The sequence below is a fragment of the Agrobacterium sp. ST15.13.015 genome, assembly GCF_027871645.1.
Taxonomy (GTDB): domain Bacteria; phylum Pseudomonadota; class Alphaproteobacteria; order Rhizobiales; family Rhizobiaceae; genus Agrobacterium; species Agrobacterium leguminum.
Map to the genome: position 1 here is coordinate 1 of NZ_JAQAHF010000007.1, position 56,842 is coordinate 56,842.

Consider the following 56,842-nt stretch of genomic DNA (forward strand, 5'->3'; position numbering starts at 1 on the left):
GCCGCACGGTGTTGCTCCTCTTTCGTGTCCGAGATCGTCGCCAAACGCTCGAATACGAGTAGAATCAACACCGTGCGCCATGTCCACCAAATTTAAACCGGACAGCAGTGGCCTTGTGCCGAGGATCTGCCAGCGTCGCATAAAATCGATAGGTAGCAGATGCTCGGGACAGGCTCGAGCATGACGCAGGTGAAGGTGTTGGTCACGAGCGCGCCCGCTCGCTGCGCGCCTTCATTACTTCCCCGAAGGCGATTGCCGTCGCACCTGAAACGTATGCTCCGGCCCGGGAAAGGCCCCCGAGCGAACTTCATCGGCATAGGCCGCCGCTGCTTCCGAGACCGCCGGGCCCAGATCGGCGAAACGCTTGACGAATTTCGGTTTGAAATCGGTGAAAAGGCCAAGCATGTCGTCGGAAACGAGCACCTGCCCATCGCAGGCCGGCGATGCGCCAATGCCAACCGTGGGTGCGGCGAGTTTTTCGGTCAGTTCGCGGGCGAGCGGCTCGACGGTGCCTTCCACGACGATGGCGAAGGCGCCGGCCTGATCGACCGCAATCGCGTCGCGCCAGATTTTTTGTGTTTCCGCATCCGAATGCCCGAGCGAGCGGAAGCCGCCGGCGGTGTGCACCAGCTGCGGCATAAGCCCGACATGGCCGAATACCGGAATGCCGCGCGCCACCAGAAAGGCGATGGTCTCCGCCATTTCCTCGCCGCCTTCCAGCTTCACGCCGTCGCAGCCGGTTTCCTGCATCAATCGCACGGCATTGCGGAACGCCTGTTCCTTGGATTCCTGATAGGTACCGAAGGGAAGATCGACGATGACGCAGGCATGTTCGACGCCGCGCATGACGGCGCGGCCATGGGCGATCATCATGTCCAGCGTGACGCCGACCGTCGTGTCCATGCCGTAAAGCACCATGCCGAGGGAATCGCCGACCAGGAGCAGATCGCAATGCGGATCGAGAAGGCGGGCAATCGGCGTGGTATAGGCGGTCAGGCAGACGATGCGCGCCTCGCCCTTCATCTGCCGAATGGAGGCCGTCGTCAGCCGCTTGTGTTTTCCATGGGCGCTCATTCGGCCGCCTCCCGTTGATTGATCCTGTCGCGCCCGATGACGCGGTTGTCGAGGAGCCTCGTGCTGCCGAGCCTGACGAACAGCGCCACCAGCACCGGCCCCGCCTGCAATGAAGCGACGGGGGCGAGCGTATCGGGATCGCGCACTGCAACAACTTCCGGCAAGGCCAGCGGCTCGGCGGCGATGAATTTTTCTATCGCGGCTTCGAATGCGGCGGGGTCGTCGAAACCCTCGCCATAAAGCCGTTCCGCCTCATCGAGTGCGCGCGGCACGATCACCGCGGCGGCGCGTTCCGCATGGCTCAGATAAACGTTACGTGACGAACAGGCCAGCCCATCGGCTTCGCGCACCGTAGCGACTGGCACGACCCGCACCGGCTGGGCAAGGTCCTCGACCATGCGGCGGATCAGCGTTACCTGCTGATAATCCTTCTCGCCGAAATAGGCGGCGTCCGGCTGGACGAGGTTAAAGAGCTTGGTCACGACGGTCGCAACACCGGCGAAATGCCCCGGCCGCACCGCGCCTTCCAGCTGGCTTCCCAGTTCGGGCACATCCACGACCGTCTGCATTGGGCGCGGATACATTTCGGAGACGTCTGGTGCGAAAAGAATGTCGATGCCCGCCTCTTCCAGCAATGCGCTGTCCCGGGCGAGATCGCGGGGGTAACGGGCCAGATCCTCATTCGCACCGAATTGCAGCGGGTTGACGAAGATCGAAACCACCGTCACGTCGTTTTCCGCCTTGGATTGGGCAACGAGCGTCAGATGGCCGATATGGAGAAAGCCCATGGTCGGCACGAAGCCGATGGTTTTGCCCGCACGGCGAAAGGCAGCGGTGGCATCCCGCAATTCGGCGACGGTTTTTACAAGCTGCATGGGTCTCCTCCGGCTCCCCAATCGCCGCCCGGCGAAAGGTGCTGGATAGAACTCGATTTGCCGAACGGGGTCAACGGACGCATCGGGATTATCGATTAACCCTATGACGACTTTTAAGAAAACCGGTGCTCGGACAAATGGCGGCGATCACTCCACCCAGAGCGGTTTCCTTTTTTCGGCAAAGGCCAATCGCCCCTCCCGCGCCTCGTTGCTGCTGCTGATTGTGGCGATGACGTTTTCGGCAAAGGCGAGCCGCTCGCTGGAGGGCATATCGCGCATCTTCAGCAACGCCGCCTTTCCGGCCGCGATGGCGCTCGGTGCATTCTGCCGCAAGCGGGCGAGAACATCTTCCACCACGACATCGAGTTCGTCCGACGGGACAGCCCGATTGACGAGGCCAAGGCGCTCCGCATCAGCGGCGTTTATCGTGGCTCCAAGATAGGCCATTTCCTGAAGCTGGCTCAGGGGTATCTTCGCCAGAAGCTTCGCCGCCACCATGGCCGGGAAAAGCCCGACGCGGACTTCCGGCAGGCCGAATTCGGCATGGTCGACGGCATAGGCGAGATCGCAGGCGGCGACGAGGCCAAGCCCGCCGGCCAGAACCCGGCCGTTGATGCGGGCGATGACGGGCCTGTCGCAGCCCTCGATGGCACGCATCACATCGGCAATAGGGTTGGTTCCATCCCGCGAGAGGAACATGCCGCCGGCGCTTTCCTTCAGATCGGCCCCGGAGCAGAAGCTGCGGTCTCCCGCGGCCGTTATCACCACGGCGCGCAGGGCGTGGTTGCCAGATGCCGCGCGGATGGCCGTCGTCAGGGCGTCCGTCATCGCGGCATTCAAGGCATTGTGTACTTCCGGCCGGTTAAGCGTCAGCCAGAGAACGTCCTTGCGCCTTTCGCTCAGCAGTTCATTCGCCATGCGCGTCACCTTCCTGTCTTGCCGCAAGCAGCGCCTTGCCGGCGCGGGCCGCATTCGGTCTGCCGAGATGCCGGCTGATCCAGTTTCCGGTTTTCGCCACCGCCATCAGGTCGATACCGGTTTTAATGCCAAGCCCCTGCAGCAGATAAACGACATCTTCGGTGGCGACGTTGCCGCTGGCGCCCGGCGCAAAGGGGCAGCCGCCCAGCCCGGCCACCGAACTGTCGAAGACGGAGATACCTTCATCCAGCGAGGCAAGCACATTGGCGACGCCCTGCCCATAGGTATCGTGGAAATGCATGGCGAGTTTTTTACGCGGGATGCGGGCAGACACCCGCTTGATGAGATTGCGAATCTGGTCCGCCGTGCCGACGCCGATCGTATCGCCGAGCGAAATTTCGTAACAGCCAAGTGCGATGAGCGCCTCGGCCATCGCTGCCACCTCATCGGGTGCAACCGTACCGTCATAGGGGCAGCCGGCTATGCAGGAGACGTAACCGCGCATGAGGATGTTCCGGCCGGCCGCGGCTGATGCGACATCGCGCAGGCGCTCGAGGCTTTCGGCGCGCGAGCAGCCGATATTGTGCTGGCTGAACCCTTCGGATGCGGAGACGAAAACGGCGATTTCCGTCACGCCGGCTTCAAGGGCGGCCTCGAAACCTTTCATATTGGGAACGAGTGCCGGATAGGCGGTGCCGGGTCGCCTTTCGAGGCCCTGGAACACCTCTTTCGAACCCGCCATTTGCGGCACTTTTTTGGGTGAGACGAAAGCACCCGCTTCCACCGCCGCCAATCCGGCTGCGGCCAGCCGTTCGATCAGCTCGATCTTGATGGCGGCTGGAACCTCGGCGCTTTCGTTCTGCAAGCCGTCACGCGCGCCCACTTCGACGATTTTGACGGTTTGAGGCCAACTCATCTCAACTGGCCTCCGGCTCGAAATCCACCAGCACCGCACCGGCGGCGACCATATCGCCCTCAATGCAATTGATGGCCGTGACGGTGCCTTTCGCTGGCGCGCGGATCGTGTGCTCCATTTTCATCGCCTCCATCACCACAAGGGCCTCGCCGGCCTCAACCGCGGCACCGTTGCTGCTCAGCAAGGCGCGGATGACGCCGGGCATAGGTGCTTCCAGACCGCCGGTATGGGGAGCGGAATCCGCGATATCGGCAGGATCCGGCTGGCTGATGCGATAATGTTCGCCACCCAGAAAAAGTGCGTAACGGCCATCCTCTGCAAAGAAATGGCCCTGCCTTTTCCTGCCTTCCACGGTCGCTCGGAATTTACCGTCGTCCGAAAGGCCGCCATAGGCGCTGATCGCCCGTCCGTCGATCTCCAGCGAAAAACCGTCCGCCTCATGCGTGACGCCGACACTCAGCGGCTGGTTGTCAAACACGAAATACAGCGTTTCCCTTGCCGGCGCGTTGAGGCGGAAGGCGGCCGTCATGTTCCAAGGGCTATGGGGATCGGCCTGCGAACCGGGCTTTCCGTTTTTCTGCCGCGCAAGCAGCAGGCCAAGCGCGGCCATGGCTATCTCGTTCCCGTCCGTTGCTGCCGGAGCAAACAGCGCCGCTTCGTTACGGGCGATGAAACCGGTGTCGAGATCGGCGTTCGCGAAGGCCGCCAGTCCCGCAAGCCGCGTCAGAAAGGCGGCATTGCTGGTGACGCCGCTGATCGCCAGATTTTCGAGCGCCAACCGCAGACGCCGCACCGCCGAGGGGCGATCTCGGTCCCAGACGATCAGCTTGGCGATCATCGGATCGTAATGCACGGTGATGGCGTCGCCGGCGCGGATGCCGCTGTCGATCCGGACGTGAGGGCCCTGATCGGGAAAAACCAGATGGCTGATGGTGCCGATCGACGGCAGGAAATCATGCGCCGGGTCTTCGGCATAAATCCGTGCCTCGATGGCATGGCCGTTTATGCTCAGATTCGCCCAGTCTTCCCGCAGGGCCTCTCCGTTGGCGACGCGGATCTGCCATTCGACCAGGTCGAGACCGGTAATATATTCCGTGACCGGATGTTCGACCTGAAGCCTCGTATTCATTTCCATGAAATAGAAGTCGCCGGAAGGGTCGAGCAGGAATTCCACCGTTCCCGCTCCGCGATAATCGATGGCGCGGGCGGCGGCGACCGCCGCTTCATACATGCGCTGCCGAAGCGCATCGGGCAGGCCGGGGGCAGGGGCTTCCTCTATGACCTTCTGGTGCCGGCGCTGGATCGAGCAGTCGCGCTCGAAAAGCGAAACACAATTGCCCTGGCCATCAGCAAAAACCTGCACTTCCACATGGCGCGGCTGCTCGAGATATTTTTCGATCAGCATGCGGTCATTTCCGAAGGCGGCCAGCGCTTCGCGTTTTGCGCCGGCAAGCTCCGCTGCGAAGTCGCGCTTTTGCCGGACGATGCGCATGCCCTTGCCGCCGCCGCCGGCCGAGGCCTTGAGCAGCACCGGATAACCGATCTTGTCGGCCTCGCTTGCCAGCCGTTTCTCCGCCTGTTCATCGCCGTGATAACCCGGCACGACGGGAACGCCAGCCTTCGCCATCAACGCCTTCGCCTCGCTCTTCCCGCCCATGGCGTGGATTGCTTGCGGCGGCGGGCCGATGAAAACGAGCCCTGCGGCGGCACAGGCCTCGGCAAATCCGGCATTTTCGGAGAGAAAGCCGTAACCCGGATGGATCGCTTCCGCGCCGCTTGCCCTGGCGGCGGCGATGATTTTTTCGCCATCGAGATAGGAGGCGCGCGCCGGTGCCGGACCGATGGCAATGGTCTCATCGGCCAACGCCACATGCATGGAATTGCGGTCGGCCTCCGAATAGACCGCGACGGTGCGGATGCCCATCCTAGCGGCGGTGCGGATGATGCGGCAGGCGATTTCGCCGCGATTGGCGATCAGTATTTTCGAGAACATCGTCGCCTCACATCCTGAATATGCCAAAACGGGTGGGTTCAATTGGTGCGTTAAGCGCGGCGGAAAGACCGAGGCCGAGCACGAGGCGGGTATCCTTCGGATCGATGATGCCGTCGTCCCACAGCCTTGCACTGGCATAATAGGGATGGCCTTCCCGTTCGTATTTTTCCCGGATCGGCTGCTTGAACGCCTCTTCGCCTTCCTTCGACCAGTGGCGGCCATCGGCTTCGATGCCGTCGCGGCGGATTTGCGCCAGAACGGACGCCGCCTGTTCGCCACCCATCACGGAAATGCGGGCATTCGGCCACATCCACAAAAAGCGCGGTGAATAGGCCCGCCCGCACATACCGTAATTGCCGGCCCCGAAGGAGCCGCCGATGATGACGGTGAATTTCGGCACTTTGGCTGAAGCGACGGCGGTAACGAGCTTCGCGCCATCCTTGGCGATACCACCAGCCTCATAGGCCTTGCCGACCATGAAGCCGGTGATGTTTTGCAGGAAAACCAGCGGGATGCCGCGCTGGCAGCAGAGCTCGATGAAATGCGCGCCCTTCAGCGCCGATTCCGAAAAAAGGATACCATTATTGGCGATGATGCCAACGGGATAGCCATGGATATGGGCGAAACCGCAGACGAGCGTCGTGCCGTAAAGCGCCTTGAACTCATCGAATTCGGAACCATCCACCAGACGAGCGATGATCTCACGCACCTCGAAAGGTTTTCGCGTGTCGGCAGGAACGATGCCATAAAGCTCGTCGGCCGGGCAAAGCGGCTCCACCGGTTCGCGGATATCGAGTTCCATCTGCTTGCGACGATTGAGGGTGGAAACGATCCGTCGGGTCAGTGCCAGCGCGTGGCGGTCGTCGTGGGCATAATGATCGGTGACGCCGGATTGCCGCGAATGCACATCCGCGCCGCCCAGCTCTTCCGCACTCACCACCTCGCCGGTCGCGGCCTTTACCAGCGGCGGGCCGCCGAGGAAGATCGTGCCCTGATTTTTGACGATGACGGACTGGTCGCTCATGGCGGGCACATAGGCCCCGCCCGCCGTGCAACTGCCCATCACCACGGCAATCTGGGCGATACCTTGCGCCGACATATTGGCCTGATTGTAGAAGATGCGGCCGAAATGATCGCGGTCGGGAAATACTTCGTCCTGATTAGGCAGGTTCGCGCCGCCGGAATCCACGAGGTAAATGCAGGGCAGGCGGTTCTCCGTGGCGATTTCCTGCGCGCGCAGATGTTTCTTCACCGTCAGCGGATAATAGGTGCCGCCCTTTACCGTCGCATCATTGGCGACGATCACACATTCGCGGCCGGAGACCCGGCCGATGCCGGTGACGATGCCCGCGGCGGGAACGGGTTCGTCATAGACCTCGTATGCCGCGAATTGCGAGAATTCGAGAAACGGGCTGCCGGGATCGAGAAGGGCTTCGATCCGGTCGCGCGCCAGCAATTTGCCGCGGGAAAGATGCCGTTCACGGGCCTTGTCGCCGCCGCCTCTGGAGATTTTTTCGACGTGTTGGCGCAGGTCATCCACCAGACCCGACATGAAATCGACATTGGCAGCGAAGGTCGGGTCGCGGTTCAGACTTGAAGTAAGCTTCATCGTGTCCTCACCCGTTGCCCTTGACCAGTTCGCGGCCGATCAGCATCCGGCGAATTTCGCTGGTGCCTGCGCCGATCTCATAAAGCTTGGCGTCGCGCAGCAGCCTTCCGGCCGGGCTTTCATTGACATAACCGGAACCGCCGAGAAGCTGGATGGCATCCAGCGCCACCTGCGTCGCCCGTTCGGCGGCAAAGAGGATCGCGCCCGCCGCATCCTGCCTTGTGATGCGGCCATTGTCGCAGGCTCGCGCAACGGCATAGACATAGGCGCGCGACGCATTCATGGACGAGTAGATATCGGCAAGCTTGCCCTGCACCAGCTGGAATTCGCCGATAGGCTTGCCAAACTGCTTACGCTCACGCGCATAGGGCAGCACCAGATCGATGGCCGCCTGCATGATGCCGACCGGGCCGGCGGCCAGCACGGCGCGCTCATAATCCAGCCCGCTCATCAGCACCGTCACGCCGTCATTGAGGCGGCCGAGAATGTTCTCTTCCGGCACCTCGCAATCCTCGAACACCAGTTCTGACGTGGGCGAGCCGCGCATGCCAAGCTTGTCGAGTTTCTGGGCCGGGCGAAACCCTTTGAAGCCTTTTTCGATCAGGAAGGCGGTGATACCGCGAGGGCCGGCCGACATATCCGTCTTGGCGTAGACCACCAGCGTATCGGCCTCGTGGCCATTGGTGATCCACATTTTCGAGCCGTTCAGCACGTAGCGGTCACCCTTACGTTCGGCCTTCAGCCGCATCGACACGACATCCGAACCGGCTTCCGTCTCGCTCATGGCGAGCGAGCCGACATGTTCGCCGGAGACGAGTTTCGGCAGATATCTGTGCTTCTGCTTATCCGTTCCCCAGCGGTGGATCTGGTTGATGCAGAGGTTGGAATGGGCGCCATAGGAAAGGCCGATGGAAGCCGAAGCCCGGCTTATTTCCTCCATCGCCACGCAATGGGCGAGATAACCCATGTCGGCACCGCCGAATTCCTCCGAAACAGTGATACCGTGCAGGCCGAGTTCACCCATTTGCGGCCAGAGCTTACGTGGAAAACGGTCGTCGCGGTCGATCTCCGCCGCCAAGGGGGCAATTTTATCATCTGCAAATGCGCTTGCGCTGTCGCGCAATGCTGCGATTTCCGGGCCGAGATCGGCATCGAAAATGGCGGCGAGGTTCAAACTCATCGCGTCTCCTCCTCCGGACGGCCTTTGCCACCGTCCCTTTTGTCAGCAGCCGGCAACTCCTCCGCGCCGGCAACCTTGATTTACGGCGCGTCACCCCCGGTGAACGCGGCGGAACGGCGCACGAATGTCTTGATGGCGAAATTGGACTGGATACGCGACACGCCGGGAACCGTGGTCAGGAAATCCAGAAGCTCCTGATAATGCGGCAAATCCCGCACCATGGCGTGGATCAGATAATCCGAACTGCCGCTGGTCTGATAACCGCCCACCACTTCCGGAATGGAGGCGACATGGTGTTCGAAGGTCGTCAGCGCCTCCTTGATCTGCCGTTCCAGCGTGACGGAGATGAATACGCCCATATTGCCGAGCAGCCGGTTCTCATCGAACACGGCAGTATAACCGCGAATGATGCCTTCCTCTTCCAGCTTGCGCACGCGTCGCAGCGTCGGCGTGAAGGAAAGACCTATCCGCGCTGCCAGGTCACGCCAGCTCACCCGCCCGTCATCGCCGAGCACATGCAGAATCTTCCGGTCGAAACTGTCGAGCTCAATCATGGATCATTTGCTCTATGATATGACTATTTATTGGATCAAAGATATCGCCAATCAAAAAACTGTCAATCAAAATAGCTTTGAAATGAATTCGAGATAGTGATAGCGTTCACCTCAGTCGCGGTCTGGAGGAGATTGCGATGACGGTCGTTCTCTCAAGCGGGAGGATGGCCAAGGGAGGTGAATTTGGCTGTGCATGACCCTGTCGTGATCGTCGGGGCCGCCCGTACTGCTATGGGTGGGTTCCAGGGCGAATTCAAATCGCTGGCCGCGCCCGATCTCGGTGCGGCGGCGATCCGCACGGCTGTTGAGCGGGCTGCGGTTCCGCCTTCTGATATTGACGATGTGCTGATGGGCTGTGTGCTCACGGCCGGGCAGGGGCAGGCTCCGGCCAGACAGGCTGCCATTGCCGCCGGAATCCCTAACTCGGTTGGCGCGACGACCATCAACAAGATGTGCGGCTCGGGCATGAAAGCGATCATGCTGGCGCATGATCAGCTTGCGGCGGGAAGCTCTTCCATCGTACTTGCGGGCGGTATGGAAAGCATGAGCAATGCGCCCTATCTCTTGGATCGCGCCCGGAACGGCTATCGTCTCGGCCACGGCAAGCTCACTGACCACATGTTTTTGGATGGCCTCGAAGACGCTTATGACAAGGGTCGGCTGATGGGCACTTTCGCGGAAGATTGTGCTGAAGCCTACCAATTCACCCGTGCCATGCAGGATGACTATGCGCTGACCTCGCTGGAGCGCGCCCGGCGTGCCATCGCTGAGGGGGCTTTCGAAGCGGAGATCGCGCCTCTCGGCGATGTTGCCGTGGACGAGCAGCCGGGCAAGGCGAAGCCGGAAAAGATCCCGCAACTGAAGCCCGCCTTCCGCGATGGCGGAACGGTGACGGCGGCCAATTCCAGTTCGATTTCCGATGGCGCTGCCGCTCTCGTTCTCATGCGTCGCTCCGAAGCGGAAAGGCGGGGCCTTTCACCGCTGGCGACCATTATCGGCCAAACCTCTTATGCGGATGCACCCGCCGGATATCCAACGGCTCCCATCGGCGCGATGAAAAAGCTGTTCGATAAAACCGGCTGGGCGGCGAAGGATATCGATCTGTTCGAAATCAACGAGGCCTTTGCCGTGGTGGCGATGGCGGCAATGCGCGATCTCGATCTGCCGCATGAGAAGGTGAATGTGCACGGCGGGGCGTGTGCGCTCGGCCATCCCATCGGCGCTTCCGGCGCGAGGATCGTCGTCACATTGCTGGCCGCTTTGCAGCGCCAAGGGCTGAAGCGCGGCGTGGCCGCCGTCTGCATCGGCGGCGGCGAAGCAACCGCGCTCGGCATAGAGCGATATTAAGGGGAGGCGGCGATGATCCTGAACGAAGCCCAGCAGCAGATCAGGGGCATGGCCCGCGATTTCGCCCGCGAGCGGCTCGCCCCTGGGGCTGCTTCGCGTGACCGGGAAAGCCGGTTCCCGAAAGACGAACTGAAGGAGATGGGAGACCTCGGCTTCCTCGGAATGCTGGTCTCCGAGGACTATGGCGGCTCGGAAACCGGTGCCGTCGCTTATGCTCTGGCGCTGGAGGAAATCGCTGCCGGCGACGGCGCCTGTTCCACCATCATGAGTGTGCATAATTCGGTCGGTTGCGTGCCGATCCTGAAATTCGGGACCGAAGACCAGAAGCAGCGTTTCCTGCCGAAACTGGCCTCCGGCGAATGGATCGGTGGTTTTGCGCTGACCGAACCGCAGGCCGGTTCAGATGCGTCCAACCTCAAGACCCGCGCCCGGCGCGATGGCGACCGATATATTCTCGATGGCGCGAAGCAATTCATCACCTCGGGTAAAAATGGCGATGTCGTCATCGTCTTTGCAGTTACCGATGCGGAGGCGGGCAAGAAGGGCATCAGCGCGTTCATCGTGCCGACCGATACGCCGGGTTACGAGGTCATCCGTGTCGAGGAAAAACTCGGCCTGCATTCATCCGATACCTGCCAGATCGCTTTCACCGAGATGGCGGTCCCGGCCGAATTGCGGCTGGGCGAAGAGGGGCAGGGGTATCGCATCGCGCTTGCCAATCTGGAAGGCGGCCGCATCGGCATCGCCGCGCAGGCGGTCGGCATGGCGCAGGCCGCCTTCGAAGCGGCACGGGATTATGCCCGCGAGCGTAGGGCCTTCGGGCAGGCAATCGTGGAGCATCAGGCGGTGGCGTTTCGCCTTGCGGATATGGCGACGCGCATTGAGGCGGCGCGGCAACTGGTGTTGCATGCGGCGGCGCTGAAGGAAGCGGGTGAGCCCTGTCTTTCGGAGGCCTCGATGGCCAAGCTCTTCGCCTCCGAAATGGCCGAGCGCGTCTGCTCGGACGCCATCCAGATTCACGGCGGTTACGGCTACATGGCGGATTATCCGGTGGAGCGGATCTATCGTGATGTGCGCATCTGCCAGATTTACGAGGGGACCAGCGATGTCCAGCGGATGGTAATCGCGCGGAACCTTTGAGAGTTGTTTCGCGGTCTGGAGGAGATCGCGACGGGAGGAGTAGAATGGATATAACCGAAACACCACGTCTCAGCCTGCATGTTCCCGAACCTGCGGTGCGGCCCGGCGGGGAGCCGGATTTCTCCAATGTGAAAATACCCAAGGCCGGTTCCGTGCCGCGCCCGGAGGTTGACGCCGCGCCGGAAAGCATGCGCGATCTCGCCTATTCGATCATCCGTGTCCTCAATCATCAGGGCGAGGCCGTCGGACCCTGGGCCGGGCTGCTTTCGGATGAAGACTTGCTGGTAGGCCTCAAAAACATGATGCGGCTTCGGGCTTTCGATGCGCGCATGCTGATGGCGCAGCGGCAGGGCAAGACCTCCTTCTACATGCAGCATCTGGGTGAAGAGGCGGTGAGCTGCGCCTTCCGCAAGGCGCTTTCCAAGGGCGACATGAATTTCCCGACCTACCGGCAGGCGGGCTTACTGATCGCCGATGATTATCCGCTCGTCACCATGATGAACCAGATCTATTCCAACGAACTGGATCCGCTGCACGGGCGGCAGTTGCCGGTGCTTTATTCCTCGAAGGAGCATGGTTTCTTCACCGTCTCCGGCAATCTCGCCACGCAATATGTGCAGGCGGTCGGCTGGGCGATGGCGTCGGCCATCAAGGGCGATACGAAGATCGCAGCCGCCTGGATCGGCGACGGTTCGACGGCGGAGTCGGATTTTCACTCGGCGATGGTCTTTGCCTCCACCTACAAGGCCCCGGTGGTTCTCAATATCGTCAATAACCAATGGGCGATTTCCACCTTTCAGGGCATCGCGCGCGGCGGCTCCGGCACCTTTGCGGCGCGCGGCCTGGGCTTCGGCATTCCCGCACTGCGGGTCGACGGCAATGATTATCTCGCCGTTTATGCCGTGGCGCGCTGGGCGGTGGAACGGGCGCGCCGCAATCTCGGCCCGACGCTGATCGAATATGTGACCTATCGTGTCGGCGCCCATTCCACGTCGGACGATCCGAGCGCCTATCGTCCCAAGACGGAATCCGAGGCATGGCCGCTGGGCGACCCGGTTCTGAGGCTCAAAAAACACCTCATCCTGCGCGGCGTCTGGTCGGAGGAAAGGCACCGGCAGACGGAGGCGGAAATCGCCGATGAGGTGCTTGAGGCGCAGCGCGAGGCAGAAAGCCACGGCACGCTGCATGAGGGCGGCAAACCGCCGAAAAAGGATATTTTCGAAGGCGTTTACGCCGAGATGCCGCCGCATCTCGTCCGCCAGCGCCAGAAGGCAGGATGGTAAGACATGGCAAGAATGACGATGATCGAAGCCGTCCGCAGCGCCATGGATGTGTCCATGGAGCGCAGCGACGATGTCGTGGTGTTCGGGGAGGATGTGGGCTATTTCGGCGGCGTGTTCCGCGCCACGCAGGGGCTGCAGGGAAAATACGGCAAGACCCGCTGTTTCGATGCTCCGATCAGCGAATCCGGCATTGTCGGCACCGCCATCGGCATGGCCGCTTATGGCCTGCGGCCCTGTGTCGAAATCCAGTTCGCCGATTACATGTATCCCGCCTATGACCAGATCACCCAGGAGGCGGCGCGTATCCGCTATCGCTCCAATGGCGATTTCACCTGCCCCATCGTTCTCAGAATGCCGACCGGCGGGGGCATTTTTGGCGGGCAGACGCACAGCCAGAGCCCGGAAGCGCTTTTTACCCATGTCTGCGGGTTGAAGGTGGTGGTTCCTTCCAATCCCTATGATGCCAAGGGACTGCTGATCGCATCCATCGAAGACCCCGACCCGGTGATGTTTCTGGAGCCGAAGCGGCTTTATAACGGTCCCTTCGATGGGCATCACGACCGGCCGGTAACGCCCTGGTCCAAGCACGAGATGGGGGAGGTGCCGGAAGGGCACTACACCATTCCCATCGGCAAGGCGGAGATACGACGTCCCGGAAACGCTGTCACCGTCATCGCTTATGGCACCATGGTGCATGTGGCGCTGGCGGCGGCGGAAGAGACAGGCGTGGATGCCGAGATCATCGACCTTCGCAGCCTGCTGCCGCTCGATCTCGATACCATCGTGAAGTCCGTTTCCAAGACCGGCCGCTGCGTCATGGTGCATGAGGCGACGCTGACCTCCGGCTTCGGGGCCGAAGTCGTGTCGCTGGTGCAGGAACATTGTTTTTATCACCTTGAGGCCCCCGTCGTCCGCGTCGCGGGCTGGGATACGCCTTACCCGCATGCGCAGGAGTGGGACTATTTTCCGGGACCTGCCCGTGTCGGGCGCGCCCTTGTCGAAGTCATGGAGGCCTGATTATGGCGGAATTTGTTCTCACGATGCCTGATGTCGGTGAAGGTGTGGCGGAAGCCGAACTGGTGGAATGGAACGTCAAACCGGGCGATCTCGTCCACGAGGACATGGTGCTGGCCGCGGTGATGACCGACAAGGCGACGGTGGAAATCCCGTCCCCGGTGGCGGGCGTCGTCACCTGGCTCGCCGTGACAGTCGGAAATACTGTGCCGGTGAAGGCGCCGCTCCTGCGCATCGAAACCGATGTCGCGGCCGCCGCTCCCAATGGCAGCGTGCCGGAAGCGGAAGCGCCCACCCAGATGACGGAAGCGCCTGCCGACATGACGGACACGCCACCACCTGTTGAAGCCCAGCCGACGGCGCGAGACGCCGAGGAGGCGCCGCCGGCGCCCGCCGCCGAACCGCATCATAAACCGTTGGCGTCTCCCGCCGTTCGCCAGCGCGCCGACGATCTCGATATCGATCTCACCAAGGTCAAGGGAACGGGGCCGGACGGGCATATCACCCATGCCGATCTCGACGGGTTTTTAACCGTGCGGGGACGGCCGGAACGCCCCGAGCCGATAGCGCCCCACGATAGCGCTGTCGAGGAGGTGAAGGTGACCGGGCTCAGGCGCAAGATTGCCGAGAAGATGGTGCTCTCCGCCTCCCGTATTCCCCACATCACCTATGTCGAGGAAGTCGACGTGACCGATCTGGAGGATTTGCGCGCGACCATGAACGGCAACCGCCGTTCCGGGCAACCGAAGCTCACGATCCTGCCGTTCCTGATGCGCGCGCTGGTGAAAGCTGTTGCCGATCATCCCGGCATGAATGCCACCTTCGACGACGACAAAGGGGTCATCAGCCACTATGAAGCGGTTCATATCGGCATCGCCACGCAGACGCCGTCGGGCCTCACCGTTCCAGTCGTGCGCCACACGGAAACGCTCGGTCTTTGGGAATGCGCGGACGAAGTCGCACGCGTCGCCGAAGCCGCCCGCACTGGCACGGCCCATCGGGAAGAGCTGATGGGCTCCACCATCACCATCAGTTCGCTGGGAGCCTTGGGCGGTGTGGTCTCGACACCCATCATCAATCACCCCGAAGTGGCGATCATCGGCGTCAACAAGATCATGACGCGTCCGGTGTGGGACGGGACGCGGTTTGTGCCGCGCAAGATGATGAACCTCTCATCGAGCTTCGATCACCGGGTTGTCGATGGGTGGGATGCGGCAGTCTTCATCCAGGCCGTCAAGGCATTGCTGGAGAAGCCCGCGCTTATTTTCATCGAGTGAAGGCGATCCGTGCTCCCTCATCCCTGTGCTCGTCACAGGGATCCAGCCAGCCCAAGTCTTTGGGCTGAAAGGACTCTCTCCACCGCGCAGACGCGCGTCGGCTGGATTCCTGGGACAAGCACAGGAATGAGGGCGTATTCGTGTCATGACAGCATTTCTTAGCCCGCGTTTTCGACCTTCACGGAACTGTTTCGCTGTCGGTATAGGCTTGCGTTCGTCATCTTCGGGTATAGAAGAGAAGAACGAGAAGCATGTTTTCTCATCATGATCATAGTGGCGGAAGAGGGCGCTCCGGTGCCCGGCGGTCCGCCCTCCGCCGGCAACCGAATGAAGAAGAAGGTCCTCCCATGAGCACTCCCAAACCCGTTGTCCTGACTATTCTCGATGGCTGGGGGCTGAACGAGGACACCTCCAGCAATGCGCCGGTGCTGGCGAATACGCCCACCATGGACCGCCTTTTCGCCACCTGCCCGAATGCGAGGCTCACCACCTTCGGCCCGAATGTCGGCCTGCCCACCGGGCAGATGGGCAATTCCGAAGTTGGCCACACCAATATCGGCGCCGGCCGCATCGTCGCCATGGATCTCGGCCAGATCGATCTGGCGATTGAGGACGGCAGTTTTTTCCGCAATGCGGCGATGCTTGATTTCGCCGCCACGGTGAAGGCCGCGGGCGGTGTGGCGCATCTGATGTGCGTCGTTTCCGATGGCGGCGTCCATGGCCATATCCTCCACGGTCAGGCGGCGGTGAGGCTGATGATCAGCCACGGCCTGAAGGTGGTGGTACATGCCATCACCGACGGCCGCGATGTCGCGCCGCAATCTGCTGAAGATTTTGTGGCGGCGCTGGTGGCAAGCCTGCCGCAGGGGGCAAGCATTGGCACGGTAATCGGCCGCTATTATGCGATGGATCGCGACAATCGCTGGGAGCGCGTCGAGAAAGCCTATGACGCCATGGTTCTGGCGAAAGGCGAACATGCGCGCGATGCAGTGAGCGCCGTTGCACAGAGCTACGCCAATAAAGTCACGGACGAGTTCATCCTGCCGACTGTGATCGACGGGTATGATGGCTTCAAGGCCGGCGACGGCCTGTTCTGCCTGAATTTCCGCGCCGACCGTGCCCGTGAAATCCTGCTTGCCATAGGGGCGGACGATTTCGACGGTTTTTCGCGCGAAAAGCCAGTCCTTTCGGCGCTGCTCGGCATGGTGGAATATTCCACCCGGCACAATGATTTCATGACCACGGCCTATCCCAAGCGCGATATCGTCAATACGCTGGGCGCATGGGTGGCGAAGCAGGGGCTTACGCAGTTCCGCCTTGCCGAGACGGAAAAATATCCGCATGTCACCTTCTTCCTGAATGGCGGCAAGGAAGAGCCGGAGGTCGGCGAAGACCGCTTCATGCCGAAATCCCCGAAGGTTGCGACCTACGATCTGCAGCCGGAGATGAGCGCGCCGGAAGTGACGGAAAAATTCGTTGAGGCAATCGGCAAGGGTTACGATCTGATCGTCACCAATTACGCCAACCCCGATATGGTCGGCCATACCGGCGATCTGCAGGCCGCAATCAAGGCCTGTGAAGCCGTGGATCGTGGGCTTGGTGCGGTCGTTGCCGCCCTCGAAAAAGTGGGTGGCGCTATGCTTGTCATTGCCGACCACGGCAATTGCGAAACCATGGTCGACCCGGTGACCGGTGGCCCGCATACGGCGCACACCACCAATCCGGTGCCGGTGATCCTTTTCGGTGGCCCGGAAGGTGCGAAGCTGCATGACGGCATTCTCGCCGATGTCGCCCCCACCCTGCTGCAACTGATGAATGTGCCGCTGCCGCCCGAAATGACAGGCAAAAGCCTCATCGACCTCTAATCACACGCAGTCGCGCGGGAGCGTTCCAGCCCCGCGCGACGGCCCGTTCCCCGCGCGCCGAACCAGCGTTTGCATTATGGCTGCTTTGCGTAGAGGCGGTCGTGGACCAGCATGCCGGCAATCATGGCGCTGACGAAAAGAACGACCGGCACAAGCCCGAGGGTGAGAGCCGATAGTGCCGGGCCGGGGCAGAAACCGGCAAGCCCCCAACCGACGCCGAAAATGGCCGAGCCTGTTATGAGCGGCCGGTCGATGCGGGTTTTTACTGGAAGGCTGAAATCCTCTGCGAGGACCGGTTTGGCGAGACGTCGGCTGAGCAGCACACCCGGCACGGCGACCATCACGGCACCGCCGAGAACGAACATCAGGCTCGGGTCCCAATGGCCGCTCGCCACGTCGAGAAAACCGGAAACACGGGCCGGATCGACCATGCCGGAGAGCGAGAGGCCGAAGCCGAACAGCGCTCCGGCGGCCAATGCCAGGACAACACGCGCCACGGCCGGATTTTTCATGACAGGGCTCCCACTATCGTCGCGACGCAAATGCCGGTGATCAGGAAGGTGGCGGTCGCGGCGATGGAGCGCCGGGAAAATCGCGCCAGCCCCATGATGCCATGGCCGGACGTGCAGCCGGAGCCCATGCGTGTGCCAAAACCCACCAGCAGGCCGGCAATGAGGATGAGCGGCCATGGTGAAACTATGGTGACGGCAGGCAGCCGGCCGAATGCGGCGGCGTGGATATAAGGCCCGGCCAGCAAGCCGGCGACGAAGGCGAGATCGGCAAGACGCCGCTCCCTGCCGAGCATTTTTCCCATTATCCCGCTGATGCCGGCAATGCGGCCGTTGAAAAGAAACAGCAGAATGCTGGCAAGACCGAGCAGCATGCCGCCGAAAAGAGAGGGCCAATAGGGGCTCACGGGGTCTCCTCCTCCGGCGCGCAGAATATGGTGTAAAGGGCCTCTATCAGTTGCGCCGCTTTCGCTTCGCTCAGTTGGTAGAAGATTTGCTTGGCGTCGCGCCGGGTTTCGACCACACCGGCTTCCCGCAGGACGCCCAGCTGCTGGGAAAGCGTCGGCTGGCGAATATCCAGCTTGACCTCCAGCTCGCCGACGGAAAATTCCCCCTGCGCCAGCGTGCAGGCGAGCATCAGCCGCGCAGGATGGGCAAGCGTCTTCAGAAGCAGCGCGACCTCGACAGCCCGCTCTTCCATGGCGGGGAGAGGGATTTCTGCAATATGCCGGGGCTTTTCCAGCGCGTTTTCCTTTACCATATGCTGCCCTCCAGCACGTCGAGCGGGAATTTCAGGTAACGTTTGCCATTCGCTTCCGGCTCCGGCAGGCGGCCGCCGCGAATATTGACCTGCAGGGCGTGGAGAATGAGCTTCGGCATCGGCAATGTGCGATCCCGCGCTTCCCTGAGGCGGATGAAGCCCTCCTCCGTCATGCCGGCAAGATGCGGATTGCTGCGTTTCTGTTCGCCGACCGTGGTTTCCCATTTAGGCGCGCGGCCGCCGGGCTGATAATCGTGGCCGGTGAAAAGCCGTGTTTCGTCGGGAAGGGCGAGAATGTCCTGGATCGACGCCCAGAGTTCCCTGGCGCTACCGCCGGGGAAATCGGCGCGCGCGGTGCCGGAATCGGGCATGAAAAGCGTATCGTGCACAAAGGCGGCATCACCCACCACATAGGTCACGGAAGCGAGCGTGTGGCCGGGCGAAAACAGCACGCGCGCTTCAAGGGAGCCGATATTGAACCTGTCGCCCGCCTCGAACAGCCGGTCCCATTGCGAGCCGTCGGTTTTGAAATCCGGCCAGTTATATTTCTCCTGCCAGAGCTTCTGTACGCCGGTGACTTTCGCGCCGATCGCCGTCTGCGCGCCGGTCTTCTGCTTCAGATAATGGGCGGCGGAAAAATGGTCGGCATGCGGATGGGTATCGAGAATCCATTCCACCGACAGACCCTGGCTCTCTACATAGTCCAGAATGGCGTCGGCATTCATCGTTCCGGTCGCGCCGGATTTCTCATCGAAATCACAGACCGGGTCGATAATGGCGCAGCGCCCGGTGGAGGGATCGGACACGACATATTGCACGCTCCATGTGCGCGGATCGAAGAATGCCTTGACGTGCGGAACCGCCGCAGCGCGCCTGTCCAGCCAGCGGGTGGCGCCGGAAAGGTCAAAGCCATGCGCCTTGCCGAAAGCCTCGATATCGTCTCTTTCGATGCGCCCATCCAGCGCTTCCCCGAGAACATGAAGCGTGAGCGCGCGGGCGCCGCCCTTGCAATGGGCAAAAACAGGGCCTTCCGCTTCCGCCATTTTCTGCTGGAAGGCGCGGATATCGGCTTCGGTAATAGTAGGGCCGCTTACCGGGATGAAACCATAATCCATGCCCGCCGCGCTGGCGGCGCTTTTTTCCTGCGCATTGCCCGGCTGGCCGGGCTCTTCAGCATCAGGCCGGGCGTTGATGATGCTTTTATAACCCTGGGCGGAGAGCGATGGGAAATCGGCGATCATCGGCTGGCCCGCAACTGTCAGACGCTCGTTGATCTTCACGGCATTCATCGGCACCTCCTGTTGTAATAATTTAATATATATTATTATATAATGTATATTGTATGTTTGCAAGGGCGCGGACTGCCCTCGTTTCCGAATGTCTCCTGCCGTATTTTCAGGAAAGGTTCGGAAGGAAATCCTAGACACGGGATTTCTTCGTTTTGTGACGGGTGGGCGGAGATTGCCTGTATCGGACATGCAAAAACATGCCTTGCGCCCGAAATATTGGGGCACAAGGCATGTTCGCGAAAACCGGTTCGAATTCAGGCTCGCTTCAGACGGCGAGCCTGCGGCGTGTCGCCTTCCAGCCAAGACAGATGGCTGCAACAAGCAGAACCGTCTGGGCGACCACGAAGGGTGGCTCATTGCCGTTCGGCGCCAGGTTGTTGAGTGTTTCGACCTTGAGAAAAGCCTGAACGATCAACACGAACATATTGAGATAAAGGCTGATCGTGGCGGTGATCGTATAAATAATGCGCGCCCTGCCGTTCAGACCGTATCCATAAAGCGCAACCAGTGCGATAGCCAGAACGAGGGTAGAAATGATGCCGACGCCGAGTGCCGGTGTGAAATTTCCGATTGGAAACAGGAAGCCGGTAAGTGTGGTGGCGAGCGTGGTGACGAGGAAAATCGCCATCATGCGGGGCATCCACCGCCCCGCCGCATAGGCGGGCAGGGCGATCAGTCCGGTGGCAATGCCGATGAAGCTTAAGCCCACATGCAATGCCGTGAATTGGGGAATTGTCAGTCCGAGGATCATGATACGTCTCCCTCTATTCGGTTTTGGCTGCACGATACCGGCTGGCGGCAAGTGCATGCGACAGATTGGGCCTTAACGCCGCGCGCGCCGCAAGGAAATTTTCAAGATCGGCCGTATCCGGCAGGGAAGGAATGGTCAGCGCTTCGCCGAGGTCGAGCCCGGCAAGGGCCGCATCCACCATCTCGTAAACATCCATGACCATGGCGGCCGGAATGGCTTCGAGCCGTTCCTCTTCCCAGATCGCCGTGCGGGTGATGCCCGGCAGGACGGCCTGAACCCGCACGCCGGAGGGCGAAAGCTGCGCCTGCAGCGCCTCGGTGAAGGCAAGCACGAAGGCCTTTGTGGCCGGGTAGACGGCGGTGAACGCCGCCGGCATCAAAGCTGTGACCGAGGTGATGTTGATGATCGTGCCCCTGCCATCGGCGGCAAGGCGCGGTGCGATGGCTGCCGCAAGCCGGGTGACGGCAAGAATGTTCAGGTTGATCATCGTCGTGACATAGGCCGGGTCCAGCGCCGTGATTGCGCCCTCGCCGGCAATGCCGGCATTGTTGACGAGGCCGGTAATCCGCCGGTCCTCACGCAGCCGCACCTCCACCTTTTCGAGGTCTTCCGCCCTGGAAAGATCGGCGGAGAGAACCTCGACCGCGATGCGATGATCCTTTTCCAGCTGTGCGGCGAGCGCCTTCAGCTTTTCGGCGCGCCGAGCCACAAGAATGAGATCATGGCCGCGTTTTGCCAGACGTTCGGCATAGACCGCGCCGATGCCGTCGGATGCGCCGGTGATGAGAAATGTATTCCGTGTCATGTCCGTGTCTCCTTTGTGCGGCGGTTTCAGGCGTTGATGAAGGCGAGAAGGTCGGCGTTGAACCGGTCCTGATGGGTCTGCGTCAGGCCATGGTCGGCGCCTTCATAGATTTTGAGGACCGCGTGTTTGACGATTTTGACCGTGGAAAGCGCGGATGCACCAACTGGCACGATCTGGTCGTCATCGCCGTGCAGAACCAGCGTCGGTTTGTCGAAGGCCTTCAGGTCCTGATGGAAATCGCTTTCCGAAAAGGCGCGAATACTGTCGAGCTGACCTTTCAGGCCACCCATCATGCCCTGCCGCCAGAATTCCTCGCGGATGCCTTCGGATATCACGGCACCTTCGCGGTTGTAGCCGTAAAAGGGAATGGTCAGATCCTTGAAGAACTGGCTGCGATTGTCATAGGTGCCCTTGCGGATACCGTCAAAAACATCGATCGGCAGGCCGATGGCATTGCTTTCCGTCTTCAGCATCAGCGGCGGCACCGCGCCGATGAGGGCGATTTTCGCGACGCGGGCCGTGCCATGGCGGCCGATATAACGCGTCACCTCGCCGCCGCCGGTGGAATGGCCGACCAGAATGATGTCGTGAAGATCGAGCTGTTCGATCAGCTCGGCCAGATCGTCGGCATATTGATCCATGGTATTGTTATGCCAGACCTGATCGGAGCGGCCGTGGCTGCGGCGGTCATGGGCGATGGTGCGGAAACCGTTGTTAGCGAAGAACACCATCTGTGCATCCCATGTATCGGCGCTGAGCGGCCAGCCATGGGAGAAGATGATGGGCTGGCCGTCTTTGCGGCCCCAGTCCTTGTAGAAAATATGCGTTCCGTCTCTGGTGGTGATCGTTGTCATGGCTCTCTCTCCTGTTGCAGGGAGCTTGCTTGCGTCCCGTGGGAATAGAGATACTCTGGAGGCCGCCGGGGCTGGATTGGCGCTTCTGACAGAAAACGAGCCGAAACTGACAAAACGGGGTGTGGGGCGCATGGCAGGTGTAACGGGAAGCGCGCTGGAAGTGGGGCTGGTCCTCTATCGGGACTGTCAGATCGCCATGGTGCATGGCATCACCGATCTTTTCGCCATCGCGTCGGTATTTTCACAGGATCGCGGCGGGCCTAAATTGCGGGTTAGCCATTGGAGCATGGGCGAAGGCGGTGAATTTTCCCGCTCCTATGACACCGAATCCGGCCGACCCGGGCATCCCGATATCTTCGTTGTACCCGGTCGCTTGACGGGCCCTGCTGAAATCGAGGAAGCCGAGCCTTACGCCCGCTGGCTGCTGGATCGGCATGCGCAGGGGGCGACGCTCGCCGCCAGTTGCGGCGGTTCCTTCATTGTCGCCGCGACGGGTCTTTTGTCCGGTCGCCCGGCCACTACCCACTGGTTGTTTGCCGAGCGGTTCCGCGAACGTTTTCCCGATATCCGGCTGGAGATCGACAAGATCGTCATCGAGGATGGCGATATCATCACGGCTGGCGGGTTGATGGCGTGGACCGATCTTGGCCTGCGCATCGTCGACCGACTGCTCGGACCTTCGGTGATGATAGAAACCGGAAAGTTCCTGCTGATCGATCCCTCGGGGCGTGAACAGCGTCATTATAGCAGCTTTGCTCCGAGGCTGACGCATGGCGATGAGCCGATCCTGAAAGTGCAGCACTGGCTGCAGGCCCGCGCCGGGCGGGCGACGAGCGTTACCGACATGGCCGGCCATGCCGGGCTGGAGGAGCGGACCTTCCTACGCCGCTTCAAGGCCGCCACCGGCATGAAGCCCATCGAATATGTTCAGCATCTGCGGGTCGGCAAGGCGCGGGAATTGCTGGAATTCACCCGCCGCTCGGTCGATCAGATCGCATGGTCGGTGGGTTATGAAGATTCAGCCGCCTTTCGTCGGGTGTTTCACCGCATTCTCGGTCTTTCACCGGGTGAATATAGGAGCCGCTTTTCCAGCAGTTCGGCCATGGCTGCGGCGTGACGGCGGTCAGCCGTGCTGGCGGTGCGGGCCCCGGCCCTTGCAATGTGGCGGGCGTTTGCTAACATGCCAGACAAGTTTAAAACAGGTGGGCCGGAATGGACGTTGAGAGCAGCACGAAGCAGGGGGTATCGCTCGCGGCGAAAATCAGTTCGGCATTACGGCGGGATCTGTCGGAGGGTGTGTTCCGCCCCGGGGACCGTCTTCCAAGCGAAAGCGAACTAACGCGTGAATATTCCGTCAGCCGAACCGTGGTGCGCGAGGCCATCGCCATTCTGCGCGCCGATGGCCTTGTTGAAGCCCGCAAGGGCGCGGGTGTTTTTGCTGTCGAAGTAAAACCGGCAAAGGAGCTGCCCTTTAACGATCTGGCCGTCGGGCGAATTTCCTCGGTGATCGAATTGCTGGAATTGCGCACTGTCTTTGAGGTCGAATCCGCCGGGCTTGCGGCATCGCGCCGTTCCGCTGTGCAGGTGGAGGCGATTGTGGATGCGCACCGGCGCGTTGGTGATTGTCTCGCCGCCGGCCTGCCGACGCGGGACGCCGATTTCGAGTTCCATCTGGCCATTGCACAGGCGACGCAGAACAGGCGGTTTCCAGAGTTTCTTCAGCTCATTCGCTCCGGCATCATTCCCCGCGGCGAATTGCAGGGTGCGGCGCCCGGGTCGCGTCCGAAGGACTACAACCTGCATCTCCAGGAGGAGCATGCGAAGATCGTTGACGCCATCATCGAAGGCGATGCCGATGCCGCCCGCCAATATATGGCGGCGCATCTGCGCGGCAGCCTTGAGCGCTACAAGGTGCTTCTGCGCTCCCGCACAGCGGTGGAGTGATCCCGACCATATATCAATGGTTTACGCAGTTGCCCGCCGATAGAAGGCCAGCCCAATCCCAATGCAACCGCGCCGACCAGGATGAAACCCGAGAGAGCAGCGCCGGCCATGCCGATCATGGCGCGGCGTATTCCGAATCTCCAGCCATTGGCAAGCGCCAGCAAAGGGTGGGGCCGGGTGTTGCAATTCCGATAATGGCGGCCACGGCAAATGCCAGAAGCGTCATGTCAGCCATATTTTCCTCCCCCTGAAGTACGCACCTTATTGGTATCATAGCCAGGGACAGGTATCGGCGCATTCCGCAAGGCCGAGAATACAGGCTTTTGCGGTTGCGGCAACGCAGGCCCTTTCCCCCAAACAAAAACGAAAGCGGGGTGATTCCCGTCCGAAATTCCACCCCGGACACATATTTCGGAACCTCGTCCAATACGGATTTCGCTGGCATGCGCTTGACAGCCTCCAACACCTGTGACAACTTGCGGATAGTTGTCAGACAGGATTGCGCCCTGGTCACTTGCGCGGTCGATCTCTGGCAAGGGAGGAATCATGTCAAAAAGACGCCTTTCGCTATATGGCCTGTCCGGCCAGATCGGAAGTATTGCGGTTACGCTGCTTGGATTGCTGCTGCTGACCTTTTTTATCGGCCGCCTGATGCCCGCCGATCCCGTGCGGGCGATCGTGGGCGAGGATGCGACGCGCGAAACCTATGAACAGGTCTATCACGCGCTCGGTTTCGACCGTCCGCTGTGGCAACAGTTCTTCTATTATCTGGGAGACGTGTTCACCGGCGATTTCGGAACCTCGATCCGCACCGGGCGTCCGGTCATCGAAGACATCATCAGGGTCATGCCGGCGACGATGGAGCTGGCGACCTTCGCGATCCTGATCGGCGCCGGCCTCGGCATTCCCATGGGCGTTTATGCCGCCGTCAATAAAGACCGCTGGCAGGATCATCTGGTGCGCGTGCTCAGCCTGTTCGGCCATTCCATGCCGATCTTCTGGACCGGCATGATCGCGCTGATCGTTTTTTACGCCCATCTCGGCCTTGTCGGCGGGGGTGGTCGCATGGACCAGTTCTATATCGGTCTGGTCGAGGAGCGGACGGGCTTTCTGCTCATCGACAGCCTGCTTGCGGGCGATATGGAGGTCTTCTGGTCGGCCATCAACCACCTCATCCTTCCCGCCGCTTTGCTCGGTTATTCCTCCTCGGCCTATATCACCCGCATGACGCGCAGCTTCATGCTGGACCAGCTGGGTCAGGAATATGTGACGACTGCCCGCGTCAAGGGCCTGTCGCAGCGGCAGACGGTGTGGCTGCATGCCTTCGGCAATATCCGCGTGCAGCTCGTCACCATCATTGCGCTTGCTTACGGCTCGCTGCTGGAAGGGGCGGTTCTCATCGAGACCGTCTTCGCCTGGCCTGGTTTCGGGCAATATCTCACCAGCAATCTTATTATCGGCGACATGAATGCCGTGATGACCTGCGTGCTTATCGTTGGCGTCATCTTCATCGGGCTCAATCTCCTGTCCGACATTCTCTACCGCTTTTTCGATCCGAGGACCCGCTGATGACGGCCCGTACAGAAACCTCCTTCCGCCTTCCGGTGCCCTTGAATGCGCTGAAGAACATCGTGGTTTTCCTCCTGAAAAGCCCGACATCGGCCTTCGGTTTGGCTGTGCTGCTGCTTCTGGTCATCGCTGCGATTTTCGCGCCCTGGCTTGCGACGCATGACCCCTACGCACAGGATCTCGCCAATACGCTGAAGGCCCCGGGTAATGGCCACGTCTTCGGCACGGACGAGTTGGGGCGCGATATCTACAGCCGCCTTCTCTGGGGCGCACGCATCACACTCACCATCATCTCGCTGGTCTCGATCATCGTCGGTCCCGTTGGCCTTCTGGTCGGCACGGCTTCCGGTTATCTCGGCGGCAAGTTCGATACGGTGATGATGCGCATCACGGATATCTTCCTGTCCTTCCCGAGCCTCATCCTGTCTCTCGCCTTCGTCGCAGCGCTCGGCCCGAGCCTCAACAATGCGATCATCGCGATTGCGCTCACCTCCTGGCCGCCGATTGCGCGCCTTGCCCGTGCCGAAGCCATGACTTTTCGCAAGGCGGATTACATTGCCGCCGCGCGGCTTCAGGGCGCATCGCCGCTGCGCATCATCGTCAAGTCGATCATGCCCATGTGCCTGCCTTCGGTCCTCATTCGCCTGACGCTGAACATGGCGACGGTCATCCTCACCGCCGCCGGCCTCGGCTTCCTCGGCCTCGGCGCGCAGCCGCCGCTGCCGGAATGGGGGGCGATGATCGCCACCGGCCGGCGTTACATGCTGGATAGCTGGTGGCTCGTCACCTTCCCCGGCATTGCGATCCTCTCCGTCAGCCTCGCCTTCAATCTTCTGGGTGATGGCCTGCGGGATGCGCTCGATCCGAAGCAGATGAACCGGAGATAGGGCCATGGAAAAACCAATCCTCGACGTCGAAAATCTCCGTATCCGTTATGGCGGCTCGCCGACTGAGGCGGTGCGCGGCATCTCCTTCACCCTTGGCCGGGAACGGCTCGGCATCGTCGGTGAAAGCGGCTCGGGCAAATCCACCGTCGGTCGCGCCCTGCTGCGCCTCCTGCCGTCGGCGACGATCACCGCCGACAGGCTGGATTTCGATGGTCTCGATCTTCTCTCGCTTGATGAGAAGGAGATGTTGAAGGTTCGCGGCCGGCGCATGTCGATGATCCTTCAGGATCCGAAATTCTCCCTCAACCCCATCCGCCGGGTCGGCGACCAGGTGACGGAGACTTATCTGCGCCACTTCAAGGCTTCGAAAGCCGAGGCCCGGGAAAAGGCGCTGGCCATGCTCGATGCGGTGAAAATCCGCGATGCCGCCCGTGTTTACGAACAATATCCGCATGAGATTTCCGGCGGCATGGGCCAGCGTGTCATGATCGCCATGATGCTGCTTGCCGATCCCGATCTCGTCATCGCCGATGAGCCGACCTCGGCGCTCGATGTGACGGTGCGGCTGCAGGTGCTGAATATTCTCGACGGTCTCGTGCGCGATCGCGGCATCGGCCTCATCATGATCAGCCACGACCTCAATCTCGTGCGCAATTTCTGCGACCGGGTGCTCATCATGTATTCCGGCCGGGTGGTGGAAACGCTCGCCGCACGCGATCTCGATCAGGCGCAGCACCCCTATACGCGCGGCCTGCTGGCGGCGCAGCCGCGTATCGGCGGCTCGCGTGCGCCGCTTGCGGTGCTGGATCGCCGCCCCGAATGGCTGGAGGAGAACGTATAATGGCCGTTTCCGTTGAAACCCGCGATCTCTCCATCACCTTCGGCAGCGGCCATACGGCGCTGAAAGTGCTGCCTTCCGTATCCTTCCGCGTCGATCCGGGTGAGTGCTTCGGGCTGGTCGGCGAAAGCGGATCGGGCAAATCCACCGTGCTTCGCTGCGTCTCCATGCTCAACGATTTCTGGACCGGCGATATCCTCATCGATGGCAGGTCGGTGCGCGATATGCCGCTGATCGAGCGGTGCCGCATGCTGCAAATGGTGTTTCAGGACCCCTACGGATCGCTGCATCCGCGCCAGTCCGTGCGCACCGTGCTTTCGGAATCGCTTGCGATCCATAAGCTCGGCGACCGGGAAGAGCGGATGCGCAAGGTCATCACGGATGTCGGACTGCCCATCTCTTTTCTCGACCGCTTCCCGCATCAGCTTTCCGGCGGTCAGCGGCAGCGCGTGGCGATTGCCCGGGCGCTCATCCTCGAACCGTCGCTGCTGCTGCTAGACGAGCCGACGTCTGCGCTCGATGTCTCGGTGCAGGCGGAAATCCTCAACCTCCTCCAGCGCCTGCGGGAAGAGCGTGGCTTCACCTATATCATGGTGACCCACGATCTCGCCGTCGTCGATCACATGTGCGACCGCTTTGCGGTGATGCTGCGTGGCGAAATCACCGAAATCCTGCCGCGCGAGGCTATCGCCGGCAATGGCGCGACGCATCCCTATGCGCGCGAACTGATCGGCGCCTCGCTGGAATATGAGGGCGCGTGAGGGCTCCAAGACCGTGACCATCCTCCTCCGGGGCGTCACGGATAATAACATCCTCCTTCCTTGCCCGGCCTCCCTGCCGGGCATTTTTTTGGAATGGCTACGGCGGGGATGGCGGGCCGCCAATTACGCATAGGCTACTGACATAGTGCGAGACCCGCCTTCCGTCATGCCGGACTAGATCCGGCATCCAGCCACGGCGCGTCTGCGCCGTGAGAGGAGTCTTACGCGATCAAGGACTTGATCGCGCTCGACCCCGGATCTAGTCCGGGGTGACGGAGTGCGGATGCCTCACTTTGCGGAATATTTCGGCTTTGTAAGGCCTTGTCGGCAGCAAAAAGGCGCGGTGTTAGCCGCGCCTTTTCCTGAGTAACCGCTGTGTCGGCGAATTACCGCTCCTTGCTCACCTCTTCAAACCGCGAAAGCCAGGGGCTGACGATCATGCCCTTGACGTCACTGCGGAAGGCGGCGGTGTCGATGACTTCGGAGAAGGGCTGAATGGACATGACGATCTCGTCCATATAACCCTGCAACTCCTCATAAAGCTTCGTCTGTTTCGCCACGTCGCGCTCGACCAGCGCCGCCTCGATCATCTTGTTCAGCTTCTCATCGAAGAAGCTGGTGCGCCAGCTCTGGTAATTGGTGAGCTTGGCATCATCGGCATTGTTGGGATTATAGGCGATGGAGCGCAGGTTGTTGTCCGGGTGCGGCTGCTGGCCGCCGCCGCCGCGGCCGAGCAGCAGTTCGAAGTTGCGCTCGCGCATCGCGCCATAAATCTGGTCGCCGGAACCGCTGATTAGCTCAGCCTGAATGCCGGCCTGGGCAAGCGTGTTCTGGATCGCCGTTGCCGCCTTCATGAAAGGGTCCTCCGAAAGCACGCGCAGCGTGGTCTTGAAACCGTTCGGATAACCGGCTTCTGCCAGAAGCGCCTTGGCTTTTTCGATGTCGAGCTTGTAGCCCTGATCCGGCAGTGCGCCCATGACGCCGGTGCTGAGGGAGCGCTGATGCAGCTTGCCGTAATAGGGCATGACCGCCTTGTCGAGACCGTCGTAGTCGATCAGGTAACGCAGGGCCTCGCGCACCTTCTTGTTGGCGAAGCGCTCATCCTTCATCGAAACGCTGAGGTAATAAAAACCGGAACCGGGTGTGGATTCGATGGTGACGGCCTTGTCGGCCTCGAGCGATTTCAGGTCCGGGGCCTGAAGGGAATAGGCAACGTCGATATCGCCTTTTTCCAGCATCAGCCGCTGCGATTGCGATTCCGGCAGATGGCGCATCAGGATGCGCTTCATCTTGGCCTTCTCACCCCAATAATCGTCGTTGCGGGTGAGGATGATATATTCGTTGGATTTCCACTGCGTCAGCTTGAAGGGGCCGGAGCCGGCGGAATTCAGCGTCAGCCATGCGCCGCCCAGATCGCCGTCCTTCTCGTTCTCAAGCGCCGTCTTGCTGTCGATGATCGAGCCGGGGCCGTTCTGCGCAAGGATCATCAGCAGAAGGTTGGGATCGTCGGGCTTCGGGATATTCAGCACGAAGGTCTGGTCGTTTTCGGCAACGAAGAGCTTGTCGGCCTCTTCCAGCTTGAAGCCGCGGGTTTTCAGGAAGGAGGATTGCGCCAGGTTGCGGGCAAGCAGCCGCTTTAGGCTCCACGCCACGTCCTTTGCCGTCACGGCATTGCCGGAAGCGAATTTGGCATCGGCGCGCAGATGGAAACGAATGGATTTCCGGTCTTCGGCAATCTCCCAGCGTTCGGCAATGCGAGGCTGAACGCTGCGATCTTTCGGGGAAAGCACGACCAGCGTGTCATAGACATTGTTCAGCACCTGCACGGTCTCGCGGCCGGTAATGGCGGCGGGATCGAGGGTGAGGATATTGCTCATGGTCGTGGCGACGATGAGCTGGTCCTTCGGCGTTTCGGCAAAGGCGCTGAGCGGCATGGCGCCGATCAGCAGGGCGCCAAGTGCTGCGGTTGCAAGAAAATGTTTCATCTTTCCTCCCAATACGGCCGGTTCATACGGCCTTTCCACGTTTTGATCCACACGCCCGGTTCCTCCTCGGGCGTCGCAGGATCAGCCAAGAATCTCTCTGACCGGAGCTGCTAGCGCCCGGCCGATTGCCGCCGTTGCCGGCGCGTCCAGATGCACGCCATCCACCGGTGAGGCGCTGGCAACCGACCCGGCATCGAAAAAGGCATGTCCAAGTTCGGCGGCGAGTTTGCGGTAAAGCGGCGCAAGCCTGAGCGATTGCCCGATATCCCGCCCACCCGCGGGCTCTCCGCCGGGGCCCGCGACGCAGGGCGGCGGGGAGACGATCAGCAGTTTCGGAACGGCCTCACGCGGTTTGTAAATGAAGGTCTCGACGATCTGCGCCAGCCGCCGCATGCCGGAAACAGCGGCTTCCGCACGCCCGCCATGCACCGGTTTGATATCGTTGGTGCCGAGCATGACGATGGCGAGATCGAGTGGCATGTGGCAGGACAGCGCGACTTCAAGCGCCCGCGCGCCATTGCGGCAGGCCGGGCCGGCATGGTCATCGTAGCAGGTGGTGCGCCCGCCAAGCCCCTCGGGGTGAACCTTTGCCTTTCCGGCAAGCGCGGCCTCCAGAACCTCCGGCCAGCGGTATTCGGCGGGGTGCCTCAGACCCGTTGCCGGGTCCGCGCCCCAGGTGAGGCTGTCTCCGAAGGCGAGCACCGTTTTCATCGCCCCTTACCTCACCCGGTTATTGTCGATGAAGGTAAAATCGATGTCCTCGCCAAGGCCCGGCCGGTCAGGGACATGTACGAAGCCGTCGCGGTCCATCGGGTCGGACAGCGACTTCAGATAATCGTGGCCGTCATCATATTCGAGGAAGGGGTGCAACAGGCCGCGCTCATACCAGCGGCAATTCTTGGTGGCGGCGACAACATGAAGGTTCATGGCCGTGTTGCCATGCACCTCGCATTCCATGCCGAAGGCTTCAGCCAGATGCATGGTCTTCAGCGCCGGGGTGATGCCGCCGACATCATTGACGCCGGTGCGCAGAATATCGCAGGCGCCGGATTTGATCCATTCGGCCCGGTGCCAATGCTTGCCTGCCGCACTTTCGGGGCCGACGACCGGAATATCGAGATTGTCGGAAAGCCATTTGTAGGAAGACAGCGACTGCTCATCCATCGGCTCTTCGATCCAGTCGAAGCCGAGTTTTTCGAGACCATGCCCAAGCGCCAGCGCATCGGTGCGGGAATACCAGTGGAAGGCGTCGATCATCAGGCGAATATCGGGGCCGACCGCCTCGCGCACGGCTGCGCAGGCCTTGAGATCCATCTTCACATCCGGTGCCCAGCTGACGGGCGGCATCCATGTGTGCAGCTTGATGCCCTTGTAGCCACGCTTCACCAGCGTTTCGGCAAAGCGGCCGTAGTCCTCAGGTGTCGCAAGCCCGCCTTCCAGCTCGTCGCCGCACATGATGGAGCCATAGGCGAGCACCTTGTCGCGATAGCCGCCGATCAACTTGTATACAGGTTGATTGAGCGAGCGGCCGACAAGATCCCACAGTGCGCAATCCACGACCGCCAATGTGCGGTCGGTCAGCTGCGCGGCCGAACCGCGTTGCCAGTGAGCAAGGTCCTGCCATAGCCGTTCGCGGTCGCGATGGTCTTCACCGATCAGGACTTTCTTGACGAATTTTTCGATGACATGCGGACGAACGATCTCCGGCGCGGTGAAGGAGTGGCCTTCCTGACCGTCCTCGGTGCGGATGGTCAGCATGGCCTGTTCCACCTGATGCGCCGGACCCGGATGCGCGTGACCGGCACTGTCCGAGTGCCGACGGGTCGTCGTGCGGAAAACACGGACCTCGACGTCGGTGATGATCATAATTCCTCCCTCATGCAGGTATGGCAGCGTTTGCGATTGCTGCAATGTCATACATGTATGCGTTATTTGTCAACATGTATGATAATCTGTATTACATGTTGGTGCCAAAAATCAAGGCCATTTGCGCACGGTGTTGCACAGTTCATCGGTGAGACCGGCTCCTGAGGGAAATTTTGCGCCTTGGCGAAAGAAAATCTGACGGGAGGCATGAGCGCGACCTATGCCGAATGGGATGTAATCCATAATTTTAGTAGACTATTGAATCGCGCAATGATCTTTCAACAAAGGCCGGGACTATAAACGAACATGCCGTGCCAGCCGTGCCTGTCATCATGCATTCTGCGTGGAAATGCGCAGCATTGAACGGCTGTCCGGGACAGGGATGGCTGCATCTGCGCTGCTGAGCTTCAACAGTCATTTCCGGATGTACAGCCATGCCTCTTTCCCATATCTCCCACTTCGCATTTCTGGTTCCCGGCAATTATCAGGACGACGATCCGGCACGGGGGCTGGAAGAAACCCTGCAGCTTTTCGAAGCCGGAGAGGCGCTGGGTTATCAAAGCGCCTGGGTTCGCCAGCGCCATCTTGAACGGGGCGTATCATCGGCGGCCACTTTCCTCGCGGCGGCATCGCAGCGCACGAAACGGATCGGCCTCGGCACCGCCGTCATTCAGCTTGGTTATGAAAATCCCTTCAGGCTGGCGGAAGATCTGGCCACCGTGGATGTCCTGTCGCGCGGGCGGTTGAATGTCGGGGTTTCGGTGGGCGCGCCACCCTTCGCCCATCTTATTTCGGATTATGTCGATACGGTTCCCGATGCGGACTACAGCCATGCCCGCGCCGAAAAGCTGGCAAGGGCCCTGCGGTCGGAACCGCTATCCAGCGAGACGGAAGCGGGTAATGCGGCCGGCGCGCAGGTGCCGCGCCTGCGTCCAGTCGCCAGGGGGCTGACGGACCGGCTATGGTATGGCGGTGGATCGCAGAATTCCGCGCTTTGGGCGGGGAAGGCAGGCTTCAATCTTCTGACGGGCAATATCGTCAGCGGCGAAAATACCGATGATTTTCTGACCGCGCAGGCGGCGCTGGTCAGCCGCTTCCGGCAGGAATGGGCGCATGAGCGCCAGCCGCGTGTCGCTCTTGGCCGCGTGATCCTGCCGACCGATAGCGCGAGCCCCGCGACCCGCCGCCGTTACAAGGAATTCGCCGCCGAGCGTGACAAGCGCACGACCACGCCGCATGGCGCGCGCCGCACGCTTTTCCTGCCCGATATCGTTGGAACGACGGACGAAATTCTGGAGAGACTGTCGCGCGATCCCGTTCTGCCGCACGTCTCGGAATTCCGCCTCGAACTGCCCTATGAATTCCAGCCGGAAGATTATCGCCAGATCGTCACGGATTTCGCCTCCGTCCTGCCGCAGCTCTCAGGCGGGCAGCCGGTTTTGAAAGTGGCGACGGGCCAATAATATGTTCCGTTCCCGCCATTCCCGCCTCATGCGGGAGGGGCGGGAGATCGACATTTGCGATAGCGCCACCGCTGCTATTCAATCTGGATAAGGCAGGCCATAGCGGTCGCGGATCGTCGCGCCTTCATATTGGCGCGGGTAAACACCCCGATCCTGAAGCACCGGCACGACCTTTTCGACGAATTCAGCAATGTCGTCGGGTGCTCGCGGCGGCTGCAGGGTGTAACCATCCACCGTGCCATCCTGCCAGAGGTCGATAATGCCATCCGCCACCTCTTCCGGCGTGCCGAGCAGCAGCCGGTGATGTCCTTCCGAGCGGCGCACGGCCTCGCGGGCGGTGAGCTTTTCGTGGGTCAGCAGGTCGGAAAGGCCAAGCCCCATGCCCACCGCCCATTGCCGGTTCTGGTCCGGGACGAAACGTTCCGCATCGAGTTTCACATCGGGATTGAAATCGCGGGGATCGATGCCGTTTTCCCTGGCGAAGCGCGCCAGCAGACCGTCTTCGGAGCCTGTTCCGCTATACAGTTCGTGTTTACGCAATGCTTCCTCGCGGGTCTCGCCGAGAATGACAACGAGGCCCGGAACGATGCGGACGCCGGAGGGATCGCGGCCGAGGGAGATGGCTCGGTCGCGGACCTTCTTGCCAAAGGCCTGGCCCGCCGGGCGTGACAGGATGTTGCAATAGATAATCTCGCCATGGCGTGCCGCCAGATCGATGCCGCCTTCGGAGGCGCCGGCCTGCGCGATGACGGGATGCCCCTGCGGCCCACGCGGAACGTTGAGCGGGCCTTTGACATGGAAATATTGCCCCTCGTGATCGATGGTTTCGGCGGTCGCCGCATCCCAGAAACGCTCTTCCGGCACCTGGCCTTCGCGGCGCGGATCCCAGCTTGACCAGAGTTTTTTCGCCACATCGAGAAATTCGGTGGCCTTGGCATATCTCTCGCTGCGCGGCGGCAGCGGATCGTTGCCGAAATTGGCGGCGACATTGGGATTAAAGGAAGAGACGATGTTGACGATCAGCCGGCCGCCGGTGACGAGGTCGATGGATTGGGTCCGTCTGGCGAAATTATAGGGCGAATTATAGGTGGAGGACACCGTCGCCACAAAACCGATATCCGGCACCTGTGCGGCGAGCGATGTCGAGAGAATGAGCGGATCGATGGTGTGAAACGGGCGGCTTGCGGGGTCGGTCAGCAGTGCCGGGTGGTCGGAAAGGAAAACCGCGTCGAACCGGCCCTTATGCGCCAGTTCCGTCAGCCGGCGATAATAGCCTATGTCGTTGATGTCGTGCCGGTCTCCGCTCCGGTATTTCCAGGCATTGGCGAGGTATCCGGTGGTGTTGATGCCGACATTGAGATTAAGCCGGCGTTTGGTCTTGCTCATGCTGCCACGTTTCTTTCAGGTCTGTTGGATTGCCGGCCTGTATTGACCGGCGCAATTGCGGGAAGGGTAACAGCCGGGGGTCCGGTCGCGAGTTAAAAATCCTTGCTGCGCGGAGAAGAAAAACTTTTATCCGTGGCAGCACCCAAACTACGGTTGAAAGGAGATAACGGCGGAATCTGGGTAGGGATGCGACCCAGAATCTTGCCATTATCGAAAGGATATTCCGCCACTCCGGTGTATCGCGGATAAGATGGAAACGAATTTCCCCAATCGCGCCTGAAATAGTACACTTTATCTATAGAAAATATTTTATAGCGTGTAGCGTGCCGTCCAGATCGCAATTTCGAGGACGAACGCCATGGCTGATGCCGCCCTTCGCCAGATAACCCAACCCGTAACCGTGTGGTACACACGCTGCCCGGCGCCCACGCCGCTTTCCATCGCGGCGCAACTGGGCTGGATCGAGGACAGTTTCGGCGCCCATGGCATCTCTGTTTCCTCCATTCGCGATGCTGCCGATCCGGCCATTCGCCAGAGCCATTTCGATCACCGTCTGGACTGGTCCTTCCGTCAGGGCGGCAATATTCCGCCGATCTGGGCGAAATCAGGCGGCCGGAAAACACGGCTGGTGGGGCTGACGAGAACCGATGAGTTTCAGGCCGTCATCGCTTTGCCAGCAAGCGGAATAAGCAAGGGCAGTGACCTGAAGGGGCGGCGCATCGGCCTGCCGAAACGGCCGAATGAAACCATCGATTTCCAGCGTGCGACATCCTTGAAGGGCATCGTGTCGGCGCTGACGATCTCGGGCCTTGCGGTCGCGGATATCGAGCTTGTCGATCTCACGGCGAAAGAGCCGGTGTTGCTCGATCCCCCTGACGACAGGTTCCATGGTCTGCGCCGGCGGTTTCCTTATGGCGAGGAGATTGCAGCGCTGCACCGTGGCCAGATCGATGCATTTTTCGTCAAGGGGGCGGAAGGCGTCACGGTCGCTAATCTGATCGGTGCGCAGGTCGTGGTGTCGACGGGATTTCACCCTGATCCGAAAATTCGCATCAACAACGGCACGCCGCGCCCCTTGACGGTGGACGCCACCTTTGCCGATGAGCGGCCCGATCTGGTAGCGGAACTGGTGGCCACCGTACAGCGGGTTGCCCAGTGGACGCATGACAATCCGGCGGAAGCCGTGCGTTTCATCGCCCGCGAGATCGGCGTCAGCGAGGAGGCGGTTCTGGCTGCGAATGGCCCGGATGTGTACCGCAATCTGAGGCTCGATCTCGATCCGGCCGAGCTGGATGCACTCAGCCATTTCAAGGACTTCTTGCTGGAATGGAAATTCATTCCGGCGGATTTCGATGTGCAGGATTGGGCCGATCCACGCGCCCTTTATTCACAGCAAGATGCTGCGCAACGCAGTGCGGGAAAGTGAGGGCGTCATGACAGCCACCATTCTTGTAACGGGCGCAACCGGCAAGCTCGGCAGACGTGTCGTCAGCCGTCTCTTGCAGAAAGCGGTGAAGGTTCGGGTGCTGACCCGCAGGCGCGAGGATGCGCTCAAGCTCTGGGGCGACAGGGTCGAGATTGCGGAGGGTAATTTTTCCGATCCGGCCAGCCTGAAGGAGGCCTTGCGCGGTATCGAGACCGTCTTTCTGCTTTCCCCCATCGGTGAAATGCTGGCGGCGGACCAGAAGGCGGTCATCGATGCCGCCATCTCCGCCGGTGCATCGCGGATCGTGAAAATATCCGGCTCCGACTGGACCATTGAGAATGCCGTACATTCCATTTCGGGAGCGGCGCATGCCGAGGTGGAAGCGCATCTGGCCGCAAGCGGTGTCGCGTATACGGTGCTGCGGCCGAATGCCTGGATGCAGGTTGCACTGGAACCCGTTGTCGCCGCACTGCGCAAGGGGGAGGATGTGCCCGCCCGCTTTGGCAATGCGGCTGTCTCCTTCATCGATGCGGACGATATTGCCGATGTCGCGGTTCATGCGCTCACCACAAGCGCGCCTGTTTCCGGCGTCCTGGTGCTGACCGGTGGCGAAGCCTTGTCGGCGCTGGAAATCGCCCGCATCGCGGCGCGCATCCAGCATCGGCCCGTTGGAATTTCGGACAATGCCGCCCCGGCCTTTCCGCCGCATATCAGCGCGTTTGAACAGAAGGCGGTCGGCGAATTCGGCCAACTCATCCGCAAAGGTCTCGCGGCGTCGGTCAACAATACCGTCCAGCAGATTACCGGCCGTTTGCCCCGCAGCGTGGAGGACTATCTGCGTGTCCGGCTGGCAACCCCGCAGGATCATTCCGAGGGAGAAAAGACATGGCGTTGACTGTTCCGCTGCCTGAAGGCTCCGAGCTGAAAGGTCTCGATCTGAGAAGCCCGACCGATTTCGAAGACAGCCCGCTCAGCCGGGCGGTGAAACAGCCGTTGATGCTGGGCCTGTTCCTCAATCTTCAGGACATCAATTTCTCCAGCCTGCCGACGAGTAGCAGCTGGACCTTCGATTACAATGTCGAACTGGTGAAGCGCGCGGAAGAGCTTGGTTTCGAGATCGCCTTCAGCCGCACGCAATGGCTGCCGAAGGGCGGTTATGACGGCGAATCCTCGCTCGACAGTTTCATCGCGCTTGGCGCCATGGCGGCCGTCACGAAGAGCATTCTGCTGATCTCCACCATCCATGTGCTTTATGGGCCTCTGCATCCGCTGCATCTCGCCAAATATGGTGCGACGCTGGATCATATCGCCAAGGGACGCTGGGGCATCAACATCGTCACCGGCCACCGCGCCATCGAGCATGAAATGTTCGGCTGGCAGCGTATCGACCACGACAAGCGTTACGACATGGCCGGCGAATTGTTCGATGTGCTCCATCGCCTGTGGGGCGAGACTGAGAATTTTTCCTATGAAGGCAAGCTCAATCCCTGGGCGATCAACAATGGCTGGATCACGCCGAAGCCTGCTTTCGGACGTCCGCCGCTGGTGACGGCGACAGGTTCGCCCGCCGGCATCGATTTCGCCGCCCGGCATTCCGATCTGGTTTTCGTCACCTCGCCCGGCGGCGCGCATATAGACAGCGCGCTGGAAACGCTTCCCGATCATGTCGCAAACATTAAAAACCGCGCAAGGGCCTATGGCCGGCAGGTAAAGACGATCATCAACCCGATCATCGTCAGCCGCGATACGGAGAAGGAGGCGATCGCCTATGCGGATGCCATCGAGGCTGGAAAACCGCAGCCTGGCACCCGCGCCTTCGCCACCAATAATTACGACAGCGACGCCCATGCCTGGCGCGGCCGCGGCGATGCGCGCCACAAGCAGGGGCGCAATCTTGGCGGCAATATCGAAATCATCGGCTCGCCGGAGCAGGTGGTCGAGCAGCTTGTCGGTCTGAAAAAGGCAGGGATCGATGGGGTTCAGCTGAATTTCTACGATTTCCGCGAAGACCTCGATTATTTCGCCGAGCGCATTCTGCCCCTGATGAAGGAGGCGGGCCTGAGGCTTTGAGGCCTCTCCCGCTGCATTTTCCAGTTTCGAAACCCACACTTCGCAATCGCCTGATTGCGGAAACGATATTTTTTGCCCTGAGGAGATACCGTGAATATCGCCGTCGATCCCGTCAAAACGCCCGCTCCTAAAATTCTGGATCGGATCGGGACCTATGTTCCCGAACTCGTCTCCATCCGCCACGATCTGCACCAGCATCCGGAAATCGGTTTCGAGGAGGTCCGCACCTCCGGCATCGTCGCCGAAAAGCTCGCCTCCTGGGGCATTGAGGTGCATCGCGGTTATGGCACGACCGGCGTGGTCGGCGTGCTACGCGGCCGCCATGCGGGCAATCGCTCCATCGGGCTGCGGGCGGATATGGATGCCCTGCCGATGCCGGAGGAAACCGGTCTGCCCTATGCGTCGGTCTATCCCGGCAAATTCCACGGCTGCGGGCATGATGTGCACACCACCATCCTGCTCGGCACCGCCCGTTATCTGGCCGAAACCCGCGATTTCGCCGGCACGGTGGTGTTCATTTTCCAGCCGGCCGAGGAAGGTCTCGGCGGGGCGCGCGCCATGATCGCCGACGGGCTGTTCAAGGACTTCCCCGTCGATGAGATTTACGGGCTGCACAATTCCTCCCATGCGGCGCCCAATCACCTCAAGGTTTCGCCCGGCACCATTCTGGCGGGGGCGGATTTCTTCGATATCCGGTTGAAGGGCAGGGGTGCCCACGCTGCTCACCCCGATGTTTCGCGTGACCCGGTGCCGGCGACGGGTGAACTGATACAGGCGCTGCAAACCATCGTCAGCCGCAACGTGCCGCCGACCGATCCTGCCGTGCTGTCGATCACCCGCATCGAGGCGGGATCGGCCTATAACGTCATTCCCGAAACGGCCGCGATTGCAGGCACCGTGCGGGCCTTCTCCGACAGCGTGCGCGAAAACATAAGGGAGCGCATCCGCACGATTTCCGATCACATTGCCGCGGCGCACGGCCTCACCGCCGAGGTGGATATTCGCGACATATTCTCGGTTCTCACCAATGACGATGCATCTGTGGAGATCGTCGCCGGTGTCGCGCGCGAGATTCTTGGAGACGAGCGCGTTTCCACCGAGCCCGGCCGCTTCATGGGCAGCGAGGATTTTGCCGATCTCCTGAAACACGCGCCCGGCGCGTTTTTCACCCTCGGCCATTCCGGCACGGTGCCCGCCCATAATCCCGGTTTCATCGTTGACGACGCCATTCTGCCGGTTGGCGCCACCCTGTTTGCCCGGCTGGTGGAAACCCGGCTGAAACCTGCGTGAACATTTAAAAACAAGCCTGCAAAAGGAAACATCCATGGATATTACAAGACGTAAGACATTGCTTTTGAGTGCAGCGCTAACCGGGGCCATGCTGTTGCCCTCCCTGCCGGCTCTGGCGGCCGAAACGCCGAAAAAGGGCGGGATCGTCACCCTTGCAGGCCTTGGAGAGCCGACGACGCTGGTGCCGCTTTCCGATTCCAATACGCGCACCCGCGCCATTTCCACGAAAATCCTCGAAGGGCTGGTGCGGTTCGACAGCGAGTTCAAACCGCACCCGGTTCTGGCCGAAAGCTGGGAAACATCGGCCGATGGGCTGCGCCACACTTTCAAGCTGCGCAAGGGCGTCAAATGGCATGACGGCAAGGATTTCACGTCGCAGGACGTCAAATTTTCCCTGCTGGCCTTCAAGAAGGTCGGTCCACGCGGGCGCATTACCTTCGCCAATGTTGCAGATATTGAAACGCCCGATCCGCTGACGGCCGTGGTGGTGCTTTCCAAACCCGCGCCGTATCTTTTGCGGGCGCTGACGGGCGGCGAAACGCCCATATTGCCAGCCCATGCCTATGCTTCAGAAAACTACAATGAAAGCCCGAACGGCAATGCGCCAATCGGCACAGGCCCCTTCGTGTTCGAGGAATGGAAACGCGGCAGCTACGTGAAGCTGAAGAAGAACCCGGATTATTGGCAGGCCGATCTACCTTACCTCGATGGTTTCGTGGCACGGTTCGTTGCCGATGCGGCGTCTACCACCATTTCCGTGGAGACGGGTGAGGCGGATTACACCGCCGATGTCTCCTACAGCGACCTTGAGCGCCTGCGGCAAAATCCGAAACTGGCAGTGGAGGTCTATACCGACGCTTATCTCAACAATGCGGCCGTGTTTGAGTTCAATCTGGAGAACCCAATTCTGGCGAAGAAGGAGGTGCGTCACGCGCTGGCCCATGCCATCGACCGCGATTTCATCAATGACGCCATCTTCTTCGGGACGGCGAAACCTGCCGGCTCAAACATCCCGGCAGTCTTCACCGCCTATAATGACGAAAAACCCTTCACCTATGCCTTCGATCTCGCCAAGGCGAATGAGCTGCTGGACAAGGCCGGTTACCCAAAGGGCGCGGATGGCACCCGCTTTTCGCTGCGGCTCGCCTTTCTGCCGTCCGACGTCTTCCGTAAGACGTCCGAATATCTCCGCTCATCCTTCGGCAAACTCGGCGTGAAGGTGGATATCGTGGAGGGCGATCTCGCCGCCTTCATCAAGCGCGTTTATACCGAGCGCGGTTTTGACCTGACGGTGAACGGCATCAGCCGGTTGTTCGATCCGACGGCGGGCGTGCAGCGCCTTTACTGGTCCGATGGCATCAAGAACCCCGCGCCTTATGTCAACGCCGCCCACTATAACAATCCCACCGTGGACAATCTTTTCCGGGCGGCCGCCATCGAGGTGGATGAAACGAAGCGAGCCGGGCAGTTCCATGAGATCCAGAAAGTCGTCGGCGATGACCTGCCGAATTTCTCCATCGTCGCCTTGCCGACCGTCATTCTGCGCAATACCAGCCTGAAATCGCTCGTGACGACCATCGACATAGCTTATGGCGATCTGGCGACGGCCTGGAAAGGCGAGTGAGCGTTTGTCAAAAAAGGCATCCAGGCTCCGTCACCCCGGACTGGATCCGGGGTCCAGCGCGATCAAGTCCTTGATCGCGAGAGACTCCTCTCACGGCGCAGACGCGATGCCGGGTCAAGCCCGGCATGACGCAGGAGGGGTCTACGATCACCAACATTAACCCGGCAATTCTGCCGGGTTTTTTATTGCCGAAATCCGCCTTCAATCCTTTCTCCACCTTCGCGCGGCACGCCCGTTTCAGGGAAAAACTTTGCGCATGGAACAGGTCGGACGAAACAGCGATGCCATTCGCGAAAATTTCGAAAAAATAAGTTTCATCAATAATTTAGCGCAAAGTAATTCTTCGTTTCAAAGCAAGAATTGCTTTCTGGACCGACGCTATGGCCGCCTGCACTGTGAGCTGGAAATCTCACCCTCACATGATGGATGCCATGGCCAAGGATACGCTTTTTTTGATCGCCCCCGGTTTTGAGGACCCAAAGCACCCCGGTGTCCGGTTCGTCTGCCCGCATTGCAACCAGATCGAAGGCCTGCTCGCCGCCTTTCCGGACCTTGCCGCCGGGATCGATGTCCATCGCGTCGGTTTCCAGCGCCCGCGTGAGGCTGTCATCGCCGCCGTGGGAGAGGAAAATCAGTCGCTGCCGCTGTTCATCTTTGCCGGCGACGCACCCAGCGACGCTACGGTCAAGGGCGAGACGCATTTCATTCAGGACACCAAACGCATTTTGCAAATCCTCGCCGAGCGCCACGGGTTCCCGCAGCTGCACTGAGTTGCCGCGCCCGCATATCGGATTTTTTCGGAGACAGACATGACCATTTCCAGACGCCAGTTTCACAAAATTGCACTTGCCGCCGGCGCTTTCGTCGCGCTTCCAGGCGGTTCCTTTGCCGCTGCCGAAGAGCCGGTTTCGGGCGGCACGCTCAAGATTGTTTATTTTCCCGAGCCGACCCAGCTCGTGGCGATCAATACCAGTGCGGGCGGTCCGCAGTTTATCGGCTCGAAGATTTATGACGGGCTTTTGACCTATGATTACGAGCTTTCGCCCAAGCCGAGCCTCGCCAGGGAATGGAGCGTTTCGGCCGATGGGCTGGAATATGTCTTCCACCTGCAGCCCAAGGCGAAGTTTCACGATGGCAAACCGGTGACATCGGCAGACGTGGAATTTTCCATTCTGCGGCTGAAGGAAGCGCATCCGCGCGGCCGCGCTACTTTCTCGCATGTTGAAAGTGTCGATACCTCCGATCCGCTGGTCGCGAAAGTGAAGCTTTCCAAGCCGGCGCCGGGCCTGATCACCGCGCTTGCCTCGTCGGAATCGCCAATTGTGCCGAAGCACATTTTCGAGACCTTCAAGCCGACAGATAATCCGAAACCCGCCCAGATCATCGGCAGCGGTCCCTTCGTGCTGAAGGAATGGGTGCCGGGCAGTCATATCCTGCTGGAGAAAAATGCGGACTACTGGGATGCGCCGCGCCCCTATCTCGACCGCGTCATCATCCGCCTCATCAACGATGCGGGCGCACGCGCTGCGGCGCTGGAAACCGGGGAAGGCGACATCGGCCCCAACCCGGTGGCGCTTGCCGATCTGGAACGGCTGAAATCCATTCCGACGCTGAAGGTGGATGACCGCATCTATGCCTATGCCGGCCAGCAGAACCAGCTGGTGATCAACCTTGAGAACGAATATCTCAAGGAATTGAAGGTGAGGCAGGCCATTGCCCATGCTATCGATGTTCCGGCGCTCATCGATACCGTGCTTTACGGTTACGCCGTGCCATCGCCGACGCCGATCAGCCCCGGCCTTGCGAAGTTCCACAATCCGGATATCGGTTTCGCCAAGTTCGATGTCGCACAGGCTGAAAAGCTGCTGGATGAGGCCGGTTTCCCGCGCAAGGATGGCGGCAAGCGTTTCAAGCTTCGGGTTACCACCAACCCGTTCAACCCGCAGACCTATTCGGATTTCATCGCGCAGGCGCTGTCGAAGATCGGCATTGAGGCGGATATCCAGAAATTCGATTTCGGCACCTATGTGAAGGTGGTCTATACCGACCGCGCCTGGGATCTTTCGGTGGAATCCCTTTCCAATACCTTCGATCCGACAGCGGGCGTGCAGCGCGTCTACTGGAGCAAGAACTTCAAGATCGGCCTGCCATTCTCCAATGCCAGCAACTACGCCAATCCCGAAGTGGACCGGCTGCTGGAAGCAGCGGCGGTGGAGCCGGATATCGAAAAACGCGCCGCCTTCTTCAAGGAGTTTCAGGCCGTTATCGCCAAAGATCTTCCCGTCATCAATCTCGTCTCCCCCATCCAGCCGGTCGTCGGCAGCGTGCGCATCAAGGATTATGCGACAGGCGCAGAGGGGCTCAGCGGCAATCTCGCCAAGGCCTGGGTGACGAAGGAGGCGTGAGAGCCTCCCAACCCTTCGGTTCAGAGCGAATAAGAGGTCATTTCCATGAGCAGAAAATCCGAGAAGCTGGTTCTCAACGCGTTCATCTATCCGGGCGGACATCACGAGGCGGCTTGGCGGCATCCGGACTCTGAGCCGCATCGCGTCACCGATATAAAGCTCTATCAGGATATCGCCCGCAAGGCCGAGGCGGCCAAGCTGGATGCGATCTTCTTTGCCGATGCGCCGGTGCTGGATGCCAATATCCGCTATGCCGCCCGCCACCGGCTGGAGCCGATCACCATGCTTTCGGCGCTTGCCGCCGTCACGGAAAAGATCGGCTTCATCGCCACGGCGTCGACCACCTATTACGAGCCCTATAATCTTGCGCGGCTGTTCGCGTCCGTCGATCATATCAGCGGCGGCCGGGTGGGATGGAACATTGTGACGACTTCGGCGGATGCGGCTGCCGGCAATTTCAATCTCCAGAAGCATCCGCCGCATGCCGACCGTTACCGTCAGGCAATCGAGTTCGTGGATGTGGTGACGAAGCTCTGGGACAGCTGGGAAGATGATGCCATTGTTGCCGATAAGGAAAGCGGCCTTTTTGCCGATACAGACCGCATCCATCCGGCCAATCACGATGGCGAGTTCTATCGGGTGCGCGGCGCGCTCAACGTGCCGCGTTCACCGCAGGGCCGGCCGGTCTATGTGCAGGCCGGCTCCTCGGAGGAAGGGCGCGGTTTCGCCGCCCATTATGCCGAGGCAATCTTTACCGCGCATCAGACTCTGGAGAGTGCGCGGTCTTTTTATTCCGACATCAAGCGGCGCGTCGCGGCCACGGGGCGCAATCCCGCCCATGTGAAAATCCTGCCGGGCATCAGCCCCTTCATCGCGTCAACCGAAGAGGAGGCGCGCAGGCTCGAGGCCTCTTTCAACGATCTCATCCAGCCAGCCTTTTCGCTCGGGCAATTGCAGCGCATCACCGGCATCGATCTCTCATCGGCCGATCTCGACCAGCCTTTGCCGAAGGAGGCCGTGGAGGCGACACGGGCGCAGGCGGATAGCAGCCGCCATCAGCTGGTTCTCGATGTCATCGACCGGGAAAATCCGACGATCCGGCAATTGCTGCACCGGCTTGCTGGCGGACGTGGCCACAAGGTGATTTCCGGAACGCCGGAACAGGTGGCGGACTGGATAGAGACCTGGTTCCGCGAGGGCGCGGCCGACGGCTTCAATATCATGCCGCCATGGTTGAATGGCGGGTTTGACAACTTCGTCGACGAGGTCGTGCCGATCCTCAAACAGCGTGGGCTGTTCCGCGAAGATTATGAGGGCGATACGCTGCGCGATCACTATGGCCTGCCTCGGCCGGAAAATATCTTTGCGGCCAGAGAGTTGCAAAGGGAACGCGCCTGAGGTGGGACGGGCGTGTTCAGGCGGCGGCCTCGAGAGAGCGCATATCCTCGCGCAACAGGGCGAGTAGAGATGCAACCTCCGGCAGCCGCCGCCTGTCAGGACTGGTCAGCAGGTGATAACGGCTGGCGGTCGGCTGCGGTGCGCCAAAAGGAGCGATCAGCCGGCCGTTTTTCAGCTCTTCCGAAATCAGCGAATGGCGCACGAGGCCGATACCGTGGCCGGAGGAGATTGCCTCTATCAGCGCCGTCTGGCGTGAAAAACGTGGGCCGGTCACAGAGAGCCTGAGCGGAATGCGGCAGGCGCGAAGCCAGTTCGCCCATTCGAAGGCCGGGTCCAGGCCATTGCCACGCAACATCGCAAAACCGAGATCCCGCAAGCGCTCCGGTTCGTCTGCAAGCCTATGGCGTGCAGCGAATTCCGGGGTGCAGAGGGCGCTGACGGTATCGGCGAAAAGCGGCTCATGAATGAAGCCCGGAATCTGCGCATGGGTGGCAACGATGGCGCAATCGGCGTCGAAATGGGGGAGGTCGATTGTTTCGCTCTCGAGGGATTCAATGGAAAGCTCCACGTCTCCGAGCGCCGGAACGATGCTGCCCAGCCGCGGCGCCAGCCAGCGGGCGGCAAAGCAACCTTCCGCCAGCACCTTCAGCTGCGGCCGGGCGTTTGAAACCATCAGGTCGGAAAGACTGCCGATCATGGTCTCGAAAGCATCGGCAAGGCCGGGATAAAGCGCACTGCCGGCATCCGTCAGCAGCAATTCACCGCGCTGGCGGCTGAAAAGCGGCTGGCCGAGATGGGTCTCGAGAATTCGCACCTGCTGTCCGATGGCAGCGGTCGAGACATGCAGTTCCTCCGCCGCCCGCGAAAAGCTTGCATGACGGGCGGCGACGACAAAGGCGCGCAAGGCGGTCAGCGGTGGCAGGCGGGAAAGTGTGGGCAGGCGAAGAGCTGCCCGGCTCGCGGCGGGAGCGATAAACTCCGGTCTCATTTCTGTTCCTCCTTTGCCGCCTGCATCTTCCGCATAGTCAGAACACCCGGCCTTCCCTGAGGTGGGTCGTGGTGCCGTTCAGGTAATAGTCACCGATTACCCGCGCCTTGTGGGCGAGCGGATTGTGATTGTAGACCGTGCGGATATTACGCCAGTGGCGGTCGAAATTCCGCTCGCTCGATGTCGCCGAGCCGCCGCCGAGTTCGTAAAGATTGGTGGCGACCGTCAGCGAAAGCTGCGATGCGATGATCTGGGTGCGGGCTGTGGCGAGCGAACCTTCCAGCAGGGCCGCCTCTATCGCCTCTTCGTCACCGCTCGCAAAGGCGGCGGCGGTGCGGTCGAGCGTTCTTGCCGCTTCGCGGATCAGCGTCTTCACGGCGAAAGCGCCGGCGCTGATTTCGCCGAGCATCTTCTGCACGAAGGGGTCCTGATTGGCGGTTTCGGCGCTGCTGTGGAGCGTGGTGCGCGCCTGGCGTAAAACATACTCCACACCGTCATTCAGCGCGCCCTGAACGGCGCCGGCGGCCGAGGCGGCGAGATGCAGCTGCCGCATGGCCGAGCTGTGGCGGCCGATCTGGCTGCCGAGCTTGCGGGTCGTCAGCTCATGCGGCAGTACCTCGACATTCTCCAGCAGAACACCGCCGCTCGCCGTCATGCGCTGGCCCATGCTGTCCCAGTCATCGAGGATGGTGATGCCAGAGCGATCGAGCGGAATGAGCACGCCGATCGGCTGCTCGTCATCGCCAATGGCGCTGAAGGTGCCGAAATCGGCAAAAGCTGTGCCGGTCGCATACCATTTGCGGCCGTTCAGCCGGTAGCGGTCACCATCGGCACTCAGCCGCGTGGTGATCTCGCCGGGCCGTTTGGTGCCCTGTTCAGTGCTGGCGCCCGCAAAGAGCTTGCCGGCAAGCACATGTTCGAGATGCCGCCGGTCCTCTAGCTCGATGGGTGCAAGAGCAAGGTTTTCGGTGAAATTGAAATGGCTGCGCAGCGCGTGCGGAATATTGCTGTCGGCTTCGCCGAGGATCATCAGCACTTCGATATAGTCGGCAATCGAGCCGCCCGGTCCGCCCTTGGCTTCGGGAACGCGCAGCGTGCCGATCTTTGCCTCCTTGATAAGAGCGAAAATATCGAAGGGCAGTTCCCGCTGGCGCTCGCGGCGGGCGGCATCCCGGGCCGCGATAGCCGCAATGTCCTTTGCCCGGGCCAGAATCTCGTCCCGGTTCGGCACGCCGGAATTATTGGTGGTGGTTGTCTGTAGTTTCGGAGTGGACATTGCGGTTTTCCCTGAGCGGATGTGATAGCCTGCGGCACAATCGCGCCGCAGGCATATTCGTCTAGCGATCAGGCGACCGCGCGTGGCTTGAGCGCCGGGCGGTGTGCGGGCTCGAGATTGCGCGGCACGCGGCCTTCGACGGGATGGCTCGGATCGTTGAAACCGGGGGTGGAGGGGTGGCCGGTGGTAACGAGGCTGTCGACCAGCGCTTCATCTTCCGCATCGATCTTCACATCGAGCGCGCGGATATATCCGTCCCAGTGCTCTTCGGTGCGCGGACCGGTGATGGCGGCGGTGACGAACTTGTTATTCAGCACCCAGGCGAGCGCGAAATCCGCAGCTGAAACCCCCTTCGAAGCGGCATGGGCCGCGACCTTCTGGGCGATCTCGACCGATTCCGGACGCCATTCCGTTTCCAGAACGCGCTTGTCGCCCCGCCCGACGCGGGTATCGGCACCCGGCTGTTCGCCCGGCTGATATTTGCCGGTCAGTACGCCGCGTGCGAGCGGTGAATAGGACACGACGCCAAGGCCATAATGATTAGCCGCCGGCAACTGCTCGGCTTCGGCCGTGCGGTTGACGATGTTGTAGAGCGGCTGGCTGGCAACCGGCCGGTCAATGCCAAGCTGATCGGCCAGATGCGAAATTTCAGCGATACGCCAGCCACGGAAATTCGAAACGCCGAAATAACGCAGCTTGCCGGCGCGGATGAGATCGGCGATGGCACGCACCGGCTCTTCGAGCGGCGCATCAAAGACGGCGCGGTGGAAATAAAGGATGTCGATATAGTCAGTGTTGAGGCGGCGCAGCGAATTTTCGACGGTCTCGATCACCCATTTGCGAGAATGGCCGCCAAGGTTCGGGCCCTTGGTATGGGAATTGACGAATTTCGTCGCCAGAACCCAGTGATCGCGCGTGGACTTGATGCCGCGGCCAACGACCTCTTCCGACTTGCCGTCGTGATAGACGTCGGCGGTATCGATGAAGTTGATGCCCTGTTCGCGCGCCTTGTCTATGATGCGGAAGGCCACGTCATCCGGTGTCGGGCCTCCGAACATCATCGTGCCGAGGCTCAGCGGTGAAACTTTCAGCGCGCTGCGTCCGAGATAGCGATAGTCGACCATTATGGTTGCTCCTTTAAGTTATTGGGCATGGTGGCAGGCCACGGCGTGGTTCCTGCCGAAAAGGGTATAGTCAGGCGCTTTTTCGCGACAGAGATCGGTGGCGAGCGGGCAGCGTGTGTGAAACCGGCAGCCGGATGGCGGATCGTGCGGGCTCGGCAGATCGCCGGAAATCGGTGCCGCCTGCTTGCGGCGAGCGGGATCGGGAACGGCAGCGAGAAGCGCGCGAGTATAAGGATGCTTCGGAGAAGCCCAGAGTTCCGATGTCGACGCGCTTTCGACGATCTTGCCGAGATACATGACCAGCACGCGGTCGGAGAAATAACGCACCACGGAAAGGTCGTGGGACACGAAGAGATAGGAGAGCGAAAGCCGCTTCTTCATCTCCACCAGAAGATTGAGGATTTGCGCCTGTATCGAAAGATCGAGTGCCGAAACCGGCTCGTCGCAGACCACCAGTTCCGGTTCCAGAACCAGCGCGCGGGCAATGCCGATGCGCTGGCGCTGGCCACCGGAGAATTCATGCGGATAACGGTCGAGCGAATCCGCCGGCAGGCCCACCTGCGCGACGATGGCTTCAACGATCTCCCGCTGGCGCACCCGGTCTCCTATGCCATGTACCTTCAACGGCCCGGTAAGGATGGTGCGCACCGTCTGGCGCGGATTGAGCGAGGCAAAGGGATCCTGAAAGATCATCTGGATGCGGCGGCGAATGCCGCGCAATTCGGATGACGTCATTGCGGTGACGTCGGCATCCTTGAAGGTGATCCGGCCGGAAGACGGCTCGACCAGACGCATCAGCGACTTGCCCAGCGAAGACTTCCCGCAACCGGATTCGCCCACCAGGGCCACGGTTTCACCCGCCTCGATATCGAGCGAGACGTCATCGACGGCGCGCACGGTGCCGCGTCCGCCCGTATAGTGGGTGGAAAGACTATGCACTGACAAGAGCGTCATCGGATACCTTCTGGGATGTGGTGGCAACGAAGGGGCAGGCGGCGTAGCGGCCGTCCGAAATTTCCCTCAGCGGTGGTACATATTGCCCGCAGAAGCCGCGGGCGCTCGGACAGCGCGGACGGAAGGCGCAACCGCGTTCCCCCGTGGCGGAAACGATGGAGCCCGGAATCTCGATGAGCGGCCCGTCGCGATAATGCTGACCGTCTTCCGCCCTCGGTGAGGCCGCGAGCAGGCCGCGCGTATAGGGATGGTAGGGGTTGGAGAAAACCGGTTCCGGCAAACCCTCTTCCACCTTGCGGCCGGCATACATGACCATCACCCGGTCCGCCCATTGCGCCACGATGCCGAGATCGTGGGTGATGAGGATGACCGCCATGTTGAGATCGCGGCGCAGATTGTCGAGCAGTTGCAGGATTTGCGCCTGTATCGTCACGTCGAGCGCTGTCGTTGCCTCGTCGGCGACCAGGAGTTTCGGATTGCAGGCAACGCCGATGGCGATCATCACACGTTGGCGCATGCCGCCGGAAAGCTGGTGCGGATAATCGTCCACCCTGCGGCGGGCGTCTGGAATATTGACCAGTTCCAGAAGCTCGATGGCGCGTTTGCGGGCCTGATGCCGGTCGATCTTCTCGTGGATGCGCAGCACCTCGATGATCTGTTCGCCGACCGTCAGGACCGGGTTCAGAGAGGTCATCGGCTCCTGAAAGATCATGCCGATATCCCGACCGCGAATGCCGCGCCATTGCCGCTCGGAAAGCGGCAGCAGGTCGCGACCCTCCAGCAGCACCCGCCCCCCGGTCTTGGCGTGGGAGGGCAGGAGGCCGATGAGGCCAAGCGCCGTCAGGGATTTGCCGGAGCCGCTTTCGCCGACAATGGCCAGCATTTCGCCGGGGCTGACATCGAAACTGACGCCTTTGACCGGCTGGGCGGAGCCGAAGCTGACGGAGAGATCATGGACTTCGATCAGTTTGCTCATCGGCGTTCCTCCGAAAAACGGGGGTTGAGCGCATCGTTGAGGCCATCGCTGATGAGGTTCAGCGAAATGACGGTGAAGACGATGGCGAGGCCGGGAAGGGCGGTCAGATACCACGCCGTGCGGATGACATCGCGACCCGAACCGATCATCGAACCCCAGGAAACCCGGTTCGGATCGCCAAGCCCCATGAAGGAAAGCGCTGCTTCCATGAGGATCGCGCCTGCCACCATGACGGATGAGGTGACGATGATCGGTGGCAGCGCATTGGGCAGGATTTCCTGAAAAACGATGCGGGCATGGCCATAACCGAGGCTACGAGCGGCGAGCACATAATCCTTCTCGCGGATGGCGCGGAATTCCGCACGGGTAAGACGTGCAACGAGCGGCCAGGTGATGATGCCGATGGCCGACGTGACCGTGGTGACCGAAGGCTGGGCGATGGCGACGAGCACCACCAGCAGCACGAAATTCGGCAGGGTCTGAAAGATTTCGATCAGCTTGACGAGAATATCGTCAATGACGCCGCCGAAATAACCGGCGAAAGCGCCGACCGCGATGCCGATCGTGAGCCCGATCAGCGTCGCCACGACCCCGACGGTGAGCGAGATACGCGCGCCATGCACGATGCCGGCCAGAACGTCCCGGCCCATGGAATCGGTGCCGAGCGGATAGGCCGCGTTCTGGCCCGGCCACAGGAACGGGCGGGCCACCATTTCCAGGGGATCGCCGGGATAGATCAACGGGGCGATCAGTGCGGTGACGATGACGGTGGCGAGAAACAGCAATCCGACGATGGCATTGGGATTGGTGAGGAAGATTTTCAGTTCGCGCCGCAGTCCACGTCGCGGCACGGAGACGGAGCGGGCCGAGAGCGCATCGGGCGCATGAATATAGGGCCAGGCCTTTTCTTCCGGCTTTTTCGGTTTGGGATTGGTCTCTTCAGCGCCAAGTTCCGCCGTGTTGAGAACCGCTGTTGTGTGGGATGAGTTCATCGGCTTTCTCCGATGCGGGGGTCAAGCCATGCCTGCAACAGGTCCACGGCCGCATTGACGATGATGACGACGAGGGAGGAGAGAAGCAGAATGCCGAGCAGCACGCTGAAATCCCGCGCCATCACGGCTTCGAAAGCGAGGCGGCCAAGGCCCGGCCAGCTGAAGACGGTTTCAACCACGACGGCGCCGCCGAGAAGGCCGCCAATATGCATGCCGGCCATGGTGGTGATGGGGATGAGCGCGTTGCGCAGGATGTGGCGCGTGGTGAGCCTGATCGGCGAAACGCCCTTGGCACGCGCCGTACGCACATAGTCCTGGGATTTCACCTCCAGCATCGCCGCGCGGGTCAGGCGGGCATAAATGGCCAGAAAATAGAGCGCCAGCGACAGGGCAGGGAGCACGATGTAGCGCAGCCTGTCGAGAAAGGCTGAAAACCCGGTAAGGCTGCTGCCGATGGTGCTGTCACCGCCGGACGGAAGCCAGCCGAGCTTGACCGAAAAGGTCAGGATCAGCATCAGGCCGATCCAGAAACCCGGTACGGAATAAAAGATCAGTGAGCCAATCGAAATGATCCGGTCCGGCAGCTTGCCGGAAAAAAGCGCCATGATGGAGCCGAGGAACACACCGACGAAGATCGCGATACCAAGGGCTGCGCCCATCAGCGCAAGCGTGCCGGGCAGGCGCTGGCCGATAAGGTCTGCCACAGGCATGCCGTATCGCGGCGAAAAACCAAGGCTGAACTGGGCCAGATTGCCGAGATAGTTCATCAGCTGATGCAGAGCCGGCAGATCAAGCCCGAAGCGGGAGCGGATTTCCGCCATGGTCTCGACGGTTGCCGAACCCGCTTCCGCTGCCAGCACATCGGCGGCATCGCCTGGCGCCAGTTGCAGCAGGAAGAAGTTCAGGATGACGATACCGAGGACCGTCGGGACGGCCTGAATGGCCACCCTTTTTGCCTGCGATAAAATCCGTTTCGAATTCGACATCGGCTCCAGTCCGTAAGCGTGGAAATATGAAATCGGCCCCCTGAAGGCGTTGGTATTAGTTGACTAATTTTATGGAATTTGTCAAAGAGCAATAGAATTATTTTCTGAAATTTACGGAAATATGCGCCATAAAGAAAAGATAATTCCTTTTTATGAGAATGGTTGGTTCTTCATGCCAAACTCGCTCTCGTCTGCGGAACAAACTTCTTCCTAAACGCGACCGTTCAGTTTGCCGGTTTTTCGCCGGTTCAATCAAGGAGAGGGTATCGCATGACTGTTTTCAACCAGACGACGCGGCGTGGATTTCTGCTGGCGTCCGTAGCGCTTGGCGTGGTGTCGCTGCCGGGGCTGAAACTCAACGCGGCGGAGCCGGCAAGCGGTGGCACGGCCACCCTGCTCATCTCATCGGAGCCGCCGGTGCTGACGACGATCGCACACACAGCCTATAATTCCGTCTATATATCACCCAAGGTCACCGAAGGGCTGTTGACCTATGATTTTGACCTCAATCCCAAGCCGATGCTGGCCAAATCATGGAATGTGAGCGCGGATGGTCTGCGTTACACCTTCAATCTGAGGCCCGGCGTGAAATGGCATGACGGCAAGCCCTTCACATCTGCTGACGTGGCGTTCTCCATCAATACCATCAAGGAAGTGCATCCGCGCGGCCGCAATACATTCCTGAACCTCACTGCTGTCGAGACGCCGGACGAGCTGACAGCGGTTCTGGTTCTCTCCAAACCCGCGCCCTATCTGATCACGGCGCTTGCCGCCGCCGAAACGCCCATCGTGCCGAAACATCTTTATGAGGGTACGAAGGTGACCGAAAATCCGGTCAATCTCGCGCCTATCGGCACGGGTCCGTTCAAGTTCAAGGAGTGGGTGCGGGGCAGTCATATCGTTTTTGAGCGCAATGCCGACTATTGGGATGCGCCGCGCCCCTATCTCGACAAGCTGATTGTTCGCTTCATTCCTGATGCTTCGGCTCGCGCGATTGCCATCGAAACCGGTGAAATCGATCTCGCGCCCAGCACGCCGGTCGCTTATAGCGATCTGGACCGGCTGAAGGAACTGCCGAGCCTCGGCTTCGAGACCAACGGCTATCAATATACCAATTCGATCAGCCGCGTGGAATTCAACCTCGAAAAGGACGTGTTCAAGGATGTCCGCGTCCGCCGCGCTTTCGCGCATGTCATTGACCGTAACGTCATCTTCAACACGGTCAATTTCGGTTATGGCGCGACGATCACTGGGCCGATCAATCCGAAGCTGACGAAATGGTTCGTGGACGATCTGAAGACCTATCCGATCGATCTGAAGGCGGCGGAAGCGCTGCTGGATGAGGCCGGATACAAGCGCGGTGCGGATGGCATCCGTTTCAAGCTCAATCTGGACTATGTGCCGAGCACCGAGGCCTATCCGCGTGGCGCGGACTATATTCGCCAGGCGCTGGCAAAGGTCGGCGTGGACGTAACGGTGCGGACGCAGGATTTCGCCACCTATACCAAGCGCATCTACACGGATCGCGATTTCGATTTTGCCTATGAGGGCATGAGCAATCTCTTCGACCCGACCGTCGGTGTGCAGCGGCTCTACTGGTCGAAGAACTTCAAGAAGGGCGTGCCTTTCTCCAATGGTGCGGCCTACAGCAATCCGAAGGTGGATGCGCTTCTCGAAGCCGCCGCCATCGAGATCGATCCGGACAAGCGCGTCGCGCAATGGAAGGAAATCCAGCAGATTCTCGTCGATGATGTGCCGGCAATCGATATCGTCGCAGCACCGGAGATCACCATCTTCAACAAGCGCATTGCCGATCACACCATCGGCGCGGAAGGTGTGGCGGGAAGCCTCGCCTTCGCGCATATCGCCGCGTCCTGATCGTCTCGCCAGACCCGGCTCGCCCTTTGCGGCGGGCCGGGACCTTTCCCTTTCATCGAGGCCAAAGCCATGAGCACGACACTTTCTGAAATCTGGTATACACGCTGCCCCGTGCCCACGCCGGTGGGGCTGGCGGCACAGCTCGGTTATCTCGGCGAGACCTTCGAGGAAGTCGGCATAGCGTTGAAATCCATCATCGATTCGCCTGACCGTTCCGTTCGTCAGAGCCATTTCAACCACACGCTGGAATGGTCCTTCCGCCACGGCGGCAATGTGCCGCCCATCCGCGCCCGCTCGGAAGGGCGCAATACGCGTCTCATCGGGGTGACGTGGACGGATGAGTTTCAGGCAATCATCACCCTGCCGGAGACCGGTATCCGCTCGCTTGCCGATCTCGTCGGCCGCCGTTTCGGCGTGCCGCGCAGACCGGAAGGCATTGTCGATTTCATGCGCGCGACGGCGCTGAAGGGCATTGTTTCGGCGCTTTCGCTGGAAGGGCTAAAGGTCGAGGATGTCGAGCTCAAGGACATCGTCATCAAGGATTCGGTGCTGGCCTCGCAGGAAGGGCCGTCGCTATTCGGCCTGAAGCGCCGGCAATCCTTCGGTGAGGAGATCATCGCGCTGTTGCGGGGTGAGGTCGATGCGATTTTCGTGAAGGGAACGGCCGGTATTGCCGCCGCGAACCTGATCGGTGCGGTGCAAGTGGCCGAGTTCGGTTTTCACCCCGACCCGAAGATCCGCATCAATTCCGGTTCTCCGCGCGTGCTGACGGTTGACGGACGGCTTGCCGATGAGCGCCCCGATCTGGTGCAGCGGCTGGTTGGCGCCATCGCCCGGGCCTCGCTCTGGGCGGAACAGCACCCGGAAGAGACGCGCCGTTTCATCGCGCGCGAGGCCGGTGCGACGGAGGAACAGGTTCTGGCCGCCAATGGAGCTGAGGTTCACCGCCATCTCGGTCTCGGCCTCGATGCCGATCTTGTCGGTGCCGTCGGCCATTACAAGGACTTCCTGCATCAATGGGGCTTCCTTGAAAACGACTTCGATCTGGGCGACTGGATCGACGACCGTTTCGTCCCGGCAAATGAAAGGGCGGTGGCATGAGCGTTGCACTTTCCGCCGTTGCGACCGCACCGGCGCAGCGGCCAGATCCCGTCGCCGTTGCAACCGCGCTGGCCGCGGATTTCAGCCTGACCGCTGCGGACCACGACAAAAGCGGCGAATTCGCCGCCGGTAATTTCGAGGCGCTTTTCAAGTCCGGCCTGCTGGGTCTCGTCACGGCTGAAAAGGATGGCGGGTGGGGCGAGGGCATGGAGACGGCACATGCCGTCATTACGGCCATTGCCAAAGGCGATCCGTCGACCGCTCTCATCCTCGCCATGCACTATAGTGTTCATGCCGCGATCCGGCGCGGCAAGTGGCCGGCAGCACTTGCTGCAAAGGTACTGGCCGCCAATGGCAGGGAACCGGCGCTCCTGAACAATGCGCAGGCGGAGCCGGGTGTCGGTTCGCCGGCCCATGGCGGCCTGCCGGAAACGACGGCGCGGATCGAGGGCGATTTCTGGGTGGTCAATGGCCGCAAGAGCTTCGTCACCGGCCTGCCGGGCCTGAAATGGGCGATCGTGCTTGCCGTGACGACGGAAGAGGCGCCCCGCCTCATCCAGCTTCTTGTTCCTCTCGATGCGGCTGGCATCGCCCAGGAAAAAGCATGGGAGGCGACCGGCATGTACGCCACAGCCAGCCATGATCTGGTGCTGGAAGACGTGAAGGTGCCGCTTGCCGATATCGTCGCCGAGCAGCCGGCGGATGAGCCACTGCGGCGCGATGAAGCGGACGGGTATAATTTCTTCGTTCTGCTGGCCTCCGTCTATCACGGTGTCGCGCTTTCGGCGCGGGACGATCTGTTGCGCCATCTGAATGGCCATGTTCCGGCAAGTCTTGGCGCGCCGCTGTCCTCCATCCCCCGCATTCAGGAAGGTCTCGGCCAGATCGAAGTGCTGCTGGCGGCGAACCGACGCCTCCTTCTCTCGGTCGCCCGCGATGTCGATGCGGGGGAGAGGGTGGGAACCGATGCACTGGCCGTTCGTCATGTGGTCATCGACAATGCCGTGGCGGTGACTGATCTGGCGCTGGAGCTTGGCGGCAATCGCGGCCTGCGCCGGGATTACGACCTTGAGCGCCATCACCGCGACGCCATAACGGCAAGGGCGCATGCGCCGCAGAGCCATATGATCCGAACGATTCTCGGTCGTCAGAGCATCAAGGCGGCGGGCGGCTGAAAGCAAAAGGGCGGCCCTGTCCGAGGTGGGCCGCCCATTTTCAGGTTACGCCCATCAATCCCGCAGCAGCGGCAGCAATCTCTCGCCCTGCCGTTCGATTTCCTTGAGATAGGGCGTGTCGGAAAGCACAAAATGGCTGATGCCCAGCGCGCGATATTTGCGCAGTGACGCCGCGACATCTTCCGCCGAACCGACAAGCCATGTAGTTCCCGCCCCGCCGCCGCCGAATTTGCCCAGCGCGGTATAGAGATTATCGTCCAGCACGTCGCTCTGACGGTGCAAATCCAGCAGGCGGCGCTGGCCGACCGCCACGGCCTGAAGATGGTCGTTCCAGCGTACGCCATTGTTTGCGGCCATCTCGGCAACTTTCGCTTCCGCATCGCGCCATGCCTCGGCTGTGGTTTCGCGTACCAGCGTGGTGATCCGCAGGCCGAATTGCAGCGGCGGCAGATCGCGGCCGAGCTTTT

Annotated in this window: 51 protein-coding genes and 1 pseudogene (1 of these 52 cut by a window edge); 24 read left to right on the forward strand and 28 right to left on the reverse strand. The window is 60.9% G+C overall.

What is annotated here, in order from left to right:
* Positions 1-234: 234 nt before the first annotated feature.
* The 8 genes from panB to PIB16_RS12465 form a co-directional block, all read right to left on the reverse strand.
* Positions 235-1,074, reverse strand: coding sequence for a 3-methyl-2-oxobutanoate hydroxymethyltransferase (gene panB / locus PIB16_RS12430; RefSeq protein ID WP_125145840.1), 840 nt, complete (start codon positions 1,072-1,074; stop codon positions 235-237).
* Entirely contained in the window at positions 1,071-1,949 is an 879-nt protein-coding gene (gene panC / locus PIB16_RS12435) for a pantoate--beta-alanine ligase (protein WP_271045650.1), read from the reverse strand. The genes panB and panC overlap by 4 nt, the downstream gene beginning before the upstream one ends.
* Before the next feature lie 147 nt (positions 1,950-2,096).
* Positions 2,097-2,867, reverse strand: coding sequence for an enoyl-CoA hydratase-related protein (locus PIB16_RS12440; protein ID WP_125145838.1), 771 nt, complete (start codon positions 2,865-2,867; stop codon positions 2,097-2,099).
* A complete protein-coding gene (locus PIB16_RS12445) occupies positions 2,857-3,783 on the reverse strand; it encodes a hydroxymethylglutaryl-CoA lyase (RefSeq protein ID WP_271045651.1) in 927 nt (308 codons plus the stop codon). Before PIB16_RS12445 ends, PIB16_RS12440 begins: the two co-directional genes overlap by 11 nt.
* A 1-nt stretch (position 3,784) precedes the next feature.
* Positions 3,785-5,776 (reverse strand): acetyl/propionyl/methylcrotonyl-CoA carboxylase subunit alpha, encoded by a 1,992-nt coding sequence (locus PIB16_RS12450; RefSeq protein ID WP_271045652.1) that lies wholly within the window; start codon positions 5,774-5,776, stop codon positions 3,785-3,787.
* Positions 5,777-5,783: 7 nt separating this feature from the next.
* Positions 5,784-7,385, reverse strand: a complete 1,602-nt coding sequence (locus PIB16_RS12455; protein WP_271045653.1) for a carboxyl transferase domain-containing protein — start codon at positions 7,383-7,385, stop codon at positions 5,784-5,786.
* A gap of 7 nt (positions 7,386-7,392) precedes the next feature.
* Positions 7,393-8,565 carry an isovaleryl-CoA dehydrogenase gene (locus tag PIB16_RS12460; RefSeq protein ID WP_125145834.1) on the reverse strand — a complete coding sequence of 391 codons (1,173 nt, stop codon included), beginning with the start codon at positions 8,563-8,565 and terminating at the stop codon, positions 7,393-7,395.
* Between the two features lie 80 nt (positions 8,566-8,645).
* The gene (locus tag PIB16_RS12465; RefSeq protein ID WP_035221263.1) at positions 8,646-9,119 is read right to left on the reverse strand and encodes an Lrp/AsnC family transcriptional regulator; all 474 of its coding nucleotides are present in this window, start codon (positions 9,117-9,119) and stop codon (positions 8,646-8,648) included.
* A gap of 231 nt (positions 9,120-9,350) precedes the next feature.
* Here PIB16_RS12465 and PIB16_RS12470 point away from each other — a divergent pair, with 231 nt between their 5' ends.
* The 6 genes from PIB16_RS12470 (at position 9,351) to gpmI (ending at position 17,045) form a co-directional block, all read left to right on the forward strand.
* Positions 9,351-10,466, forward strand: a complete 1,116-nt coding sequence (locus tag PIB16_RS12470) for an acetyl-CoA C-acyltransferase (protein WP_442866781.1) — start codon at positions 9,351-9,353, stop codon at positions 10,464-10,466.
* Between the two features lie 12 nt (positions 10,467-10,478).
* A complete protein-coding gene (locus tag PIB16_RS12475) occupies positions 10,479-11,606 on the forward strand; it encodes an acyl-CoA dehydrogenase family protein (RefSeq protein ID WP_271045655.1) in 1,128 nt (375 codons plus the stop codon).
* Between the two features lie 44 nt (positions 11,607-11,650).
* The gene (locus PIB16_RS12480) at positions 11,651-12,889 is read left to right on the forward strand and encodes a 3-methyl-2-oxobutanoate dehydrogenase (2-methylpropanoyl-transferring) subunit alpha (protein ID WP_127755690.1); all 1,239 of its coding nucleotides are present in this window, start codon (positions 11,651-11,653) and stop codon (positions 12,887-12,889) included.
* Between the two features lie 3 nt (positions 12,890-12,892).
* Positions 12,893-13,906 carry an alpha-ketoacid dehydrogenase subunit beta gene (locus PIB16_RS12485; RefSeq protein WP_059753514.1) on the forward strand — a complete coding sequence of 338 codons (1,014 nt, stop codon included), beginning with the start codon at positions 12,893-12,895 and terminating at the stop codon, positions 13,904-13,906.
* A gap of 2 nt (positions 13,907-13,908) precedes the next feature.
* Entirely contained in the window at positions 13,909-15,180 is a 1,272-nt protein-coding gene (locus PIB16_RS12490; protein WP_220317407.1) for a dihydrolipoamide acetyltransferase family protein, read from the forward strand.
* A gap of 347 nt (positions 15,181-15,527) precedes the next feature.
* Complete coding sequence (gpmI, locus tag PIB16_RS12495) at positions 15,528-17,045, forward strand: 2,3-bisphosphoglycerate-independent phosphoglycerate mutase (protein ID WP_065657139.1); 1,518 nt, start codon at positions 15,528-15,530, stop codon at positions 17,043-17,045.
* Positions 17,046-17,119: 74 nt separating this feature from the next.
* On the opposite strand, the gene PIB16_RS12500 is transcribed toward gpmI, so the two are convergent.
* The 7 genes from PIB16_RS12500 to PIB16_RS12530 all read right to left on the reverse strand — a co-directional run bounded on the left by PIB16_RS12500 (position 17,120) and on the right by PIB16_RS12530 (position 22,013).
* Positions 17,120-17,557: a YeeE/YedE family protein gene (locus PIB16_RS12500; protein ID WP_271045656.1), complete on the reverse strand. Its 438-nt coding sequence runs from the start codon at positions 17,555-17,557 to the stop codon at positions 17,120-17,122.
* Positions 17,554-17,961, reverse strand: a complete 408-nt coding sequence (locus PIB16_RS12505) for a YeeE/YedE family protein (RefSeq protein ID WP_142844690.1) — start codon at positions 17,959-17,961, stop codon at positions 17,554-17,556. Before PIB16_RS12505 ends, PIB16_RS12500 begins: the two co-directional genes overlap by 4 nt.
* Positions 17,958-18,314, reverse strand: coding sequence for a sulfite-sensing transcriptional repressor BigR (gene bigR / locus PIB16_RS12510; protein WP_078053453.1), 357 nt, complete (start codon positions 18,312-18,314; stop codon positions 17,958-17,960). The genes PIB16_RS12505 and bigR overlap by 4 nt, the downstream gene beginning before the upstream one ends.
* The gene (gene blh / locus PIB16_RS12515) at positions 18,308-19,603 is read right to left on the reverse strand and encodes a bifunctional sulfur transferase/dioxygenase Blh (protein WP_271045657.1); all 1,296 of its coding nucleotides are present in this window, start codon (positions 19,601-19,603) and stop codon (positions 18,308-18,310) included. Before blh ends, bigR begins: the two co-directional genes overlap by 7 nt.
* Before the next feature lie 265 nt (positions 19,604-19,868).
* Positions 19,869-20,354 (reverse strand): hypothetical protein, encoded by a 486-nt coding sequence (locus PIB16_RS12520; RefSeq protein WP_003524730.1) that lies wholly within the window; start codon positions 20,352-20,354, stop codon positions 19,869-19,871.
* A 13-nt stretch (positions 20,355-20,367) separates the two neighbouring features.
* A complete protein-coding gene (locus PIB16_RS12525; RefSeq protein ID WP_080857372.1) occupies positions 20,368-21,159 on the reverse strand; it encodes an SDR family NAD(P)-dependent oxidoreductase in 792 nt (263 codons plus the stop codon).
* Between the two features lie 26 nt (positions 21,160-21,185).
* Entirely contained in the window at positions 21,186-22,013 is an 828-nt protein-coding gene (locus PIB16_RS12530) for an alpha/beta fold hydrolase (RefSeq protein WP_065657145.1), read from the reverse strand.
* Between the two features lie 130 nt (positions 22,014-22,143).
* Here PIB16_RS12530 and PIB16_RS12535 point away from each other — a divergent pair, with 130 nt between their 5' ends.
* Together PIB16_RS12535 and PIB16_RS12540 are read left to right on the forward strand one after the other, a co-directional pair.
* Positions 22,144-23,130, forward strand: coding sequence for a GlxA family transcriptional regulator (locus tag PIB16_RS12535; RefSeq protein ID WP_271045777.1), 987 nt, complete (start codon positions 22,144-22,146; stop codon positions 23,128-23,130).
* 95 nt (positions 23,131-23,225) lie between these two features.
* Positions 23,226-23,957, forward strand: coding sequence for a FadR/GntR family transcriptional regulator (locus tag PIB16_RS12540; RefSeq protein WP_035261197.1), 732 nt, complete (start codon positions 23,226-23,228; stop codon positions 23,955-23,957).
* A gap of 50 nt (positions 23,958-24,007) precedes the next feature.
* On the opposite strand, the pseudogene PIB16_RS12545 reads toward PIB16_RS12540, so the two are convergent.
* Positions 24,008-24,192 (reverse strand): annotated as a pseudogene (locus tag PIB16_RS12545) (LysE family translocator); the annotation flags it as partial.
* 311 nt (positions 24,193-24,503) lie between these two features.
* Between PIB16_RS12545 and PIB16_RS12550 the strand changes: the two are divergent.
* From PIB16_RS12550 to PIB16_RS12565, 4 genes are read left to right on the forward strand one after another with little or no spacing between them, the layout of a single operon-like run.
* Positions 24,504-25,526 (forward strand): ABC transporter permease, encoded by a 1,023-nt coding sequence (locus PIB16_RS12550; protein WP_020813122.1) that lies wholly within the window; start codon positions 24,504-24,506, stop codon positions 25,524-25,526.
* Positions 25,526-26,413, forward strand: a complete 888-nt coding sequence (locus PIB16_RS12555; protein ID WP_003524723.1) for an ABC transporter permease — start codon at positions 25,526-25,528, stop codon at positions 26,411-26,413. The genes PIB16_RS12550 and PIB16_RS12555 overlap by 1 nt, the downstream gene beginning before the upstream one ends.
* Positions 26,414-26,417: 4 nt before the next feature.
* Entirely contained in the window at positions 26,418-27,254 is an 837-nt protein-coding gene (locus PIB16_RS12560; RefSeq protein ID WP_065657147.1) for an ABC transporter ATP-binding protein, read from the forward strand.
* On the forward strand, positions 27,254-28,012 hold the full coding sequence (locus PIB16_RS12565) for an ABC transporter ATP-binding protein (RefSeq protein WP_220318957.1): 759 nt from the start codon (positions 27,254-27,256) through the stop codon (positions 28,010-28,012). The genes PIB16_RS12560 and PIB16_RS12565 overlap by 1 nt, the downstream gene beginning before the upstream one ends.
* Before the next feature lie 386 nt (positions 28,013-28,398).
* On the opposite strand, the gene PIB16_RS12570 is transcribed toward PIB16_RS12565, so the two are convergent.
* From PIB16_RS12570 to PIB16_RS12580, 3 genes are all read right to left on the reverse strand, one after another.
* Entirely contained in the window at positions 28,399-29,997 is a 1,599-nt protein-coding gene (locus PIB16_RS12570) for an ABC transporter substrate-binding protein (protein WP_220318956.1), read from the reverse strand.
* 81 nt (positions 29,998-30,078) lie between these two features.
* The gene (locus PIB16_RS12575) at positions 30,079-30,708 is read right to left on the reverse strand and encodes an SGNH/GDSL hydrolase family protein (RefSeq protein WP_078053459.1); all 630 of its coding nucleotides are present in this window, start codon (positions 30,706-30,708) and stop codon (positions 30,079-30,081) included.
* 6 nt (positions 30,709-30,714) lie between these two features.
* On the reverse strand, positions 30,715-31,863 hold the full coding sequence (locus tag PIB16_RS12580) for a mandelate racemase family protein (RefSeq protein ID WP_271045658.1): 1,149 nt from the start codon (positions 31,861-31,863) through the stop codon (positions 30,715-30,717).
* Between the two features lie 434 nt (positions 31,864-32,297).
* On the opposite strand from PIB16_RS12580, the gene PIB16_RS12585 reads away from it, so the two are divergent.
* Entirely contained in the window at positions 32,298-33,326 is a 1,029-nt protein-coding gene (locus PIB16_RS12585; protein ID WP_271045659.1) for an LLM class flavin-dependent oxidoreductase, read from the forward strand.
* Between the two features lie 78 nt (positions 33,327-33,404).
* On the opposite strand, the gene PIB16_RS12590 is transcribed toward PIB16_RS12585, so the two are convergent.
* Positions 33,405-34,712 (reverse strand): NtaA/DmoA family FMN-dependent monooxygenase, encoded by a 1,308-nt coding sequence (locus PIB16_RS12590; RefSeq protein WP_065657154.1) that lies wholly within the window; start codon positions 34,710-34,712, stop codon positions 33,405-33,407.
* Positions 34,713-35,070: 358 nt separating this feature from the next.
* Between PIB16_RS12590 and PIB16_RS12595 the strand changes: the two genes are divergently transcribed.
* The 8 genes from PIB16_RS12595 to PIB16_RS12630 all read left to right on the forward strand — a co-directional run bounded on the left by PIB16_RS12595 (position 35,071) and on the right by PIB16_RS12630 (position 44,925).
* Positions 35,071-36,138 (forward strand): ABC transporter substrate-binding protein, encoded by a 1,068-nt coding sequence (locus PIB16_RS12595; protein ID WP_271045660.1) that lies wholly within the window; start codon positions 35,071-35,073, stop codon positions 36,136-36,138.
* A gap of 7 nt (positions 36,139-36,145) precedes the next feature.
* Positions 36,146-37,033, forward strand: coding sequence for an NmrA family NAD(P)-binding protein (locus tag PIB16_RS12600; protein WP_271045661.1), 888 nt, complete (start codon positions 36,146-36,148; stop codon positions 37,031-37,033).
* Complete coding sequence (locus PIB16_RS12605) at positions 37,024-38,208, forward strand: LLM class flavin-dependent oxidoreductase (protein ID WP_271045662.1); 1,185 nt, start codon at positions 37,024-37,026, stop codon at positions 38,206-38,208. The genes PIB16_RS12600 and PIB16_RS12605 overlap by 10 nt, the downstream gene beginning before the upstream one ends.
* Before the next feature lie 90 nt (positions 38,209-38,298).
* Entirely contained in the window at positions 38,299-39,498 is a 1,200-nt protein-coding gene (locus tag PIB16_RS12610) for a M20 aminoacylase family protein (protein WP_271045663.1), read from the forward strand.
* Positions 39,499-39,532: 34 nt separating this feature from the next.
* A complete protein-coding gene (locus PIB16_RS12615) occupies positions 39,533-41,122 on the forward strand; it encodes an ABC transporter substrate-binding protein (RefSeq protein ID WP_271045664.1) in 1,590 nt (529 codons plus the stop codon).
* A 419-nt stretch (positions 41,123-41,541) separates the two neighbouring features.
* Complete coding sequence (locus PIB16_RS12620; RefSeq protein WP_271045665.1) at positions 41,542-41,892, forward strand: DUF3088 domain-containing protein; 351 nt, start codon at positions 41,542-41,544, stop codon at positions 41,890-41,892.
* Positions 41,893-41,931: 39 nt separating this feature from the next.
* The gene (locus PIB16_RS12625; RefSeq protein ID WP_271045666.1) at positions 41,932-43,527 is read left to right on the forward strand and encodes an ABC transporter substrate-binding protein; all 1,596 of its coding nucleotides are present in this window, start codon (positions 41,932-41,934) and stop codon (positions 43,525-43,527) included.
* Between the two features lie 45 nt (positions 43,528-43,572).
* Positions 43,573-44,925 carry an LLM class flavin-dependent oxidoreductase gene (locus PIB16_RS12630; RefSeq protein WP_271045667.1) on the forward strand — a complete coding sequence of 451 codons (1,353 nt, stop codon included), beginning with the start codon at positions 43,573-43,575 and terminating at the stop codon, positions 44,923-44,925.
* A 16-nt stretch (positions 44,926-44,941) separates the two neighbouring features.
* Here the strand turns inward: PIB16_RS12630 and PIB16_RS12635 are convergent, their stop codons facing one another.
* The 7 genes from PIB16_RS12635 to PIB16_RS12665 all read right to left on the reverse strand — a co-directional run bounded on the left by PIB16_RS12635 (position 44,942) and on the right by PIB16_RS12665 (position 52,221).
* Complete coding sequence (locus PIB16_RS12635; RefSeq protein ID WP_174036899.1) at positions 44,942-45,913, reverse strand: LysR substrate-binding domain-containing protein; 972 nt, start codon at positions 45,911-45,913, stop codon at positions 44,942-44,944.
* Positions 45,914-45,950: 37 nt separating this feature from the next.
* Positions 45,951-47,189 (reverse strand): acyl-CoA dehydrogenase family protein, encoded by a 1,239-nt coding sequence (locus PIB16_RS12640; RefSeq protein ID WP_271045668.1) that lies wholly within the window; start codon positions 47,187-47,189, stop codon positions 45,951-45,953.
* Between the two features lie 68 nt (positions 47,190-47,257).
* Positions 47,258-48,313 (reverse strand): aldo/keto reductase, encoded by a 1,056-nt coding sequence (locus PIB16_RS12645; protein ID WP_080857360.1) that lies wholly within the window; start codon positions 48,311-48,313, stop codon positions 47,258-47,260.
* Positions 48,314-48,331: 18 nt separating this feature from the next.
* Positions 48,332-49,267: an ABC transporter ATP-binding protein gene (locus PIB16_RS12650; protein WP_271045669.1), complete on the reverse strand. Its 936-nt coding sequence runs from the start codon at positions 49,265-49,267 to the stop codon at positions 48,332-48,334.
* Entirely contained in the window at positions 49,245-50,243 is a 999-nt protein-coding gene (locus PIB16_RS12655) for an ABC transporter ATP-binding protein (protein WP_080857358.1), read from the reverse strand. Before PIB16_RS12655 ends, PIB16_RS12650 begins: the two co-directional genes overlap by 23 nt.
* Complete coding sequence (locus PIB16_RS12660; protein ID WP_065117477.1) at positions 50,240-51,235, reverse strand: ABC transporter permease; 996 nt, start codon at positions 51,233-51,235, stop codon at positions 50,240-50,242. Before PIB16_RS12660 ends, PIB16_RS12655 begins: the two co-directional genes overlap by 4 nt.
* Positions 51,232-52,221, reverse strand: a complete 990-nt coding sequence (locus PIB16_RS12665) for an ABC transporter permease (RefSeq protein WP_271045670.1) — start codon at positions 52,219-52,221, stop codon at positions 51,232-51,234. Before PIB16_RS12665 ends, PIB16_RS12660 begins: the two co-directional genes overlap by 4 nt.
* A gap of 270 nt (positions 52,222-52,491) precedes the next feature.
* Here PIB16_RS12665 and PIB16_RS12670 point away from each other — a divergent pair, with 270 nt between their 5' ends.
* The 3 genes from PIB16_RS12670 to PIB16_RS12680 all read left to right on the forward strand — a co-directional run bounded on the left by PIB16_RS12670 (position 52,492) and on the right by PIB16_RS12680 (position 56,375).
* Positions 52,492-54,099, forward strand: coding sequence for an ABC transporter substrate-binding protein (locus PIB16_RS12670; protein WP_271045671.1), 1,608 nt, complete (start codon positions 52,492-52,494; stop codon positions 54,097-54,099).
* A gap of 69 nt (positions 54,100-54,168) precedes the next feature.
* Positions 54,169-55,200 carry an ABC transporter substrate-binding protein gene (locus PIB16_RS12675; protein ID WP_065657170.1) on the forward strand — a complete coding sequence of 344 codons (1,032 nt, stop codon included), beginning with the start codon at positions 54,169-54,171 and terminating at the stop codon, positions 55,198-55,200.
* A complete protein-coding gene (locus PIB16_RS12680; protein WP_271045672.1) occupies positions 55,197-56,375 on the forward strand; it encodes an acyl-CoA dehydrogenase family protein in 1,179 nt (392 codons plus the stop codon). Before PIB16_RS12675 ends, PIB16_RS12680 begins: the two co-directional genes overlap by 4 nt.
* A gap of 54 nt (positions 56,376-56,429) precedes the next feature.
* Here PIB16_RS12680 and PIB16_RS12685 read toward each other — a convergent pair whose 3' ends face one another.
* Positions 56,430-56,842: the 3' end of an LLM class flavin-dependent oxidoreductase gene (locus tag PIB16_RS12685; RefSeq protein WP_271045673.1), read on the reverse strand. 658 nt of this gene lie beyond the right edge of the window; 413 of the gene's 1,071 nt are visible here — the last part of the coding sequence; its start codon lies beyond the right edge, outside the window — the gene reads right to left on this strand; its stop codon occupies positions 56,430-56,432.

Bases quoted from the DNA above. Each gene is read 5' to 3' on its own strand.
- panB (WP_125145840.1), bottom strand. From the start codon at position 1,074: ATGAGCGCCCATGGAAAACACAAGCGGCTGACGACGGCCTCCATTCGG.
- panC (WP_271045650.1), bottom strand. From the start codon at position 1,949: ATGCAGCTTGTAAAAACCGTCGCCGAATTGCGGGATGCCACCGCTGCC.
- PIB16_RS12440 (WP_125145838.1), bottom strand. From the start codon at position 2,867: ATGGCGAATGAACTGCTGAGCGAAAGGCGCAAGGACGTTCTCTGGCTG.
- PIB16_RS12445 (WP_271045651.1), bottom strand. From the start codon at position 3,783: ATGAGTTGGCCTCAAACCGTCAAAATCGTCGAAGTGGGCGCGCGTGAC.
- PIB16_RS12450 (WP_271045652.1), bottom strand. From the start codon at position 5,776: ATGTTCTCGAAAATACTGATCGCCAATCGCGGCGAAATCGCCTGCCGC.
- PIB16_RS12455 (WP_271045653.1), bottom strand. From the start codon at position 7,385: ATGAAGCTTACTTCAAGTCTGAACCGCGACCCGACCTTCGCTGCCAAT.
- PIB16_RS12460 (WP_125145834.1), bottom strand. From the start codon at position 8,565: ATGAGTTTGAACCTCGCCGCCATTTTCGATGCCGATCTCGGCCCGGAA.
- PIB16_RS12465 (WP_035221263.1), bottom strand. From the start codon at position 9,119: ATGATTGAGCTCGACAGTTTCGACCGGAAGATTCTGCATGTGCTCGGC.
- PIB16_RS12470 (WP_442866781.1), top strand. From the start codon at position 9,351: ATGGGTGGGTTCCAGGGCGAATTCAAATCGCTGGCCGCGCCCGATCTC.
- PIB16_RS12475 (WP_271045655.1), top strand. From the start codon at position 10,479: ATGATCCTGAACGAAGCCCAGCAGCAGATCAGGGGCATGGCCCGCGAT.
- PIB16_RS12480 (WP_127755690.1), top strand. From the start codon at position 11,651: ATGGATATAACCGAAACACCACGTCTCAGCCTGCATGTTCCCGAACCT.
- PIB16_RS12485 (WP_059753514.1), top strand. From the start codon at position 12,893: ATGGCAAGAATGACGATGATCGAAGCCGTCCGCAGCGCCATGGATGTG.
- PIB16_RS12490 (WP_220317407.1), top strand. From the start codon at position 13,909: ATGGCGGAATTTGTTCTCACGATGCCTGATGTCGGTGAAGGTGTGGCG.
- gpmI (WP_065657139.1), top strand. From the start codon at position 15,528: ATGAGCACTCCCAAACCCGTTGTCCTGACTATTCTCGATGGCTGGGGG.
- PIB16_RS12500 (WP_271045656.1), bottom strand. From the start codon at position 17,557: ATGAAAAATCCGGCCGTGGCGCGTGTTGTCCTGGCATTGGCCGCCGGA.
- bigR (WP_078053453.1), bottom strand. From the start codon at position 18,314: ATGGTAAAGGAAAACGCGCTGGAAAAGCCCCGGCATATTGCAGAAATC.
- blh (WP_271045657.1), bottom strand. From the start codon at position 19,603: ATGAATGCCGTGAAGATCAACGAGCGTCTGACAGTTGCGGGCCAGCCG.
- PIB16_RS12520 (WP_003524730.1), bottom strand. From the start codon at position 20,354: ATGATCCTCGGACTGACAATTCCCCAATTCACGGCATTGCATGTGGGC.
- PIB16_RS12525 (WP_080857372.1), bottom strand. From the start codon at position 21,159: ATGACACGGAATACATTTCTCATCACCGGCGCATCCGACGGCATCGGC.
- PIB16_RS12530 (WP_065657145.1), bottom strand. From the start codon at position 22,013: ATGACAACGATCACCACCAGAGACGGAACGCATATTTTCTACAAGGAC.
- PIB16_RS12535 (WP_271045777.1), top strand. From the start codon at position 22,144: ATGGCAGGTGTAACGGGAAGCGCGCTGGAAGTGGGGCTGGTCCTCTAT.
- PIB16_RS12540 (WP_035261197.1), top strand. From the start codon at position 23,226: ATGGACGTTGAGAGCAGCACGAAGCAGGGGGTATCGCTCGCGGCGAAA.
- PIB16_RS12550 (WP_020813122.1), top strand. From the start codon at position 24,504: ATGTCAAAAAGACGCCTTTCGCTATATGGCCTGTCCGGCCAGATCGGA.
- PIB16_RS12555 (WP_003524723.1), top strand. From the start codon at position 25,526: ATGACGGCCCGTACAGAAACCTCCTTCCGCCTTCCGGTGCCCTTGAAT.
- PIB16_RS12560 (WP_065657147.1), top strand. From the start codon at position 26,418: ATGGAAAAACCAATCCTCGACGTCGAAAATCTCCGTATCCGTTATGGC.
- PIB16_RS12565 (WP_220318957.1), top strand. From the start codon at position 27,254: ATGGCCGTTTCCGTTGAAACCCGCGATCTCTCCATCACCTTCGGCAGC.
- PIB16_RS12570 (WP_220318956.1), bottom strand. From the start codon at position 29,997: ATGAAACATTTTCTTGCAACCGCAGCACTTGGCGCCCTGCTGATCGGC.
- PIB16_RS12575 (WP_078053459.1), bottom strand. From the start codon at position 30,708: ATGAAAACGGTGCTCGCCTTCGGAGACAGCCTCACCTGGGGCGCGGAC.
- PIB16_RS12580 (WP_271045658.1), bottom strand. From the start codon at position 31,863: ATGATCATCACCGACGTCGAGGTCCGTGTTTTCCGCACGACGACCCGT.
- PIB16_RS12585 (WP_271045659.1), top strand. From the start codon at position 32,298: ATGCCTCTTTCCCATATCTCCCACTTCGCATTTCTGGTTCCCGGCAAT.
- PIB16_RS12590 (WP_065657154.1), bottom strand. From the start codon at position 34,712: ATGAGCAAGACCAAACGCCGGCTTAATCTCAATGTCGGCATCAACACC.
- PIB16_RS12595 (WP_271045660.1), top strand. From the start codon at position 35,071: ATGGCTGATGCCGCCCTTCGCCAGATAACCCAACCCGTAACCGTGTGG.
- PIB16_RS12600 (WP_271045661.1), top strand. From the start codon at position 36,146: ATGACAGCCACCATTCTTGTAACGGGCGCAACCGGCAAGCTCGGCAGA.
- PIB16_RS12605 (WP_271045662.1), top strand. From the start codon at position 37,024: ATGGCGTTGACTGTTCCGCTGCCTGAAGGCTCCGAGCTGAAAGGTCTC.
- PIB16_RS12615 (WP_271045664.1), top strand. From the start codon at position 39,533: ATGGATATTACAAGACGTAAGACATTGCTTTTGAGTGCAGCGCTAACC.
- PIB16_RS12620 (WP_271045665.1), top strand. From the start codon at position 41,542: ATGATGGATGCCATGGCCAAGGATACGCTTTTTTTGATCGCCCCCGGT.
- PIB16_RS12625 (WP_271045666.1), top strand. From the start codon at position 41,932: ATGACCATTTCCAGACGCCAGTTTCACAAAATTGCACTTGCCGCCGGC.
- PIB16_RS12630 (WP_271045667.1), top strand. From the start codon at position 43,573: ATGAGCAGAAAATCCGAGAAGCTGGTTCTCAACGCGTTCATCTATCCG.
- PIB16_RS12635 (WP_174036899.1), bottom strand. From the start codon at position 45,913: ATGAGACCGGAGTTTATCGCTCCCGCCGCGAGCCGGGCAGCTCTTCGC.
- PIB16_RS12640 (WP_271045668.1), bottom strand. From the start codon at position 47,189: ATGTCCACTCCGAAACTACAGACAACCACCACCAATAATTCCGGCGTG.
- PIB16_RS12645 (WP_080857360.1), bottom strand. From the start codon at position 48,313: ATGGTCGACTATCGCTATCTCGGACGCAGCGCGCTGAAAGTTTCACCG.
- PIB16_RS12650 (WP_271045669.1), bottom strand. From the start codon at position 49,267: ATGACGCTCTTGTCAGTGCATAGTCTTTCCACCCACTATACGGGCGGA.
- PIB16_RS12655 (WP_080857358.1), bottom strand. From the start codon at position 50,243: ATGAGCAAACTGATCGAAGTCCATGATCTCTCCGTCAGCTTCGGCTCC.
- PIB16_RS12660 (WP_065117477.1), bottom strand. From the start codon at position 51,235: ATGAACTCATCCCACACAACAGCGGTTCTCAACACGGCGGAACTTGGC.
- PIB16_RS12665 (WP_271045670.1), bottom strand. From the start codon at position 52,221: ATGTCGAATTCGAAACGGATTTTATCGCAGGCAAAAAGGGTGGCCATT.
- PIB16_RS12670 (WP_271045671.1), top strand. From the start codon at position 52,492: ATGACTGTTTTCAACCAGACGACGCGGCGTGGATTTCTGCTGGCGTCC.
- PIB16_RS12675 (WP_065657170.1), top strand. From the start codon at position 54,169: ATGAGCACGACACTTTCTGAAATCTGGTATACACGCTGCCCCGTGCCC.
- PIB16_RS12680 (WP_271045672.1), top strand. From the start codon at position 55,197: ATGAGCGTTGCACTTTCCGCCGTTGCGACCGCACCGGCGCAGCGGCCA.